Source organism: Marinobacter sp. S0848L (assembly GCF_023016065.1).
In the GTDB taxonomy this organism is placed as follows: Bacteria; Pseudomonadota; Gammaproteobacteria; order Pseudomonadales; family Oleiphilaceae; genus Marinobacter.
The window spans coordinates 1-56,844 of record NZ_JALKAQ010000011.1 but is presented as its reverse complement, the minus strand read 5'-3'; the positions used below and the strand labels follow the sequence as shown (position 1 = coordinate 56,844).

Here is a 56,844-nt window from a genome sequence, read left to right as displayed (position 1 = left end):
ACCAACCGCAACGGCCAAACCAGCAACAAGAAAAATCAATATGGTCAGTCTTTTCTTCCGAATCGGATGCATGGGTTACCTAATGGTCAATCCTGAGAGATTTCAACACGTGTGAAGGTCGCCGCGGCTTTCGGCGCGGTTTGCCCTTTCGGGTTCTGCTGTTCATAGCTGCGCTTACACATGCGATACGTAGCTTGATGGCGTTTCGCCGACCAAAAAACCGTGCCCGCAAGCAGAATCACGAACACGGCATAACAGGTCCAAACGTAAGGACCATGGCCTTCCATGGTGAGAAATGCTGAGAACGAATCAAATGCCATTGTTTACTTCCTTCCCGCCAGAACGAGGTCTTTCACCCATCGGGTACGACGCTCCCGAACCAGAATTTCGGTTTTCATTCTCAGGCATGCCAACCAACCAAACAGCAGATAGAGGCCCAGTACCGACAGTAATAGCGGTACCCACATCTCCATCGCCATGGCGGGCTTTTCGGTTAATTTAAAGGTGGCTGGCTGGTGCAGTGTGTTCCACCAGTTCACCGAGTACTTAATGATGGGAATGTTCACCACGCCCACCAGTACCAGCACCGCGACCGCGCGGGCCGCCGATTTTTCATCGTTGATCGAACGATCAAGGGCAATCACGCCGCCGTAAAGAAACAACAGGATCAACATGGACGTCAGCCGTGCGTCCCATACCCACCAGGTGCCCCATGTCGGCTTACCCCAAACGGCCCCGGTAAAAAGTGCCAGGAAAGTAAACATCAAACCAACCGGTGCCACCGACTTCACAAAAACATCCGCCAACTTCATGCGCCAAACCAACGTCACCACGGCCGCCGAGGCCATCATGATGTAAATGGATTGCGCCAGAAACGCCGATGGCACATGAATGAAGATAATGCGGTAGCTATTGCCCTGCAGATAATCTTTCGGGGCAAACGCCAAGCCCCAGACTAACCCCGCAACCAGAAGGATCAGGCCTCCCGCCAGAAGCCACGGCATAAAGCGGTTTGCTATTCCAAAGAACCACTTCGGAGAGCCCAGCTTGTGAAAGAATTGCCACATCAGTTAGTCACCGTCTTACTGTTCACTGTTCGTTTCTGCCCGGCTGACACACTCAGCTATTGGACAGGCTGATTCGTAACGCTGCAGCCGAGGCAAACGGTGCCAGCGTCAGTGCCAACACCAAAAACGCGCCCATCAACGCCAGATAACCGGACACTTGCGCCCCCTCAACAGCTGCGGCCACTGTTCCGGTACCAAAAATAAGCACGGGAATGTACAGCGGAATAATCAGCAGTGACAAGAGCACTCCGGCCGAGCGCAGGCCAAGCGTTAATGCCGCACCTATCGAGCCGATCAAACTCAACACCGGAGTGCCAATCAGCAGCGTTAGACACAAAGTTGCCACGGAGTTCCCGTCGAGATGCAACATTAATCCTAAAACCGGGGTTAACAGCACCAAAGGCAGCCCCGTCAGCATCCAGTGGGCCAGAGTTTTCGCTAATACCAGCAAAAACAAGGGTTGAGGCTGCAACATTAATTGTTCCAGGGTGCCATCATCAAAATCGTGTCGAAACAGATGGTCCAGTGACAACAGCACCGACAACAAAGCCGCTACCCAAAGGATACCGGCTCCGGACTGTTTCAGGAATGCCACTTCCGGGCTTACCCCAAGGGGGAATAGAGTTACCACCATAGTAAAAAACAAAAGCGGGTTTAGCAGATCCTGCTTTTGACGAAAGGCAACTCGAACATCACGTAAAAATACCGCGACCATGGCCTGCGTAACACCCACAGAACGCTGGGCCGATTGCACTTTGATTGATGCGTTAGCGTTCATCGCTCTGTAGCGCCCCCCAAGGTAATACGGCCCATGCCCGGCAAATCCAGGTTGTGGTGAGTGGTAACCACCACTGCCCCACCCTCACGGGCGCGTTGAAGCAGCAGCGACTCTATGGCCTCTACCCCGGCCGCATCAATAGCGGTAAACACCTCATCAAGAAGCCACAAAGGCTCATCGGCGATCAGCAAGCGCGCCAAGGCCACCCGGCGCTGCTGTCCCGCCGACAGATTACGGCAGGGTACCTGTTCAAAGCCCGACAGTCCGGTACCGGCCAAAGCCTGCAGCAGTGCATCATCGTCCAGTGGCCGACGACCAGCCATCAATGCCCGCAGATTTTCCAGCGGTGTTAATAACGGTTTGATACCGGGCCGATGCCCCAGGTACAGCATATTGCGCAGATACGATTCGCGATGACGATCCCGCGGCTGGCCACACCAGTTGAGCTCTCCCGTCCAGGCATCGTTCAGACCAGCCAATATTCTGAGCAGAGTTGTTTTTCCGGAGCCATTGGGACCCTCGACACGAGTGACCGTACCGGGCAGTATGGAAAATGACAGGTTCTGGAACAGAAGGCGCTCGTCGCGCTCACACTCAAGACCAACGGCCTGTAGTAACGGCTCGGGCATCTGGGTTCCGTTTTAAAGCGAAAGATGCGCGTGTGGCATCAGATGTATGAATAAAGACCAAACCGCACCCCATTTAAAAACCGGGCGTTCTTGGCCAATGAGGCGCATTATAACGAAAGCGATCACAGATTACTCTTGCCCGATATCAAAACAATGCCAATGAAACTGAACGGCGGGCAAACGCCTGCCCCTCCGACAAACAAACTCTCCGGCGGCGGCCAGACCAATACTGGCCTGCCCTCGGTCGGTATCGACCGAACCCAGTCAGCCCAACAACAACTGGCACAGCTGAAGCTGGGCAACAGGGAGTCAACGCTCGCCAAAGTGGCGGAAGTATTACAGCGTAAAGGTGGCGGCAACGAGCTTATTTTAGAAGTAAAGGGACGCTCTCTTGCGGTCGCCACCGGTGACGAGTCGCCGGATTTGAAGACGGGCGACTTGATCAAAGTCATGCGAGCCGGCAATGAACTCCGGCTAATTGGCAAATTAGCAACCAGCCAGGAAGCCGGCATTGCCCAGGCTTTGGCACAGCGCCTGCCGTGGCAACAAAATCTGCAAAGCGGATTGGCTCAACTGCTGAGCAGCATGAACTCGGGGTTGAAAGCCACGCTTCAACCGGGTCAATTGCCTTCAAATAGCGCCACACAGCCACTTCCCGCCGCAGCGCGGCAAGCTCTGGAAGGGCTTCTCGCCAGTATGGCAAACGCTAACACTCTGCAACCCGGCGCTGGCAAGGCCGAGGGCGGTGCCGATCAAGTCAAGCAATGGTTGGCTGAAAGTGGCGGCTTCGCGGAATCTCGCCTGTTGCAAACCGGCACCCAACAGACCGCACCCACCGATTTCAAACTGGTTCTGGCGAGAATTATCACCGCGCTGCTCGCCAAGCAAGGACAAACGCCGGACGCCTTTAACCGCCTGACGCCTTTGGCCAGCCCGGATTTGATGCACGCACCTTTGCAGTTCCCAAAGCTGGCCACAGCCAACACCTCACTAGGAAACAGCGAACCTGCAAGCGTCGCTCAAACATTGCGTATGCTGGCCGGAATGCTCAACCGCATTACCGTGAACCAGCTGCACAGCCAAACCCTGACCGCAAGAGCCGGCGCCGAACCCGGCGCGCCTGCCAGCACCCTACTTCTGGAAATCCCTTGGCTAACCCCGCAACAAGAACCTCGAACGGCGCAACTCCGGATGGAGCAATACAAGCAAGAGAAGAACACCAAAAACCATCCGGAACGAGCGGCCGTCAGCGAGTGGCGCCTGAACCTGGCAATGGATCTGGACCACGCGGGCCCGCTGCATTTCGAGGTAGCGTATCGTCACCCCAGTGTCAGTGCGCACATATGGGCCACGAAGCAGTCCACCCTTCGTCAGGTAAACGAGGAACTTCCGCTGCTGCGTCAAAGTTTGGCCGATCTTGGCTTGGAAGTAGCGGATTTGGAATGTCGAAGAGGTAGCCCGCAACACGCTGAAACCCGACTGGAACATCGACTGGTAGATACCAAGGCATGACTCAGGACAAACGCACGCAAGCACAAGACGACCACTCCGCTCCCGCTGCAGTTGCTCTGAAATACGATGGTAAGCGCGCCCCGATCATTTCAGCCACAGGCACATGGGAGTTGGCCGAAGAGATTATCCGCATCGCTCAGGAAAACGATGTTCCTCTTTATGAGAATGCCGAGCTGGCCGGAATATTAGCGCGCCTGTCTCTCAACGAAGAAATCCCCGAAGAGCTCTACCGGGTGATAGCCGAGATTTTGGCGTTTGCCTTTCACATTCGGGGTAAAACGCCAGACGATGCTCACCCCGCCAGCGATGCGCCGGATGACGATTCGAAAACTTAAGCCGCCTGCCGCTTCTTGAGCGCTGACACAAGCTCCGCTTCCGGGCGAGAGATACCACACGTGTTCATCAAATCGTCGATATCTGCCCCAAGGTCAACCAAACGAGCGGCTTCGTCGTAGGAGATTCTGAGCGGGTCGTTCTGGCGCATTTCGTCCATGACGTTGCGCAATTCGAACAACTGGCGCTCACAGGCCACTAAACGCTGGCCCACGCCCATGCTACCACTGGTGGTTGCGTGCAACTCTCGACCAAGCGTATCGCACCGGCTCTTGAGGGATGCTTGAAGTACCTGAATCTTGCGGCCATGAAGAATGCCCTGCACAAGAACCAGAACAATCGCTACAGCGGTCAAACACCAAGGAAGCCAGGAAGGAATGTTAAAGCTCATAGTGGACGTCTCCGTTATTGATTACCTCGGTAGACGTCCATCAAAAGCACTGTTGGCTTAGCCGTTTACAGCGCTGCGATTTCAGCCCACTCGTGGTCTGTCAGCATCTTTTCAAACTCGACAAGAATGATCAGCTCGCCGTTCTTGTTACACACACCCTGGATGAACTTGGCACTTTCCTCGTTCCCCACATTGGGCGCGGTTTCAATCTCGCTGGCCTTGAGGTAAATCACCTCGGCCACGGAATCCACCAGCACACCCATCACCTGATTTTCAGATTCCATCACCACAATGCGTGTTGCTTCGGTGACATCGGCGTCCATCAACCCGAACCGGCGACGGGTATCTATCACCGTCACAACGTTGCCCCGCAGGTTGATAATGCCCAACACATAATCCGGAGCGCCTGGCACCGGTGCAATCTCTGTGTACCGGAGCACTTCCTGGATTTGCATCACGTTGATGCCGTATGTCTCATCATCCAAGTGAAAGGTCACGTACTGGAGTACCTGATCTTCCTGGGCCTGATTGTGCTGTCCGCTCGGGGCTGCCATAACTCGTTCTCCTGCTCGGCTGCCCGGCGGGCAACCTGATCGTCAAAAAATCATCATCAGCGCCCAATACTATAGTTATGGGCATAATCCGTGCCAGCATTGCACGGTTTCATTCAGTAACCGGGAATCAACTCAAATCCAACCGTTGTTCCCGTTCTGCGCGCATGAGTAGCTCAGACATAGTCCTCACATCAATCAAAGCACACATATGATCAATCACCGTGCCAGCCAACCAGGGCCTTTGGCTTCTGGCTGTGCGCCACCGCACCTGCTCGGGATCCAGCGTGAACGACTGCCCCACGCTGTCACAGGCCAATCCCCAGGGACTGTTGTCCAGACGAATAATAAACCGGTAGTTTTCTCTGGCGTCTTCCGGCACTCGGCCTGCCATGATCCATTGGGCCGTGTCTACCACTCGAAGGTTATAGTCGGTACCCGGGCGGATGCCCATATACCAGTCAGGGCTACCGGGCAGCGAACGAATCTCCTCTTCAATTTTATGTATAGCACCCAAGAGTACCAAGGGCACGGCCAGCTGGAGCCCGGCCACGGTAAAGATCAGACACTCAAACGGCTGCTCTGACCAGTCGGGCCGTGTGGGCAGCTCGTTCGCAACCGGCTCCGACTCCGGCTCTGGCAGGCCGGGAGTCGTTGCAGGCTCATCTGCCGGTACCTGTTCAGCCACACGCTGCAGAGGCTCGGCGGCGGGAAGTTCTACAGGAGTGGGCTCGGGCTCCACCGCCTTGGGCGCCGGGTCCGAAAGCGCTTCTTGTTCTGCGGATTCGGTCGCAGTATGCAACAACTCATCCAGATAACTGGCGATGGCCGCGTCTGAAACCGTCAACTGTGTCATTTTTTTGTCAGCCATGGCCCGACCCTTTCGCCGCAGACGTTTGAGCCAGAAGGTCGTCAAGTAAATGGCTATAAGCTCTCACGCCATGGGTGTTGGCATCGAGGACCGATGGAAACACGCCTTTCTCGCTGGAATCACGAAACTTGGTATCCACGGGCACCGCAAAGCGCCAGAGATTGTTCGGGTAGGTTTTGCGCATGAGGTTGAGGCTTTTCACCGAGGCCTGGGTTCTGCGGTCATACATGGTCGGCACGATGGTGTACGGCAACTCGTTTTTTTGCGAACGCATCACCATCTGCAAGGTGTGCAGCATGCGCTCAAGCCCCTTGATGGCCAAAAATTCCGTTTGAACCGGAATCACCAAATGTTGCGCTGCCGCTAATGCGTTCACCATCAACACCCCTAGCGACGGCGTGTTGTCTAGCAAAACGTAATCGAAATCGTCCCACAACTGCGCCAACGCCCGCGATATGATCAACCCCATGCCGCCAACGCCCACCATTCGGCGCTCAAGGGTCGCCAAAGCCGTACTTGCCGGCAATAAGAACACATTGGGGTGGCTGGTGTCGGCGATCAACTGCGCCGGCAAACCATCCGGTACCGCACCTTGGTGCTGGAACAGATCAAAGACACTGTGGGCAATGGTGTCCGGGTCGTAGCCAAACCAGGAGGTCAGCGAACCATGAGGGTCAAGATCAACCACAAGCACCCGTTTGCCACGCTGAGCCAATAACCCACTCAGTGAAACAACAGAGGTGGTTTTGCCCACTCCACCCTTTTGATTGGCTACTGCCCAGATACGCACACGTATTACTCCAGCTACAAGCCCGAACGTTCAATAACGGCTTAACAGTTATATCGGCGGCAACGCAGGCAACTTGAAGAATTACGCTTCTACAAGCGGCAAGCATTTGCCGTTTCTGATTGATAAGAATGAGTTAATACAGAAAGTGTGCCAGATCGGCTATACGCATGAACAACCTGTTGTTCTAACGGACAACGCCGCGAATGCTCGAATCTTTTGAAATTAACAAGATAACCCGACGGTTGCGTCGCCGCCCTTCTTCTGTGTCGTTGCGGGCAACAGGCTGATGCTCGCCATAACCAATGGCGGCCAGCCGTTCTGGCTCTATGCCCTGCATCACCAACATTCGCGAAACCGCCGAGGCCCGGGCCGTTGAGAGCTCCCAGTTAGAAGGGTAGCGCCCGGTACGGATAGGCTGATTATCGGTAAAGCCCTCTACCTTTACCGCGTTATCCCGGTCACGCAACACTTTGGCAACCTTTTCAATGACCGCGAAAGAATCGTAATGCGGCTCCGCGTCGCCGCTATTGAACAGCATACTGTTCGGCAGGCTTAGCTCTATCCAGTGATCACTGGTTTCGAGACTGACCACGCCCTGATTAATCAGATCATCAAACTCCATCGCCAGTTGGTCAGCCATCGCGCGCAGTGCTTCAACTTTACCTTGCTCACTGACCTCAGAGTTACCAGGCGCATCGGTGACCACCGGGGGAATGACGTTTTGGTGTTGCTGTTCGGGCATCGCCGCCACGTGTTCTCCTACCTCGATCGGCTTTATTGATCGTTGAGGCGCATTGAACACGCCGGTAAAGGTTTCAGACAGCACTTTGTATTTGCCTTCGTTAACCGAAGACACCGAGTACATCACCACGAAAAAAGCGAACAACAAGGTGATGAAATCCGCGTAGGAGATCAGCCAACGTTCTTTATTGTGAACTTCTTCTTGCTGGTATCTGCGGCGACGCATAGGTAACCCGACTCCTGATCACTGCGGGTCAGAGAAAGCCCCGGAGCCGAAGCTCAATGGTTTTGGGGTTTTCACCTTCGGCGATGGCGATGATGCCATCGATCATCATGTCTTCGTAGCGCGTGCGCTCTCTGACAATACTGCGCAGCTTGTTCGCTATGGGAAAGAACAGGAGGTTAGCAAGCGCGACGCCGTAAATGGTGGCAACAAACGCAGTTGCTATCCCACTACCCAACGATTGCGGGTCTTCAAGGTTGGTCATCACCTGTATCAGGCCCATCACCGCACCAATAATCCCTATGGTTGGCGAGTAGCCACCCATGGCCTCATACACTTTGGCCGATTCGGTATCCCGCTCTTCGCGGCACTCCAGATCGACTTCCAGCGTGTTGCGAATGGTTGAGGGCTCGGCACCATCAACCAACAACTGGAGCCCCTTGCGGGCAAACTTCTCCGGCTCACGCTCTGCCAGCCCTTCCAGCCCCAACAAACCTTGTTTTCGAGCTTTTACACTCCAATCCACAACTTTACCAATGCCATCTTCCAGAGAAATATAAGGCGGTATAAACACCCAACGCACCTGAACGAAGGCTCGTTTTAGCGTAGGCCAAGAGGTCTGAAGAATAGTGGCGGCCAGTGTACCGCCGATGACGATCAGTGCCGCAGGCGTATTAAAGAGCGAACTGACGGCACCACCTTCCAACAAATTACCACCTAAAATGGCAACGAAGGCCAGAATAATCCCCAGTAGGCTCAAGATATCCATTAGCTTACGCCTTCAATCAGTCGTAAACCCACGTCGTTCAGCGACAACACTTCATCCGACAATCCAGCGGTCGCGACAGCCATAGGCATGCCATAAATCACCGAGGATTCCTCATCCTGTGACCAAACCACCGCTCCGCTTTGCTTCATCATGCGGCAACCTTCACGGCCGTCTGCGCCCATGCCGGTGAGAATAACCCCCAAGGTTTTGCCGGGGAAACTACGGGCCAGCGAGCCAAAGGTGACATCCACACAGGGCTTGTAATTCAACCTCTCGTCACCGGGCAAAATCCGCACACGGCCGCGCCCCCCCCGGTTTTCGATCATCATTTGCTTGCCACCGGGGGCGAGCAGCGCAAGACCCGGTTTCAACCAGTCACCATCCTGGGCCTGACGCACCTCGATTTTGCACAGTTTATTCAAACGTTCGGCGAACGCCGGCGTGAAACTGGCTGGCATATGCTGAACCAGAACGATAGGCGCAGGAAAACTGGCGGGTAAGACGCTGAGAACTTTCTGGAGAGCAACAGGGCCGCCTGTTGAGGTACCAATACCCACCACGCTGTATTGGCGCGCTGGCGTTTTACTTGAACTGCGCCGGGAAGGACTGGCCACCGTTTCGGAACGGGCGGGCCTGGCAGCGGGCCGCACTGAGGGTCGTTCCGCCCGTGGCGCAATACCTAGCAGCTTTACCGGGGTGGTAGTGGCTGCGGGGGTAGACGGCGCAACGGGCCCGCGAGCCCGGGGCCGGCTTTTAGCAATATCCAGCACACGGTTAATCAGCACCTCTTGGAGCTGGCTGGTATCCCGGGCAATTTCTTCAAAATTCTTAGGCAGGAAATCTATCGCGCCAGCCTCCAACGCATCGAGCGTCACCCGGGCACCTTCGTAGGTAAGCGACGAAAACATCAGCACCGGTGTGGCTTGCTTCGCCATGATTTCACGCACTGCCGTAATGCCGTCCATTACGGGCATTTCGTAGTCCATGGTAATCACATCCGGGCGCAGTTTTTCGGCCAACTCAACCCCTTCGCGACCATTGGTGGCAGCACCGACAACGGTGATCTGGCCCGAAGCCGTCAGGATTTCCGTCAATCGTTTTCGAAAGAAACCTGAATCATCCACGACCAGAACAGAAACTGTCATCATTTCTCCTAAACGCCCGGAATCACCCGTAGTGCTGAAGCAAACTGGGCACATCAATGATCAAGGCAATGCGACCATCACCCGTAATGGTGGCTCCCGCCATCCCCGGCGTACCCTGAAGCGCACGCCCCAGAGGTTTGATGACCACTTCCTCTTGCCCCACCAGCTGATCCACCACGAAACCGACCTGTTTGGTGCCCATCGCCACGATGACGACATGGGCATTGTCTACTTCCTTACGGGCTTCTTCGTCGTGTACAAGCCAGCGTTTAATGTGAAACAGCGGGAACACTTTATCGCGAACCACAATGCATTCGCGCCCATCCACCATGTTGGTTTTGGTCAGATCAAGGTGGAAAATTTCCACCACGTTTACCAGCGGCAGCGCGAACGATTGCTCGCCCAGCATGATCATCAGTGTGGGCATGATGGCCAGCGTGAGCGGCACCTTGATGATGATTTTCGTGCCTTTGCCTAACGCCGATTCGATGGAAATCTGGCCATTCAGCTGGGCAATGCGGTTTTTGACCACATCCATACCAACGCCGCGGCCAGATACATCAGAGATCTGCTCTTTGGTGGAAAAACCCGCGGCAAAAATCAGGTTGAAACACTCGTTGTCCGTGAGTCTGTCCGCCGCATCCTGGTCGTACAGTCCCTTTTCAACGGCCTTTCGGCGCAGCACGTCAGGGTCCATACCGCCACCATCATCGGCGATGGACAGCAAAATGTGGTCGCCTTCCTGCTGCGCCGACAACGTGACGGTTCCAGCCCGGGATTTACCGGCGGCTTCGCGGATATCCGGCCCTTCGATGCCGTGATCAACGGAGTTGCGAACCAAATGGACCAATGGGTCAGCAAGCGCCTCCACCAGATTCTTGTCCAGATCCGTCTCTTCACCGTGCATCATAAGGCTCACCTCTTTCTTCAGGTTACGCGCAAGATCACGCACCACCCGAGGAAAACGGCCAAATACCTTCTTGATCGGCTGCATGCGGGTTTGCATAACCGCCGCCTGCAAATCGGTGGTCACCACATCCAGATTGGCAACCGCTTTGTGCATGTGTTCGTCTTCGCTCTGCGAGCCCAAACGCTGCAGCCGGTTGCGCACCAATACCAGTTCACCCACCATGTTCATGATGTCGTCAAGACGTTTGGTATCTACCCGAACGGTGGTTTCACCCACTGGTGCCGCCTCTCTGGCCGGCGCTGCCGTTTTCGCTGCAAGCGCGGGCGCGGGTATGGGCTCGGCTTTGGCGGACGGTTCCGGAGCGGGTTCAGACGAAGCACCGGTGCCAGGTTGAGACGTTCCGGACGGATCAGGTTTCGCGCCGGGGCCGCCGCCTTTGCCATGCAGCTCATCCAACAGACGTTCGAATTCATCGTCGGTGATCAGATCTGAACTTTCATTGCCCGCGGGCTGGTCGCCCGAGTTGGCTCCGGCGCCTTCCGTTTCAATGGCATCGGGCGCGGCAAATTTTCCTTTGCCATGGAGCTGATCCAGCAACGCCTCAAATTCATCGTCGGTGATTTCATCGCCGCCGGTTTCCGAAGCGGGTTCCGTTGCCTGCTCTGTGGCGTCCGGCTGAGTAGGTGCCTGAGCTTTGTCGTCTGCAATCGCGTCCAGCAGCTTCTCGAACTCTTCGTCGGTGATATCGCCTTGATCCTGAGTTTCCGGCGCGGGGGCTTCACCGGGCAATTCAACCGGTGGCGGCGCAGGCGTGTCAGACTCAGGGACGGCCAAGGCATCCAAAGCCGCAATCAAACTGGCTGGCGCCGGGGTCAGCTCTTCGCGATTACGCACTTGTTCAAACATGGCATTGACGTTGTCGAGACCCTGCAGCACAACGTCCATCAATTCCGGGGTCACCTTGCGTTTGTGATTCCGCAAAATATCGAACACGTTTTCTGCCGAATGGCAGCAATTCACCAGCGCGTCCAGCTGCAGGAACCCGGCACCACCTTTCACCGTATGAAATCCGCGGAATATGGCGTTGAGCAGATCGCTGTCGTCTGGATGCTGTTCCAGATCAACCAACTGCTCCGACAACTTTTCGAGAATCTCGCCGGCTTCTATCAAGAAGTCCTGAAGAATCTCTTCATCGGCATCAAACGCCATGGGTCACCCTCTTTGTCACTCAGAAACCGAGACTGGATAGTAAGTCGTCAACGCCGTCTTGCCCCGAGACGACATCGTCTCGCTCAGCGGCTTTGATTTGTGGACCTACTCCCTTTTCGGCCGATTCTTCTTTTTCTTCAATCTGATGGACTGTGCCTGTCAACTGATCGACATGACTGGCCATAACCACCAAGCCCAACAGATTCTCTTCAACTTCTTTCACCAGCGCAGTGACTTTTTGAATCACTTGGCCAGTGAGGTCCTGGAAATCCTGGGCCAGAAGAATTTCCGAGAGGTTTTTGTAGAGGTTGTCCGAGTCGCTGCCCAAGGTTCCGAAAAAGGCATCAATCCTTGCGTACAGTTCGCGAAACTCGGCGGGTTCAATCTCGCGACGACGCAAGCGTTGCCATTCGTCCTTAAGGCTCACGGCCTCATCGCGGATGGCATGAGCCACGGGCATGCTTTCTTCAACCAGGTCCATGGTGCGGTTCGCGGCCTGGCCGGTCATTTGAACCACATAGGCTAAACGGTCCGAAGCATCCGACATTTTTGAAAGCGCTTCTTTCTGCTCCGCATTCCGCGGATCGATCTGAAAGTTGCGGATGGCCTCGTGCAGACTCCGGGTCAATCGCCCTACTTCTTGATACAGGCTTTGATCACGAACCTCACTCAGCTCGTTGATGATGGTCATCGCCTGGGCGAAATCGCCACCGTTAACGCTCTCAACCAATCGGGAGGTCTGCTCCTGCAGCTTTTGGGTGACCTCCGGATCGAGACCCCGTTGGGTGTGTTTGCTGTCACTCATGCGAGCTACCCGACCTTTGGTTACTGAATACGTTCAAAAATCTTCTCGATTTTTTCCTTGAGAACAGCAGCGGTAAATGGCTTAACAACGTAACCATTCACTCCGGCCTGGGCCGCGGCGACGATCTGGTCACGTTTGGCTTCAGCGGTGACCATCAGTACCGGCAAATTCTTCAGGCTTTCATCAGCGCGGACGGCCTTTAAAAGATCAAAGCCTGACATGCCGGGCATATTCCAGTCGGTGACCAGAAAATCGTAGTGGCCATTCTTGAGCATCGGCAACGCCGTGTTGCCATCGTCGGCCTCATCGGTATTGGTAAAACCCAGGTCACGCAACAGGTTTTTGATGATTCTTCGCATTGTGGAGAAGTCGTCCACAATGAGTATCTTCATATTCTTGTCCAAAGGGACCTCCAGTAAATAACACCCGGATGTAGGGCAACCTGCTGATATCCGGCAGGCTGTGTAAGATTCTTTTCAGCACGACAGCCGGTCAGCTATCACCGTTTTCTCGCCAATCTGACAAGCGGCCACGAAGACGCAAAGCCGCCTGGCTGTGAATCTGGCTGACCCGGCTTTCGCTGACCCCGAGCACCGCCCCGATTTCCTTAAGATTCAATTCTTCCTGATAATACAAACTCAAAACTAACTTTTCTTTCTCTGGGAGCGCTTCAATCGCTTCGGCCAAACTGCGCTGAAATGCGCCGGCAGAGATGCCGTCCAGAGGATTGTCACTGGCTTCTTGTTCTTCTATCGGCAGTTCACCGGATTCATTGAGCTCATCCAGACTAAATAACCGACCACTGTTGGCGTCAGCAAGAGACGAGTGGTACTCCGACAACTCGACACCAAGCTCCTCCGCCACTTCGGCATCCTGAGCTTCCCGGCCGGTCCGGTCTTCAACTGTTTTGATTGCGGCGGAGATGCGGCGCGCATTGCGGTGCACGGAACGAGGCACCCAGTCGCCTTTTCGGATTTCGTCAACCATCGCGCCCCGAATGCGAATACCCGCATAGGTTTCGAAGGTTGCGCCCTTACCGGCGGCATAACGCTGAGCCGCTTCCAACAAGCCGATCATTCCAGCCTGCATCAGGTCTTCAAGCTGGACTGACGCCGGTAAACGGGCCATCAAATGCAGGGCTATTTTTTTGACCAGCGGTGCGTGCTCCTCGATCAAGCTCGAGGCATTCGGGGCGCCCGCCTGTTGATATATTCCCAGATTCTTCGTCAATGTCATGTATCCGGCTTTTATTGGACTGGATTCAGATCAGACTTCGACGAGCCGCTCCACGAAGAACTCCAGATGACCTCGAGGAGAAGATGGCAGTGGCCAGCTATCCACTTTGTCTGCCAACGCTCGCACGGCAATAGATGCTTTTGCACGGGGGTAAGCCTCCAGAACAGCGCGTTGACGTTGAACGGCTTTCTTCACCGCTTCGTCGTAAGGCAGGATACCCACATATTGTAATGCCACATCCAGAAAACGCTCGGTTACTCGCGTCAATTTTTCGAACAAATGCTTACCTTCTTCCTCACTGCGAACCTGATTGGCAAGCACCCGAAAGCGATCTGTTCCGTAATCACGATTCATTAATTTGATGAGTGCGTACACATCCGTGATCGAGGTCGGCTCATCGCACACCACCAACAACAGCTCTTGGGCAGCACGCAGGAAACTCACAACCGATTCGGAAATACCGGCGGCGGTGTCTACAATCAGCACGTCGATCTGGTCGCCCAGCTCACTGAACGCATTGATCAAACCTGCATGTTCCATAGGGCTAAGCTGAGTCATACGCTGGGTGCCGGAGGAAGCTGGTACGATTTTGATTCCACCCGGGCCATCGACCAGCACGTCTTTCAGATCACACTCGCCACTAAGAACATCGTGCAGATTTTTATGGGCTGTCACGCCCAGCAACACATCCAGATTGCCCAACCCCAAGTCGGCATCCAGCACAACAACACGGCGGCCTTTTTCTGCCAACGCTATTGCCAGATTGACCGACACATTGCTCTTCCCGACTCCGCCTTTACCGCCGGATACCGCAATAACCTGAACCGGATGTGGTTTGTTCATACTGTTTACTGTCTCTTACTGCGTCGATAACGGGTTCTATGCCGGTGACTGTTGCACTCAGGCTATGCCAGGGCACCTTCTACAGCGTCCTGCGAATGCTGCATCGCCCTCAAGCGCTCTACCCCCATACGTACCAGCGGAGCGGCTTCGGCCCGGTGCAAGTCTTCCGGTATTTTCTGACCGTCGGTATACCATGCGACCGGAAGGCCGGTTTCCATCACAAACCCCAGAGATTCGCCCAAGGTAAGCGACTCGTCAATTTTAGTCACGATGCAGCCGGCAAGGTTTGCCATCTTATAGCAATGCCAAACGGATTTCATGATACGCGGCTGACTGGTTGCAGACACCACCAAATGTGTATGAATATTGTGATCACTGCGCACCAACTCTGCCAGTTGCTCCTGATACCCCCGGTCGGCACTGGTCAGCCCGGCGGTATCAATCAGCACCAAATGGCGATCAGACAGCTCATCCAGAATGTCATCCAGTGAGTGGCTTTCATCAACCACCCGCACCGGCACATTGAGAATGCGCCCAAATACAAACAGCTGTTCGTGCGCTGCAACCCGATAGCGGTCTGTGGTGACCAGCGCCAAACTGTCCGCCCCGTGTGCTAACACATAACGCGCGGCCAATTTTCCAATCGTTGTCGTTTTACCGGACCCGGTCGGGCCTACCAGAGCGAACACGCCGCCGGATTCCAGCCAGCTATCCCGCCCGGTCCGAATACCGGTAGCGACCATTTTCAGGGACGTTTTCCAACCTTCCTCCAGCCGGCCGCTTCGGTGCTGCCGGGCAACGGAAGTTGCCAGATCAGGGCTTAAGCCAAACTCTTGCAGGCGCTCGCTCAAAAGTTGCTGCACCGCATTCTTGGCGCCCCGTTCATTTGGCTCATTGGAGCCAGACGCAGGAGCCGGTTGCGCCCCCATCATTTCTCGCAATGAACTGATCTCTGCCTTCATGGCGGCCAATTCGTCGGAGTAACCTTGAGCCTGCTTTGACGCAACCGTTTCAGGCTTCGGCCCCTCCGCCAAACCTGAATTCACATCCCAGTCCGTGTCGGAATCGCTAGTCAGGGATACTTGAGGATAGCGGGCACCTACGGCCGCGCGCTTCTCCCGAACATCCTGAATGCGGCTGCGCGTCCGGCTAAGTTCGTCTTCCAGACGGCGATGCTGATCGGCCTGCATTTCCGCCAAACGGGAACCGTTAGTCGCGTCTGCCGCTTTGTCTCCCAGACTTTGGCGAGCCATGTTTTCGTCATAATCCAGAGCCGTCACAATTTCGACGCCCCCATCCACCCGGCGATTGGACAAAATAACGGCATCCGGTCCCATTTCGTGACTGACCTGCTTCAGGGCCTCGGCCATGGACTGCGCAAAAAACCGTTTAACTTTCATAACTTCCATCCTCTGCCGTCGAGCTGAACTCAGCTGACTGCGCTGCGGTAGCAACCTTTACTGGCCGACTGACGCAACGATCGTGATCTGTTTGTTGTCCGGAATCTCTTGGTACGAGAGCACATGCAAGCGCTCTACCCCGTAGCTGGCAAACTTCGCCAACCCTGGCCGCAACGGTCCGGAGACCAACAGAATGGCTGGTTTGCCTAACATTTCTTGCCGCTGCACGCTGTCTTGCAATGAACGCTGCAGCTTTTCGACCATGTTCGGCTCTAGCACCATGCCAATATCATCCTGTCCGCCGGATTGTTGACTCTGCTGAACAGACTTAAGCAACATTTGTTCCAAGTCCGGGTCCAGGGTAATCACCGGAATTTCGGAATCGTTGCCACAAATGCTTTGTACGATCATCCGACGAAGCGACTGACGGGCCAGCGTGGTCAGCAGTTTCGGATCCTGGCTCTTTGGATGAACATTTACGATGGCTTCGGCGATCGAGCGCATGTCTCGAACCGGCACTTCTTCTTTTAACAGGTTCTGAAGCACCTTAAGCAGAATGCTGATAGAAATGGTGGTCGGCACCAGCTCTTCCGCCAGCTTAGGCGAAATCTTTTCAAGCTGATCCAGCCACTTTTGCGCCTCGTCATGACCAATTAACTCATGAGCGTGCTTTTGCAGAATCTGATTCAGGTGGGTCGCAACCACGGTGCTGGCATCAACAACGGTATAGCCCAGTGTTTGCGCCTGATCTTTCTGTTCCGGCTCAATCCAGATGGCATCCAGACCAAAGGCAGGATCTTTCCCGGCAATGCCCTCGACCTTTCCAAACACCTGCCCCGGATCAATAGCCAGCTCACGCTCAGGATGGATCTCGGCTTCCGCAATGGTGACCCCCATCAGGGTAACCCGATACACGTTTGGCATCAGGTCCAGGTTGTCCCGGATATGCACTGACGGCATCAAAAAGCCCATGTCTTGAGACAATTTTTTACGAACACCCTTAATACGGCTGAGCAACTGACCACCCTGTGACTTGTCCACTAAAGGGATCAGCCGGTAGCCCACTTCCAAGCCCACAATATCAACCGTCGCGACATCATCCCAACCCAACTCACGGGTTTCGCCGGGCGGCGGCAGAGCCTGCCCGTCACCGCCTCGATCCGGAATAACCTCACCACCCTGGCGCGCCGCGCTGGCCGGCATACTGCCACGCCCTGCAAACACACCCTCTTCCTCAACCGTTTGACTCTGCTTTTTCCAGACGAACCAAGCCGCCGCAGCGGCCAGCGAGCCCAGCCCCAGAAACGCCACATGGGGCATGCCCGGAATCAGACCCAGCAAAATCAGAATTCCCGCGGCGATACCCAGAGCTTTAGGTGCACTGAACATCTGCTGAATAATCTGCCCACCCATATCCTGGCTGGACGTCACTCGAGTGACCATAATCGCGGCCGCCGTCGACAGCAGCAGGGACGGAATCTGAGCAACCAGACCGTCACCGATGGTCAGCAACGCGTACCGCTCCATCGCCAGGGTAAAGTCCAAACCATGCTGAACCATACCGATGGCGACACCGCCAATGATGTTAATGGCCAGAATCAGCAAACCGGCAACCGCATCGCCTTTCACGAACTTCGACGCACCGTCCATGGAGCCATAAAAATCAGCCTCCTGAGCAATTTCTGATCGTCGGGCTTTTGCTTCTTCCTGATTCACCAAACCGGCATTCAGGTCTGCGTCAATGGCCATCTGCTTACCGGGCATGGCATCCAAAGTGAAACGCGCGCTGACTTCGGATACCCGGCCAGCACCTTTGGTGACCACCAGAAAGTTGATGATCATCAGTATCGCGAACACCACCAGACCCACGGCGTAGTTCCCGCCAATCAATACCGCACCGAACGACTCGATGACCTTACCGGCAGCATCGCCACCTTCGTGACCATTGAGAAGAACGATTCGGGTGGATGCGACGTTCAACCCTAAGCGAAGCAACGTAGCCACCAACAACACCGTTGGAAAGGCAGCAAACTCCATTGGCCGCAGCGCGTAGACACACACCAACAGAATCACAATCGACAGCGTAATGTTGAAAGTGAAGAACACGTCGAGCAAAAAAGCAGGCATGGGCAAAATCATCATGCCCAACAAACCCATCAGCATCAGCGGGACACCGAGATTCCCTCGCGTCAGAGTTTTGACGTTATTCAGAACGAACGCTCTGTCCATACTGCCTGCTTCTCCGGATCACTGTACTTTGAGGTGATTTTGGGTCATCACCGGGTCGGAAATCTGACGCGATACCCCTTCACCCAGACCGTGTCGCAAGATCTGTACCATCCCGTATAAATTTTATGATTTCTAGGCAACAGATCGCCTGACGTGAGCGCCTGGATACGGTATCCTTTCGCCGTTTGACTGATCAAAAACCAAGCCAGAAAATCCGAACCCACAGGTGACCCCGATGCCTATCCACGAAGTGAAGCACCCACTGATCCAACACAAGCTCGGCCTAATGCGCCGCTCAGACATCAGCACCAAAAATTTTCGTGAACTGGCTCAAGAAGTTGGCGCACTACTGACCTACGAAGCGACAAAAGATTTCACCCTGCAAGAGAAAACCATCGACGGCTGGGCCGGGCCGGTGGCGGTAGAACAAATACACGGTAAAAAGATCACCATTGTCCCCATCTTGAGAGCAGGCTTGGGCATGCTGGATGGTGTACTCAGCCTGATTCCTGTAGCGCGAGTCAGCGTGGTCGGTCAGATCCGTAACGAAGAAACTTTCGAAGCAGAAACCTATCTGGAAAAACTGGTAGGAGAACTGGACCAGCGTACCGCGCTGATCATCGACCCGATGCTGGCCACCGGCGGTTCCATGATTTCCACCATCGACCTGCTCAAACAAGCGGGCAGCACCGAAATCCGCGCACTGGTTCTGGTTGCTGCACCGGAAGGTATAGAAAAGGTGTTGGAGAAACACCCGGACGTTTCCATCTACACCGCGTCTGTTGATGACTGCTTGAACGAAAAAGGCTACATCCTGCCGGGCCTCGGCGACGCCGGAGACAAGATCTTCGGTACCAAGCAAAAGGATGTTTAAGAATGCAGGACATCACGACTGACTCAACCTGGAAACAGGCCATAGCCGGCTCGCAAATGCTACTGGTCGCTTTCGGCGCACTGGTACTGATGCCACTGATCACCGGACTTGATCCCAACGTAGCGCTGTTTACCGCGGGCATCGGCACCCTGATCTTTCACGTCGTCACCGGCGGCCAGATCCCCATATTCCTGGCCTCGTCCTTCGCTTTCATTGCTCCGATCATGGCCGCCAAAAGCCAGTTCGGCCTGCAAGAAACACTGGGCGGCCTGATGGCCGCAGGTATTCTCTACATCATCCTCTCCGGCGTTATCCGCCTGCGTGGAACCGGCTTCGTCACCCGCCTGCTCCCGCCCGTGGTTATCGCACCGGTCATCATGACCATCGGCCTGGGCCTGGCCCCAGTCGCCGTACACATGGCCTCGGGCCGTACCGGCGATGGCGGCACCCAACTCGTCCCCGAAGACACCGCACTGGTGATCGCAATGATCTCACTGCTGGTCACCATCATCATGACCGTCTGGGCTAAAGGCATCTTCCGCCTGATCCCGATCATGATCGGCATTGTCGTGGGCTACATTCTCTCCGCCTTCGCAGGCATCGTAGATACCACCGCCATCCAGCAAGCCGCCTGGTTCGCCGTCCCGAACTTCGTCGCCCCCGCCTTCAGCTGGAGCGCCATCCTGTTCATGATCCCGGTTGCCATCGCACCGGCTATCGAACACATCGGCGACGTACTGGCCATCGGCAACGTCACCCGCAAAAACTACCTGGAAAAACCCGGCCTGCACCGCACCCTGCTCGGCGACGGCCTGGCCACCAGCGCCGCCTCCATGCTCGGCGGACCACCCAACACCACCTACTCCGAAGTGACCGGCGCCGTCATGCTGACCCGCAACTTCAACCCGAAAGTCATGTGGTGGGCCGCAGCAACTGCCATCGTACTGGCCTTCGTCGGCAAATTCGGCGCAGCCCTGCAGACCATCCCGGTCCCGGTCATGGGTGGCATCCTGTGCCTGCTGTTCGGCTCCATCGCTGTAGTCGGCCTGAACACCCTGATCCGCCACCAAGTAGACCTGTCCCAGTCCCGTAACCTGGTTATCGTGGGCGTGACACTGGTCTTCGGCATCGGCAACATGGTGTTGGGAACACTGGAAGGCATTGCCCTGTGCGCCGTTGTTGCGATTGCATTGAACCTGGTGCTACCCGGTGAAAAAGAAGCCTGGGGCACACGGATGCAGGAAGGCAGCGCAGAGTAAGCGGTCCGAAGTAATTCCTATACTGGCCCAGCCAAGCAGCGTGGCGCTGGGCCGCCCTCCCAAAAATATCGAAGGCCAAGGATGGCCTGAGAAAAGCGCACATGGATGTGCTCGTAGCGGTTTTTGGGAGGGCGGCCCAGTGCCACGCAGCACCAACCTTTCAGGCTACTTTTGCCCCGCTCCCGTAAGAAAAATCAAAGATCGCGCCGCATCTCCGGCGGAATAGGAAAGTCCGGCATCCCAGGCTTAGGCCCATGCCCCTTCCGGAACTGCCGCAACTGAAACACATACGCCAACACCTGAGCGATCGCCATATACAGCCCGTCAGGAATCTCCTCACCAATCTCCGAATTATGATAAACCGCCCGAGTCAAAGGCGGCGTACGCAACACCTCCACCTTATACTCCCGGGCCACCTCCATAATCTTGAACGCCACCTCATCAGCACCCTTAGCGACCACCACCGGCGCCCCCATCGAATCCTGATCGTACTTTAACGCCACCGCATAATGCGTCGGGTTCGTAATCACCACATCCGCCGTAGGCACATCCTGCATCATCCGGCGCTGCGCCATCTCCCGCTGAAGCTGACGAATCTTACCCTTTACCTCCGGCTTACCCTCAGAGTCCTTATACTCGTCCTTCACTTCTTGCTTCGTCATCCGAAGCTTCTTCTGATGGTCATAAATCTGAAACGGCACATCAATCATCGCAATAATGATCGTGGCGCAAGACAACACCAAAAAGCTCCAACCCAACGTCCACAACACATGCTCCATCGCCGGCACCACCGGCTCCTCCGCGATGCTCAACAAATCATCCGTGCGAAGATTCAAAATCATGATCGCAATGGCCAAAACCAAACCCACCTTGGCAATCGCCTTCACCAGCTCAATCAGCGAACGCATCGAAAACATCCGGCCCAACCCCTTGATCGGGTTCATCCGATTGGCTTTCGGTGCAATGGCCTTGGCACTGAACAACAAACCACCAATACCGATCGAACCGGCAATGGCAGCAATTAGCAGAAGAATCAGAATGGGAGACAATGCATAAGCGGCCTCTTTGGCCGAAACAATCAACTGCACACTCATATGGCGGGTATCAAAAATCGACGCACGCTCAATCACAAACGCATCCCGCATGATGCCTTCGAACGTAATCGCCAATTGCGTGCCAAACATCAGCAAACCACCCGCCCCGGCAAGCAACACCGCCATGGTCGCCAGTTCTTTCGAACGGGCAGCCTGACCATCCTCCTTGGCCTTCTCAAGCCTTCGGGGGGTAGGTTCTTCGGTTTTCTCCTGACTGTTGTCGTTCTCTTCAGCCATGTTTAACGCCCCTGCAACTGACGCATAAAGTCGAACGTCTCACGGGTGTACTGATCAAAGTGTGGCAGAAAATTCCCGTGCAACACCCAAATGGCGAACAAACCGAAAATCAGACCAATCGGGAAACCCAACGCAAAAATGTTCATCTGGGGGGCGGCACGCGTCATCACACCGAAAGATATATTCACGATCAGCACCGCCGTTACCGCTGGCAGCGCCAACAACATAGCCGACGCAAACATCCAGCTGATCCGGTGCGCCAATTCCCATACCCCACTTTGGCCCAGGCCATCCAGGCCAATCGGCATGGTATGGAAGCTTTCGATAAAGATCTCGAACGCCACCAAATGGCCGTTCATCAACAAAAACAAAAGAGTAATGGTAATGGTATAGATCTGCGCCAGTACTGGCACATTCACGCCGTTGGCGGGGTCTACCATCGAGGCGAAGCCCAAACCCATTTGCATAGCGATCATCTGGCCGGCAATCACGAATAACTGCCACAGAGCGGTCAGCGCAAACCCCAATCCGACACCAATCAGAATCTGTTGAAGCGTGATCACGACCGCATCGGCACTCAGGGCTTCGACCTTGGGCACTTCAGGAATCATAGGAACAATCAGAATGGTCATCAGCAGCGCCAGCCCAAGACGCACTCGCGCTGGCACCAATTGGGTACCAAAGATAGGAATAACCATCAGGAAGCTGGCAAGGCGGAACAGCGGCCAAAGGTGCTGCCCTACCCACTGACCCAGCAGGTCTGCACTGAACTCCGCAGGAAACATCCGCTAGCCGATCAGGTAAGGAATACTGGAAATAAGCCCGCGGGCGTGGTCCAGCAAGGTGGTAAGCATCCATGGCCCGGCTGCAATGATCACGATCAGGGTAACCAGCAACCGTGGCAGGAAACTCAGCGTTTGCTCGTTGATTTGGGTTGCGGCCTGAAAGGTACTGACCACCAAACCGATCACCAGGCCGGGGCCAATGATGACGCCTGCGAACAGAACAATCATCCAGAGTGCTTCACGGACAATATCAATCGCGGTTTCAGGCGTCATGTCGTGCCTCCTATATGCCGTAACTGGCGGCCAGGGTACCCATAATCAGCGCCCAGCCATCAACCAGCACGAAGAGCATGATCTTGAACGGCAACGAAATTATGATCGGCGACAACATCATCATACCCATCGCCATCAAAACACTGGCAACCACCATATCGAGTATCAAAAAGGGTATAAACAGAATAAAGCCGATCTGAAAGGCCGTTTTCAGCTCGCTGGTTACGAAAGCCGGCATCAACACCCAAAACGACACGTCTTCCGGAGTTTCGTACTCCACCTCCGCCAGCCGCATAAACAACGCCAAATCCGATTCCCGCGTCTGCTCCAGCATGAACTTCCGGAACGGCTCGCTGGCCAGTTCCACGGCTTCCAGTGACGTGACTTCCTCCTGAAGATAGGGTTGCAGGCCAACCCGATTGGCTTCTTCCAAAACCGGCTTCATGATAAAAATGCTGAGAAAGAGTGCCAGCCCTAACAGAATTTGGTTCGAGGGCGTGGCCTGCAGCCCCAGTGCCTGCCTCAGGATTGCGAACACCACGATGATACGTGTGAACGATGTCATCATCATCAACATCGCGGGCAGGAAGGTCAGCGCTGTCATCAGCGCCAGTATTTGCAGAGTTACTGAATATTCTTCTGTGCCGTCTTCGCCCGGTTGCACAGAAAAGGCCGGAATGCCCGGCAAATCCGCCGAGGCGACAGCGGGCAACAACAAGCCAGCCAGAAGGGCCAGTAAAGGCAGATACGATCGGATCGCGGCATTCACCATAGCGTTACTCTTTAGGCTCCGGGGCTGTCCAGGATTTCCCTATCAACCCCTGCAACTTGCGGGCGAAGTCACTGGTCCCTGTATTACTGGCGTCGACAACGGGCTCGTCAAACACCTGCAGCGTTCGAATGCTGCCCGGGGTGATGCCCAGCAAGATTTGTTGGCCACCCACCTCAACCAAAGCGATGCGCTCGCGAGTGCCAATGGCGAGAACAGAAACCACACGAATTGCATTGTTGTTCATGCCCGCCATACCGGTCATGCGACGAATCAACCAGGCACATCCGTATATAACCGCAATAACGGCCACCAACCCGAGCCCGAGACTGACAATCATGCCGACCGTGTCTGGCGTGTTGCGCACAACGTCCTGAGCAGGCTCCGCGGTCTGTTCAGCAATCGCGGGCGTGCTCAACAGGGCCGGTAGCAGCCAACGTAACCAATAAAACACGTTATTTCTGCAACCGTTTGATGCGCTCGCCCGGGCTGATAACATCTGTTAGCCGGATACCGAACTTTTCATTGACCATGACCACTTCGCCGTGGGCGATCAGCGTGCCATTTACCAGCACGTCCAACGGCTCACCGGCCAACCGGTCCAGCTCGATGACCGAACCTTGATTCAACTGCAACAGGTTGCGAATCGGAATCTGGGTATTACCCACCTCCATTGAGATGGTTACCGGGATATCCAGAATAACGTCCATATCCGGCGCGCCCGCGCCTCCTGCCGAACTGCTGTCTTCCGAAAATTCTTCCATGGGCGCGGTACGGACCTGCTGCTCCGCGGCTCCCTCAGCCTTACTTCCCTCGGCTTCGGCCATCGCCTCCGCCCAGGCATCTTCCGTAGACTCCTCGGTGCCCGCATCACCGGATTCACCCATAGCTGCTTCCCACTCGGCGGCCAGCTTTTCGTCTTCCGTGAGCTCGTTATCGTCTTTTTTGTCGTCGTCAGCCATTGCGTCCCACCTTCAGTTGTTTCTTCACCTTGGGCAACTTCGCCCTTTCATGAATTCGTAGCGCCAACTTGCCGTCACGCGTTCCCATCGTCGCCTTGTAAACGGGAACGCCGTTAGCCGTTACCGTGAGATGATCCGCAAGCTCGACGGGAATAACATCCCCCGCTTTCAATTTAGCAAGATCCCGCAGTGAAATTCTGCGCTGACAAACCGTAGTATTGATCGGCACGCTGATGTCTTTGATGTCTTCCTGCAAGGCGCTAACCCAGCGCTCATCCACATCATCAATGTCGCTTTGAACACCCGCATCGAGAACATCACGAATAGGTTCAATCATGGCGTAAGGCATTGCCAGATGAAGCTCGCCGCCGCCGCCATCCAATTCAATGTGGAAGGTGCTGACCACCACCACTTCGCTCGGGCTAACGATATTAGCCATCGACGGGTTTACTTCCGAGCTCAGATAGTCGAAATCGATATTCAGAACCGCCTGCCAGGCTTCCTTCATATCCGCAAAAACCTGATTCAACACCATCTGCACAATCCGGTTTTCAGTCGGCGTGAATTCGCGGCCTTCAATTTTTGCGTGACGCCCCTCGCCTCCAAAAAAGTTATCAACCAGTTTGAACACCAGCTTGGCATCCAGCACAAACAGTGACGTGCCACGAAGTGGACGGACCTTGCAGAGGTTGAGGCTGGTTGGCACGTAAAGGGTATGGACGTACTCACCGAACTTCATGATCTGCACGCCGCCCGTCGATACATCCGCATTACGGCGCAACAAATTGAACAAACTGATACGGGTATATCGGGCGAAGCGCTCGTTGATCATTTCGAGCGTTGGCATGCGGCCACGGACGATGCGGTCCTGGCTGGCAAGATCGTAATTCTTTACGCCAGTGTCGTCGCTTTCATCATAGGTATCGATATCGCCATCATCCACACCGTGGAGAAGCGCATCGATTTCTTCCTGTGATAATAAATCCTGCATATCTGGTCCTGCCCTGACTGTGGCCTACTGCACAACAAAGTTCCGGAACAACACCCGAGCAATAGCAGGCTCTCCCTCTTGCTCCAGCATTTTGTTGACCGCTTCCAGCATTTTTTCAGACAGAGCAACCCGACCTTCCGGCGCCTGCAAATCCGAGAATTGCGTACTTCCCAGCAACATGTTCAACTGATTCAGAATCAACGGCATGTGCTTTTTAGCCCCCTCCAGTGCCGCGGGGTCTTTTGCTTCGAACGACAAATAAATCTGCGCATAGCGCTGTCGACCTTGCGCTTGCACTGTGGTTCTCAGGGGTTTCTGGATGTCGCTGTAAACACTGGCCTGAAACTCTGGCTCGGCTGGCTCCGTCGAGCTTTCCTCGGCCGTGCTGGCGGCATCGCCTTTCAGAAACCAAAGAGTGCCGGCGACGGACAAACCGATTGCCAGTAGCGTGATCACCACCACCGTGATGATGATTTTCAGCTTGCCTTTTTTCTCGGGCTCTTGTGCAGTAGTGTTTTCTGCCATGATGTCCGCTTTGTCAGATTTTCGTCACCCTGAGGTGTTCAGGGTGCGCTTTCAGGGTTAAAGCAAGGGACGGGCCAAACACGCCATCCTTGCTATTTAAACCAGCAGTTTAGCGCCGTGGACGACGATGGGCAAAAACGTTTTGAAGGCACCGCGCCAAGCCTTCGGCGCGGGAACATCACGCAAAGATATCAACCTCGCCTTTCCAGGCCAGATCGAGGTGACCTGATGTAACTTCTTGCCCCTCAAGCTCTACCGCATTCAACCCTCCAGCCCCCTGTCGGGACCCACCGCCCTGCTCGGAGCCATCGCCTTGGGCATCGGTTTGACCACCCGGCTGATCAGAGACATCGAATTCACTCAGCGCAACACCCTGCTCGGCCAGCATATCCCGTAATCGGTTGGAATGAAGCTCCAACTGCTCACGCACCACCGGGTTTGCTGCGTGCACCGTCACCGCTGCCTGATCGTTCTGAACCCTTACCTTCACCTCCATAGGCCCCATGTCGGGCGGCGTGAGATGAATTTCAGCAACCTGCAGATTTTTAGCGGTAAGCCAGCTTAGCTTACCCATTACCTTATCCCCCCATTCAGCCTGCCCAACCGGCACATCGACTGTGGTGGAATAGCCCCGCAACGGTAGGTTTGCGTCGCCTGCCAGCTTGCCTTGCATGGCTTGTTGTGCAGCGCTATCCAGGGCACCCTGAAAGCGGGGCGACGAGAGTAGATTGGCGGGATCAACGGGCCGGGCCGTGTCGGCGGTTACATTAGCTGCCAGTAAATCCGAAAATTGACTGCTAGAGATGAATCCACCCGTGCCTGCACTTTGGCTATTCAGCCCGTTGGCCCCGAGTGGTTTTCCGGGCAGGCCGCCGTTCATCATTGCGACACCGAGAGCACCCTCAGCGGTTGCGGGACTCCCATTGGCGGGCATCAAAGACTGCAGACTGGCGAAGGTAAGAGGGGCTTGAGAGTGGGCCTGATCCTGAGACTCTCCGATTGATCCGGAGCCGGCCGTTTCATCTACCGATTGCGAACCGGCCTCCGCATCATCGCTCTTGGCAGATTTGCCGGCTTCAACGGAAGCTTTATTGCTGGCCGTTCGGTCGTTGGGAGGGGCATCTTGAGCGCGGGCACTGTCTTGCGCAGTATCAGATGCTTCTTTACGATCGGCGCGCTTTTGCTCCAGACGACGCTTTTCAAGGCGATCCTGTTCGGCTCGCGACACCTGCTCAAAAGCGCTCTCGCCTTTTTCTGAACGCCGTCCGTTAGCAACAGCCTTCGACGCAACAGCGTCTTGCTGGGTGCCGGAAGATGGCATTTGGGAAAGAATTGTCTGCTGCATGGCAACCTCTTGCCGCTTTATGTCTCAGGAGCACCCCCGATGGGGCCCAACCTGTAACGAAGCAAAAGCGATGCCAAACCCGGCCTCATCCGGGTTTACTGATTAAAGTTTTCCAGCTCCCGCGCGACTTCTTCAAATTCCTGTTCGACTGCGGTCAGTAAACGCTCAGCCCCTTCGAGGCGCCCTTCACTGCCCAGCACTTCTAACTCAAAACACAGGTTGCCCAGTTTCGGCACGCCAATGTTGATGCAGCTGCCCTTCAGGCTATGGGCCGCTTTTCTGAGACGTTCCGCATCGCCGGTATCAGCGGCTTCTTTCAACCCGGAAATCCGGGTGCGTGAATCCGCCAGATAAGTTTCGATGAGCACGCCAAACTCATCTTCCATCACATCTTGCAGCTCCGCCAAGGCCTCTTCATCCAAACGGGGTATGTCGTTCATTGCGTATCCTCGCGGTTGCGTTCAGCATCTGTCGTCACTGGCTTGTAGCGCCTTGCGCCGGGAATTCCCAATCATAGACGATTTCAATACAGTTACCCGAACCGCAGATGCTGACTTCTTTGGCCAAACGCTTCAAGATCCCCATTCCTCGCCCGGCATATTCGTGAACGGAAGCCGCACGGGCGCCCATGGTATTCTCTTGTCGCTCAAACCCCTGACCACTGTCTTCACAGCGGATTCTAAGTCTGCCCGCCTCTACCCGAGGCTCATGATCCAATGTAAACCGGACATAGTGCCCCTGTGTGTCTGACAGGCGCCGCATTCGCTCCTCATAGTAAAGGCTAAAACCTTCTGCGGTTTTTTTCCATTCTGAGGAGAGTTTCAAAACCCCGTGCTCTAACGCGTTGCTGTATAACTCCGACAAAATCGTGTACACATCACCACTTTTCCGGCGCAAGCCAGGCACCTCCATACAGATGTGCAAAAGCAGGGGCAACGGGTTGAAATCTGCCAGCGCCCGGTCGCGAACTTCGTAAACGCAATGCCAGCTTCCCGAACCAGACAGTGCCGATTCGGGGGTGGATTCCGCCACATCGGTAACGCCCCCCCCGATGCCAACCTCCAAACAACACAACGTCATATCGTCGGCAGGATCCGGATGCCCGGTGAACGCTTGCAATCGGGCCATCAAAGCGTCAAACGGGTGATCACCCGCATCAAGCCCCTCAAGTACCTGACGTACCGAGTCTTCGCCGAAACGCTCTCCCTGAGCGTCACAAGATTCGGGAAAGCCGTCGGTCATCAAAACCACGTAATCCCCGGTGGCTGCCGGGAATAGCTCCATGGTCACGTCGAATCGTTCCGGCGGCTGAACACCTAAGGGTAAGTGCATTGATGGTATGGCGACCCGTTCGCCGTTGGCGCGAACCAGCCAACCGTCAGGCAACCCACCGTTCCAGACACGGATTGATCCCTGCTTGCCGTCTGCCTCGAACAAAGCACCACAACAAAACATCCCGACGGGCAGAATGTTGCGCAGTTTCTGGTTTATCTCTGTGAGCAGGTCAGCCGCCCCAAACCCTTTTGCGGCCATGCCATAAAACACCTCGGCAACAGGCATGGCACCGATGGCGGCGGGTAGACCGTGTCCAGTGAAATCCCCCATGAAAATCAGCGTCCCGCCGCCGGGGCGCTCAGCAGCAAACAAAACATCGCCGTTAAAAATGGAAAGCGGTGAGGCGTGATATCGAATATTCGACGCATCCAGACAACCCGTATGCGCAACGTTGTCGAAAACCCGCCTTGCGAGGCGCTGCTCTGAAAGCATCTGCTCATTTTGCGTCCGGATTTGATCACGCTGCTGCATCACCGAGCGATGCAGGTTGAGCATGCGGCTGTAGGCGCTGATCTTGGCTTCGAGGATCACGCGACTGTAGGGTTTGAGCAAAAAATCATCGCCTCCGGCTTCCAGGCAACGTGCCTGTTCGCGCTCGCTGGCCAATGAGGTGATGAAAATCACGGGAACAAAGCGTGTACCCGCCAGTGCCTTGATTCGTCGTGCTGCGTCCATGCCGCTCATGGTTGGCATCAACGCATCCATCAATACGATGTCCGGCTCGAGCTTCACGAACATTGCGACGGCTTCCAATCCGTCAGAAGCTTCATACACTTGATGCCCCAAACGACGGAGCAAAGTTGCCAGAATCATCCGATCGCCGTGGCTGTCTTCCGCGATTAAAAGATTCACGGTGCACGCTTCAGCGAATGCTGAACAGCTGCTCGAAGTTAGAGATGGAGAGGATGCGTCGCACATCGGCATTGCAGTTTTCGATCACTACACTGGCCACATCTCCGCCAGCGTGATCTCTCAACAACAGCAACATGCCTAGCGCAGAGCTATCAAGATAAGTCGTGTGTGTCAGATCAACCACGTATTCTTTCACTGGCGCATCAGAGTGTTCGTAGGCATCCCGAAACGCCTGATGAGTGCTGAAGTCAAACCGGCCATGCACCTGAATCATCAGCACCTGACCGTCATCACTTCGCCGCGTACTTACCGACATACGCCTTCCTCTTTGCGCTTTCGCTTAACGATCATCGCTGCTCCTTATTCTGCCGCGGGTGTGTCAGACTAAGGATAGCCAAGATTAGTGGAAATGCACTGACGAGTGCCGGAACGCACCCTGGATTTGCCTGGCGTTAGCGCTGACGCCGGGCAAAGGCCCTGCCCGCTGCTTCGTCTGCCAGTTTTTGTTCTTTGGCGTCCTGAACCTGCTGCTCCTGCTGGCGGCAGGTTTCGATATAACGCTCCATGCCCCGCTTTCGCTCCCACGCCTGCAACCACTCTTGCCGCCGCGCCTCAAACACCTGTTCCGCTTGCTGAAGCTGTCGCTGCTGCTGGGAAATGACCTGATCGAGCTGACCAATAAACGCCTGCCACGCTTGCAGGCGGGCCACTGCAACCACCCCTTGTTGACTTGCCCGAATCTGATCCCGGTATTCTTGCTGATAGCGTTCCAGATTCTCAACTTGCTCTTTATGCGCTTCAACCTGTTTTCGGGCTTCGCCCAGGCGATCCAGCGCCTCACTCTCTTTGCGCTCTTCCAAAGCCAGCACAACTTCCAACCGTTTTGAGCGCAACATTAACCCTGACTCCGATCGGCCGCGGCACCCGGCGCCGGATTTCTGAGCCGGTCTGGCGAGCGTCGTTCTGGCACTACCGCCAATAGCTGATCAATACTCTCGGCCAAAGGCGCGCTTTCGTTAAGATCCTGCTGGAGAAACTGCCGCATGTTGGCAATGTGCTGGATGGCAAAGTCGGTTTCAGGGTCGGAACCTTTCACGTAAGCGCCCACACTGATGAGATCACGGGCTTGCTGGTATCGGGAGTACACCTGTTTGAAACGCTGGGCCCGGGAGAAATGGTCCGGCTGGGTCACTTGCGGCATGACCCGGCTGATCGAGGCTTCCACGTCAATGGCGGGATAGTGCCCCTCTTCCGCCAGCCGCCGGGACAACACAATGTGGCCATCGAGTATCGCTCTGGCTGCATCGGCAACCGGATCTTGCTGGTCATCACCCTCCGTGAGCACGGTATAGAACGCGGTGATAGAGCCGCCACCCGGGCGGCCATTGCCCGTACGCTCAACCAATTGAGGCAATTTCGCAAACACCGAGGGTGGATAGCCTTTGGTCGCCGGCGGTTCGCCGACTGCGAGCGCAATTTCCCGCTGGGCTTGTGCGTAGCGGGTGAGCGAGTCCATCAGTAGCAAGACCCGCTTACCTTGATCTCGATAGTATTCGGCAATTCGGGTGGTCAACATGGCCGCCCGCAGCCGCATCAGCGGGGAATCATCGGCCGGGGATGCCACTACCACGGAACGCGCCAGCCCCTCCTCGCCCAGAATATCCTCGATAAATTCTTTAACTTCCCGGCCCCGTTCACCGATCAAGCCAACGATGGTGATGTCGGCGTTGGTAAACCGGGTCATCATGCCCAGCAACATACTTTTACCGACACCACTGCCGGCAAACAGCCCCAATCGCTGGCCTTGGCCGACCGTGAGAAGTGAGTTGATGGCACGAATGCCCACATCCATCGACTCGCGCACTGGTGCCCGATGCAAGGGGTTAATGATGTCGCCGCTAAGAGGAACACGGGCTTCGGCCTGAAGCGGCCCTTTTCCGTCCAACGCTTCACCGGCCCCGTTCAGAACCCGGCCCAGCATATGGGGGCCCACCGGCACTCGGCTCGCGGAGGAAAGCGGAATGACTCGGGCGCCGGGCTTCAGACCCTCAATGGCCGCAAGCGGCATGAGGTAAACTTTGTCTTCTTCGAAGCCCACCACTTCGGCTTCAACACTACCGGTGCCTTCACCTTCAATCAGGCAGCGGTCGCCAACCACCATCGGGCAGCCCACGCACTCGAGCGTGAGCCCAACCATTCGGGTTAAACGGCCGGAAAGCTCAGGCTCCGGTTCTTGCCCGATAGCCGCCTGCAGCTGGTTCAGACGCTTAACCAGTCGGGTGGTCATCGCCGTCATCCTGCGCACCGTGATCCGGTTTGGCGTCTGCGGAGCTGCCGGTATCGTCCAGCAGGTCCCGATGGAAATCAGTCACTTCTCCCAGAGAGGCAGTCGCCTGACTGCTTTCAGACGGGTCCTCGCTGGCCAACTGTTCTTCCAGCATATTCTGAACGGCTCGCTGAAAGCGCTTTTCGACGGTGTAATCAACCAAACTGTTACGGGTTTCAACCCGACAACCACCGGGCATCAAACTGTCGTCTTGAATGATCGAAGGCTTGGCTTCCATACGCTCAGCCACTTCACTGACTGCGTCAAAATCGTCCGGGTGAATAGATAGGCGCACATTTTCAGCGGTTGACGGTAACGACTTAAGTGCCTTTCGGACAACCTCGCGAATCTGGGAGGTGTCGATACTGAGTTCTCGATAAACGACAGCCCTGGCCAATACCGTTGTCAGGTTCACCAACGCCGATTCCAGCTCGGCTTCATGGCGCTCGATAGGCAACAACAACTCACCCAGAATTTGATCGAGACGCGCCATTCGAGAGGCGTTTTCCTGCTGAATAGCCTCAGTTGCTTGCTGACGGCCCAGTTCCCGGCCTTCCGCTTCGCCCGCTGCCACACCTTCTTGGTGGCCTTCAGCTCGCCCCTGCTCAAAACCTTCCTGATAACCGGTGTCGCGCCCTTCCTGATAGCCGTCGGCGCGAGCCGCTTCCCGAATCTCCTGCAGATTAGCCGCCGTAAGCGGTTTAACCTCTTCCTCACGGGCAACCTGATTGCCTTGCTCGTCCAGCAATGGCAACTCCCACCGCTCCCAGGCAGTCAGGTTTTCTTTGGGGATAAACTTGTCGTCCTGATCAGAATCTTTCATCACATCATTTCTTCACCGGCGCCGCCCAGCGATATTTCGCCAGCCTCTGCCATTCTGCGAGCCACAGTAATGATGTCTTTTTGCGCCGCTTCAACTTCACTGACCTTAACCGGGCCTTTCGCTTCCAGGTCATCCTGCAGCAATTCGGCCGCCCGCTTGGACATATTGGCAAAGATCTTGTCTTTCACCGCGTCATCGGCACCTTTAAGCGCAACCACCAGCACTTCGGATGAGACTTCTCTGAGCAGAGCCTGAATGCCCCGGTCGTCTACGTCTTTGAGGTTGTCGAACACAAACATGAGGTCTTCGATGGTGGTCGCCAGATCCGGGTCCATATCTTTGATGGAATCCAGCAAGCTGCCTTCGATCGAACGATCCATGAAGTTCATAATATCGGCGGCCCGCTTCACCCCGCCAATGCGACTGGCCTGGCCGGCAGACCCGCCCGAGAACTGTTTTTCCAGAATGCTGTTGAGCTCTTGCAATGCCTGGGGCTGAATGGTTTCCAGCGAGGCGACACGCATGACAACGTCTAAACGTACCTTGGGGTCGAGCGTTGCCAAAATTTCGGCAGACTGGTCCGGGTCCAGGTAGGAAATGACGATAGCCTGTATCTGAGGGTGCTCATACCGGATGATATCGCCCACCGCACGAGGCTCCATCCACTTCAGAGTATCAAGCCCTGTGGTGTTACCGCCCACCAGAATGCGGTCGATCAAGCTGGCTGCTTTATCGTCGCCCAGGGCCTGAGTGAGCATGGCGCGGATGTAGTCGTCATTGCCGACCCCCAAACCCGTTTGCCCGCCCACGGCATCGACAAACTGATTCAATACGAAGGCAACCTCGTCTTTGGAAACGTCTTGCATCTGGGCCATGGCCACACCCACACGCTGGACCTCTTTCGGGCCCATGTGCTTGAGTACTTCCGCTGCATCGCTTTCACCCAGCGACATCAGCAAGATAGCGGCCTGCTCGACGCGCGAGATTTTACGTTGCGGGGCTTGCCCCTGGCCGGCATTTTGTTCAGTCATCGACGTTCACCCACTGGCGCATGACCTGTGCTACCCGACTGGGATCTTCGGCAATCAGGCCTTTGAGTGCATTCAACTGCCTATCATAACTGTCTGTTGCGCCCGGCAACAGCAGATCGTCCTGAGACGACATGGCATTTTGCAGCGCCTTGTCGCCCTCTAATCCATCAAGCGATCCGTAACCATCGCCGTCTGAGCCGAGGTCGCGATCACGCTGTCCGCCGCCCGACAAGGCTTTCAAAGTTGGCCGCAGCAAACCGAGCACCAAGATCAGAATAACCAACCCCGCCAACACTTGCTTCATCAAATCCCAGAACCAGGGTTGTTCCCAGAAGCTTGGCTGCTCGAAGGTTACAGATTCCTCTGGCGCAAACGGCGTATTCATCACGGTCACACTATCTCCCCGCTCTGCCGAGTAACCTACCGCATCGCGCACCAACATGGCCAACCGCTGCAATTCGGCTTCTGGCCATGGCTCATAGGTGACTTCGCCGGTTTGAGGGTCAACGACCTTCATATCATCCACCGCCAGCGCGACGGTAACCCGTTTTACAGCACCCAGTTCTTGGCGGGTATAGCTTACCGTACGGTCAATTTCGTAGTTGCGAGTGGCTTCTCTGCGCACGTTTACCGGAGGCGCAATCGGATTGCCGTCTTCATCGACCGCTGCACCGGCCACTTCCGGCACGGTCGCCTCACCCGGCGGCTGATTCGAGAGCGCGCCCGGCACTCCGGACATCAGATTACCCGCACCACGCTGTTCGGTCAGTTCCCGCTCACTGCGAATGGCTTGCTGCTCGGGATTATAAAGTTCTTCTGCGCGCTCAACGGCAGAGAAGTCCAGGTCCGCGGAAACCTCTGCGCGGTAGCGGCCATCACCAACAATGGGTGAGATCAAAGAGGCCACGCGACGAGACAAGCGCTCTTCAATGCGGCTGGTGTATTCATACTGATCTTTCATTCGATCAGTATCGGTTTTCATGTTGGACTCTTCTCCGGTCAGCAAATTGCCGTTCTGATCAACCACGGTCACCTGATCGCGGTTCATCATCGGAATGCTGCCGGCAACCAGATTCACGATGGCGCGGATCTGCTCCTGCTCCGGGCGCCGGCCGGCAAACACTTCCAGAAAGATTGAAGCACTGGGCTCGCGGGCATCGCGAATAAAGACGGAACGTTCCGGAATCGCCAGATGAACCCGGGCATTACGAACACCACGCATGCTGGCGATGGTTCGGGCCAGCTCGCCTTCCAGTCCCCGACGGTAACTGATGGTTTCCATAAACTGCGAGGTGCCCAAGCCACGTTCCTGATCGAGCAATTCATAACCGATGGTCTTCTGGTCAGTGACCCCTTCTGCCGCGAGTTTCAGGCGCGCGTCATAAACCTGTTCCGAGGGCACCAGCAAAGCGCCGGTGCGGGTATCCATTTTGTAGTCAATGCCGTTGCTCTCCAGAATGCTGGTAACGTCTTGCGGGTTGTAGGCAGACAAATCTCCGACCACAGGCTGATAGTTGGGCTCCTGGGCCCACAGCACCACGGCAACACCAAGGGCCACGCTGGCGGCCAAGCCCACCATCAGGCCAATCTGGCGCAACAGGTTCAGACGATTGAACCCAAGCAGCATATCACTGCGGGTTTCGCCAGCACCGGAATCCTGAGAGGCCGGCAGATCGGAGGCGTTGGTTTCTGCGGGTAGGCTTGCCATGCTCGTGCTCCGTTATCAAATCGGCATATTCATAATGTCTTCGTAAGCCCGGACCACCCGGTTTCGCACCTGAGTCAGAGCTTCGAAGGACACGGTCGATTTCTGGGCAGCGATCATCACCCGGGTAATATCGACGTTAGGGTCACCCATTTCATAAGCGGTTCGGAGCTCACTGGCCTGTTTTTGCACATCGTTCACACCGTTGACCGCTTTACCCAGCATATCGTTAAAGCTGGGTACTTCTTTGGTCTCTTGCACCGGTCGCGGACCATCCACCCGGCCACGCACGGACTGATCCTGATCGATACGCTGATTTTGCATCATCTGAGATCGCAGATTCCGAATCTCGGACAAGACATTGTTTATATCGGCACGCTGGACCATTTTACTCTCCCGGCTACCCCAGAGGGGCATCAGTTATTCACTCGATACAACCGTTAAAGCAAACGACAGGCCAAAACCACTTTCTTTATTAAATTCAATAAATTAATGAAATATAAAAACGAGCAAGACAATAATTTGACGGGATTTTGACTACGAACGGCGCTGATTAAATCAGCCAGGCAAAAAAGCGGCACCCTGAACGGGTGCCTGAAGGAGTCAACACGAAGGAATAATAACGAGTTCAGGCCAAGGCAAGCTCAGCATCCAGATCGATACCGGCATCACGCATCTGAGCTAATTTATACCGCAGCGTACGAGGGCTGATGCCCAGTTGTTCTGCCGCACGATTGCGGCGACCGCCCTCATGCTTGAGCGCCTGAATGATCATACGAAATTCCTGCTGGCGCAGATCATCACCCAAAGAACCCACCGTATCGCTGGCCTGAGTGTCCTCTTCCATCACACCGGGTGACGCGTCAGATAGTTCCGCAGCCGTCACCGAGCCACCGGGATACGCGGCGGTTTGCGTCATGTCGGCTGCTCCGGTAATGCCCATCTCAAGACAAAGGTCGCCCGCATGAATCACGTTGCCCTGATGCAATACCAAAGCCCGCTGAACGGCGTTGTCCAGCTCCCGAACATTGCCCGGCCAACTGTACTCAGTCATCGCCGTGCGCGCATCCTCGGCAAAACTGATGCCCGTCAGTTTCATTTTTCGGCAATGCTTTTTAAGAATCGATTTCGCCAGCGGCATGATATCCAGCGGCCGCTCCCGCAGAGGCTGCCAACGCATCGGGAATACGGTTAAACGGTAGTACAGGTCCTCGCGGAATTTCCCTTCCCGGACATAGTCACCGAGATCCCGGTTGGTGGTTGCCAGCACCCGCACATCCAGAGGGATGGTCTTTCTACCCCCCACTCGCTCTACTTCCCGCTCCTGTAGAACCCGCAACAACTTGGATTGAAGCCCCAGCTCCATTTCAGAAATTTCGTCGAGCAGAAGGGTGCCGCCGTTGGCCTGCTCGAATTTGCCCGGAGACGTTGCCACCGCGCCCGTGAAAGCACCTTTTTCATGGCCGAACAGAATCGCTTCCAGCATATTTTCCGGAATCGCCGCACAGTTGATGGCAACAAACGGCTTGTCTGCACGAGGAGACTGCTCATGAATAAAGCGCGCCAGGACTTCTTTGCCGGTACCGCTTTCGCCCGAGATCATCACCGTGGAATCGCTGGTCGCCACTTTTCTGGCGAGCTGAAACATGCGTTTGCTGACTGGGTCTTCCGCAATCGGTTGGTCACCGGACGCTTGTCGACCACCACCCACCACTTTGCTGACCGCTTCAACCAACACCTGGGGTTCAAAAGGCTTTACAAGGTAGTCAATCGCACCGGATTGCATAGCAGAAACCGCATGACTGATCTGGCCGTATGCGGTGATCAACATCATGGGCAATCCCGGGTACAGACGCTGCACTTCAGCCAGTAACTGGTGGCCGGACAAACCGGGCATGTTGACGTCGCTGATCACCATATCCACCGGCTTACGCGTCAGACTCTCGAGCGCTTCTTCTGCATTGGCAGCCTCACAAACCCGATACCGGGCCAGCTCCAGCGTGGTGACCAACGCTTCCCTCAGATCACGGTCATCTTCGACAATGAGAATATGAGCCTTTGCCATGATTGATGCCTCCACCTGTCCTTTAAACCCGACTGGCCAGCGTTGGCAGCTGCATGAGTGCAACCGCCCCACCTTGACCAGCAGATTGAATTGAAAACTCACCTTGATGAGCCTTGACCACCGCCTGAACTACCGCCAGGCCTAAGCCGGTGCCGTGAGATTTGGTGGTATAAAACGCTTCCATCATTTTTTGTGCCTGCTCGGGCTCAAAGCCGGGCCCGTTGTCCTGAACACGAATACTCAAATCGTTTGCCGAGGTGGCAAGGTGCAGAGTGACCTCGGTCGCGCCGGCTTCAAGACTGTTGTTAACCAAATTCGTGCAGGCTCCGACCAGGGCGTCGCGGTTACACATGAGGCTGCGGGTATCATCAGCTTCATTCATGACCGACACAGAAATCCCTGCCTCAAGGCTCAAGCCATCGACAGCGGCGTCCAAAGCGCCAATCAAGGTTTTCACGGGCAACTCTTCGGCAAGCCGGGTTTCGCCTCTGGCGAAAATCAACATATCCCTGACTTGGTGCTCGAGATGGCTGAGCCGCGACATAAGCCGGTTCGCGCAACGCTGTCGCATGTCTTCATCAAGATCTGGTTGTCCCAGATGGCCACCGTACAGAATGGCCGCGGATAGTGGTGTACGAATCTGATGTGCCAGCGACGCCACCATTTTCCCCATAGCCGACAAGCGCTGGGCATGAGCCAGTTGCGACTGAAGTTGACGGGTTTCGGTGAGATCCGTCAGCAAAATGAGCTGGCCGGGCTGATTTTCCATGGTTCGGATCTCGATACTGACCCGGCGACCATCTTTCAGCGACACCTCATGGCCGTCGTCACTGCGTGGGGCAAAGCATCGGTTGATCACATCAATCCAGCGCTCACCGTCCAGCGGCTCACCCAGAAGTGCCAGTGCAGCGGGATTGCACTGACTGACCACACCTCGTTCGTCCAAAACCACCACACCGGCTGGCAAGGCTTTCAATAAGGTGGAGAGGCGATCCGCGAGCTGTTCTTTTTCTTCCAGTTCTTGCTGACGATGCCGAGACTCCTGAGAGAGCTCGCCCGACAATTGATTCACTCGCGATTCAAGCGTCCGATAGGAGTCCGTGATCTGTCGGGACATCTGGTTAAACAGTTCCAGCGCCGAACCCACCGCTTCGTTGTCCTGCTGAGGAAACAGCGATGTGACTTTATCGTTCGCATCAGCCGCCGCATTCGGAGCTGCTTCAGACTGCGCTGATTCGACGACAAACTGTACCTGACTCATAACTTCCCCCTGAGACCAGCCTTATGGCCAGAACACTCGGATGTACCATTTAGAGCCGATCTAGCGAGGAACGTGCCAAAACCAATTTTTCGTTACATTTCAACGAATAAGGAAAAACTCAAAAAGAAAAGTGACGACTTTACGTCATTCCAAAGTGAAGGTGGCGCCAAAGGCATTCAAACCTTTGACACCCAAAGGAAGGAGAAATCAGGACTCGGTGGCGTCGTCCCGCAGGCCGTACTTGCGGACTTTTTCAACCAACGTTGTACGCCGGATACGCAGTTTCTCGGCGGCTCTTGCGACCACTCCGGAGGCTTCATCCAACGCTTGCTGAATAAGCTGGCGCTCAAGACTCGACAGATAGTCTTTCAGGTCGATGCCATTAACCGGAAGCAGCGCCGGAGAATCGAGCCCGACAAGCCCCGGAATGGCAGACGGCATGCCCGTTTCTTCTACCGGACGATTCTCGTCGTAATCGTCCACATAACGGAACTTCTTCGGCAGTTCTTGCACCCCGATCACGCCATAGGGGTGCATAATCGCAAGCCGCTCCACCAGATTAGCCAATTCCCTGACATTGCCCGGCCAGTCATGGCGACAAAGACTCATGATCGCCGCCGAATTCATGCGCAGGGAACCGCGTTTCTCTTTTTCCATTCTGGAAATCAGCTCATTGATCAACAACGGAAGATCTTCTACCCGTTCTCTTAACGCGGGCATTTCGATGGGAAACACGTTCAGGCGATAGTACAGGTCTTCGCGGAAGTCGCCAGACTCGATCATGTCTTCAAGGTTTTTATGGGTCGCAGCAATAATACGAACATCCGCAGATTGGGTCCGGTTACTGCCCACTCTTTCAAAAGTTCGCTCCTGCAGCACCCGTAGAATCTTGACCTGCATATTGAGCGGCATATCGCCGATCTCGTCGAGAAACAAGGTGCCCCCCTCCGCAAGTTCGAAGCGGCCCACGCGAGACGTGATTGCGCCGGTAAAGGCACCCTTTTCATGACCAAAAAGTTCACTTTCCAACAATTCTGCGGGAATTGCACCGCAGTTGACCGGGACAAACGGCTTATCGCGACGGGAAGAGTGGTAATGGAGGTTGCGGGCGACCACTTCTTTGCCGGTACCGGACTCACCGGTAATCAGAACACTGACATCTTTATCCGCCACCTGCTCCATCAACTGGCGAACCTGTTGCACGCGCCGACTGGTGCCCACCAAACTGCGGAACAGCTGAACGCCTCGCTGCATGCCCCGGTGCGGAACACGACTGTACTGATCGCGATATATCTGCGCCCGATAAAGCGAATCGACGAACTTGGTGTAATTGAGTGGCCACTCCATATGAGCAATCAGGCGCGATACTTGCTCCTCGGGCAATTGTTCCGTGTCGAGATCCCCTACCAACAGGATTGGCAGGCCCGGCGTGGCCTCACATACGGAGGCAATCACCGCCTTGGCGTTACGGTCTTCACCGTGAACAAGGGCAACGGACGCCAAGTCTATCTGATCCGCTTCTCCACTTTGCAAAAGCGCCATCGCCTCGTCACCGGCAACAATCTGCTCTTCACCCACAAATTCCAGAATGGTGATCAGATCACGCTGTCTGGCTTCGTCGTTGCTGAGCACCAGCACTTTATTATTCTGAGGCATTCACGAAGATCTCTGTCGAAGGATTTGAGCCGTATTTAAGACTGTCTTCAGCCTGGAGTCAATTTTATGACACTTCGGTCGTTGCTTATCCGAATGCAACCAGAAGTCACTTGGAGCGATTAGTAGAAACGTCAGCGTAGGTAGCAGCAGCGTTGCGATTTTGGTTGACCCCCTGCAACGATTCCCGAGCTTCATCGCGAGCCTTGACGGCCCCCTGCCCAGCCACCTCGACAAACCGGCTGAGGGCTTCCAATCGCTGTTTTACGGGTGCGGTTGCTATTAAGCCTTGCTCCATTGCCTCCATTAACGGAGCAACGGTGGGCTTCACCTGTTGATTAAGAACAACCAACGCTTCCCAATCTTCTGCGTTTAGGGCTGCTTCAAGCTGCTCGTGCAAAGAATCTAGATCTGCCAGGAGAACATCTGGGTTAGGCACCGGGTCACCTCTTAAAGTTGATGCAAACGAGATCTGGCGAAACCGGAACGCAGCCGCTACCCGGCCGGGCAGCGGCTTGAGGCAACAGCTTAACGGCGAGCCGCCCGACGGGCAGCAGAAGCCGTAAATTCGTTTCGACGGTATCCCGGTGAAAAATTGTAGGCCGGGTAGCCATCATCCAGACCATCAATGTAATAACGCTGAGCTTTGAGATCGTACGTCATTTCCATAGTAGTCCAGAACACGGGCTGACTGTAATAGCTAATGTTGTGGGCTTCAGAAACCCGCCACAATTCGCCTTTGTCATCGTATTCCTCGGATGCCAGAATCTGCCAGCTGTCCTCATCGATGTAGAACACGCGGCGAGCATAGATGTGCTGTATTCCGGTGCGGCGCTTCGCCTCGACCACCCAGGCCCGGTGCAGCTCATAGCGGGCCAGCTGCTGGTTAATGTGATTGGCACGGATCACATCATCCGGACGAACATCTTCATCGTGCAGTTTATAAGCGTTGTACGGCACCAGTACTTCGCGCTTGCCTTTCAGCTCCCAGTCGTATTGGTTCGGCGCACCGTTGTACATGTCTTTTTGATCCACGGATCGCAAGGACGACGAATTCGGCAGATCCGTTTCATAAGCCAGATTAGGTGACCGGCGCAGGCGGCGAGAACCGGAATCATAGCGCCACGCCAATCGGGGTGAACGCACCTGATCCAGCGTCTCGTGCACGAGGGTGATGGTGCCCGCTAAGGTACTCGGCGCCAACGTGTCGGTTTTGAGGAAGAAAATCTTGTTGTCGATATCGGCAAGATCTGCGCCGGGGCGACTGTACGCGAAGTAATAATCGTACTGGTTAACCACCGGGTTGAACGAGCCGTCTTTCTGAGGGGTGGCGGAGCCACTGCGGAACGATACCTCTTCGCCACGATAACGGAGAATGTGGTTCCAGATCACTTCCAGACCGTTCTCAGGAATCGGAAAGGGGCTGGTCATGATGGTTGTTCGAACACCGTTGCCGTTATCGAGCAGTTCGGCACTCAACGCATTTTCGTACGATTTTTGATAAACCTCTTCGGGAAATGCCGCCGTTCGACGTGTTTTATAGACCGGCATAAAGAAATTCGGGCCATACTGCTCAAGCATCTTAATATGACCATCGGTGAGCTTATCCCGGTATAGCTCCAGATTCTCCTGGGTTACAATGAATAACGGTTCGTCCTCAGGGAAGGGGTTTACTTCAACCGCGCCCTCTTGCCAATTTGCTGGAGGGGTTGCCAGACCACCCTGCCAAGCCGGAATAGTACCGGCGTCATTGGCAGCCCGGACTGCGCCTACCGGTGTTAACTCGTTTTTTAAACGCTTCGCTTCCTCTGGAGCCACCTTGGCCCACGCGGAACCGGACATACTTAACGCAGCAATGGTGACCGCTGCTAACAATCGGTTTCGCATTCCTTTTCTCCAACAATGATCTTTTGAGCATCTGCACGCTGCTCCAAGAGGCTCTTTTTGCCAAACTCAAACGATCGTTTCAAGAAATTCTTTGTAGTTTCTTGTGTCTAAGCACAAACCACGAACGGAAGAAATGTCTGTTTAAAAATGATACGCTAGGCGGCTAACTTAAAAGGATCGGCTTAATCCAACACAGGTCAACTATGGCGTCTCAATGGTTCTCACTGACTTCCCAGAAACTGCATCTGGCCAAGATTTTACTGGCACAGCTGGAACAGCCTATTGAGCAAGCTCAAATTAACCCCAAAAACACCCTGCAAAATGAAGCCGTAACTCAGGGCGTTATTGAACTGTTGCTGCGGGCCCGAAGCACTTTGATGATGATGATCGCACAGCATCATCAGCAAAAAACCTCGGAGCCACTGACTCTCGAAGGGCTCAAAACGCGAATTCCTTACGACACTCAAGACCTCGAGGATTTGGAAACGCTACAGCGCTCTCGAACCAGCTGGTGGAGCCATCTTGAACAACTTGAAAAGGCTCTGACGCAGCCGCCAGTCCCTAAAAAAACCGTTTCAGCGGACAACATCATTGCGGTTTCTGCAGAAGACGGTGCAGACCGCTCAGCCGAGAGCCTGCAAACCACCCTGGCGGCCATGACCGATTTTGCCCGAACCGTAGAAGACAGACATAACGAGTGGTAACGAATACTCCTGACCTACTCATGAATACATCGCATCAAGCAAAGGCCTAAAGAATGTCACCATCGTTTTTTGAAATCGTTGAATTGCCTAACGGAGACTACGCTTTACGTCGCGTTGACGACGATGCTGCACCGCTGGTCCGTATTTCTTTCTCACCCGAAGCAAAGGAAATGATGGCAGACCGAGACATGAGCATCGCAAAAGCTATGATCGCGGCCGGCATCGAAGCCACCGGAACTATTTCTGAAGACATTGATTGGGGCGACGATGAAGGCGACTTTGGCGACGCCCAACCGCACTACACTCTCCATTAAGCTTCCGCTTTACCGCTGACGCAGTACCACTCCGTGACTGTTGCCTTTCGCGGAAGCTTTTTGAAGCGACTCAAAAGCGGCACGCGCCAGCTTGTTAGTCCACAGCACAACCGCATGGCAGGTGCCCGCACCGAGGGCCAACTCAGCCAATTGTTGGGCCGGAATTTCAGATGATGAACGTAACACCAGAATCTCCCCGGTCACAATACCATGCGTGTTCTGCCACTTTCCGACCAAAGATTGAGGTGGGTCTATCCAGGCCAACCAGCGCTTTTCCTGGTTCAATTGTGTCAACATCGGCAACAGCAACTGAAAGTTTTCAACCTGACCTTCCGGCAAAATAATCTCAGTAACGTTACCTCCGAGTTCAACCTGCCCCGAGGTCGAGCGCCGAGGTTCAGGTCGGCGATAACGCGATGAAGCTGCCTGCGCAGAAATCATAGCCGCGGGTTGAAACGCCATATTATGATTGAAGCTCAACTGTTCCATCACTCACCTACCTGCGTTATTCAGATGTCATTTGCGGATATCAGTGCAATTCTGAGCGCCGGATGACACCAACACCCAATCCTTCTATGAAGAGTTCCTGTTCCGTCAGATCTACCTCTATAGGGCTGAATTCATCGTTCTCAGCGATCAACCAGACCTTATCGCCTTCCTTACGGAACCGTTTAACGGTGACGTCGTCGCCCACACGCGCGATAACAATCTGACCATTCTGAACATCTTGAGTCCGGTGAACCGCCAGCAAGTCACCATCCAGAATCCCGATGTCTTTCATACTCATTCCTCGCACTCGCAGCAGATAATCCGCCTTTGGTGAGAAGAAGTTAGGCTGGAGTGCGCAATGATCTTCAACGTGCTCCTGTGCCAGGATCGGACTACCCGCTGCAACCTGACCAATAACCGGCAACCCCAGATCCGGCTCGGCTTCCGGCAGCCTTATGCCGCGACTGGCCCCGGGAACCATTTCGATCGCTCCCTTCCGCGCGAGGGCTCTCAGGTGTTCTTCAGCTGCGTTCGCAGACCGAAAACCCAATTCTGCCGCAATTTCTGCCCGGGTTGGCGGATAGCCAGTCTCATCAAGGTATCGCCGGATAATATCCAGTACCTGGGACTGCCTGGCGGTTAGTTTCATGTTGGAACACTCCAGAAAATGACGACTGGTTTTTTATACAGTGATTTGACTATATACAGTGTTTTATCCAGTGTAAAGCCTGTAATCGATCATTTATGGCCATAAGCGCGAAAGGGCTTCGTCCTGTGTTATTGTGAATCACAAAGTTTTCAAAGGAACCGCGACATACTATGAGCTCTTCAACACTCAGCAAGGTGCCCGCCAACACGCGCACTACCCATGGGAATGAACGTAAGGTTGGTGTGGAGATCGAGCTTTCAGGCCTCAGTTATGATGCACTTATAGAGCATGCCAGCCGGCTGCTCGGCGGCAATCCGGAACTCCAGTCGCGTTATGTCACAAGCATCAAGACTGACGAAGGAGATTACACAATCGAGCTGGATTCCGACCCGATCAAAGACCTCAATCTAGCTGATGAAGCGCTGCCCACTTCCATTCGGGAACTGGCTTCCCATGCAATGGACGCCATCGACTTTGCCGCTGAAAAAGTTGTGCCTTTGGAAATCGTGGGCCCGCCCTTGCCACTCTCCAAGCTACACATCATGGAAACACTGGTGGACGAACTCCGTGATTTGGGCGCACTGGGAAGCCGGGAGGCGCTCTATTTTGCATTTGGTCTGCAACTAAACCCGGAGCTGCCAGACCTGGAACCCGGCACCATTGTGCGCTACCTGCAAGCGTTTGCGGCACTTTATGATTGGCTGAAATCGAGGCATCAAATCGATATCAGTCGTAAGTTCACTACGTACATTGAACCCTGGAGCGCTAAATATACCGAGAAGCTGATGCAGGATAACTACGCTCCTGACCTCAGAGGTTTGATGAAAGATTATCTCGACAGCAACCCGACCCGTAACCGCGCTCTCGATTTGTTGCCGCTGTTTGCTCATCTCGACGCGGATTATCTGGCCGAGTATGTGCAAGACCCCCGTATCAAGAGCCGTCCCACCCTCCACTACCGGCTTCCGGACTGCGACATCGACAACCCCAAATGGCACTTTTCCACCGTTTGGAACGATTGGGTGGTACTTGAGAAACTCGCCAATAACGCCCAGGATCTGGCCATGCTGCGAAGAAAATTCCGGGAAGCGCAAGAATTAAGCTTTCACAACCTGACCCACTCCTGGACCGACACCACCCAGCAATGGCTCCAAGAACACGGCTATGTCTAACACGGAAACGGAAACCGATATCCCCGGACTGACCATTGGCATCAGCGGCCCCACCCGGCGAAGCCTTGCCCAACGGCTGATCAGCCTTGGCTTACGCTTGTCGGGCGCACGAACCCATTACATACGGCCCGGCTCACGGATCAACGTCGCGCTGCTGGACGGATTGGTACTTTCCGGTGGTACCCACGTACACCCTGAACGGTACGGGCAACAGCCCCAAGTGACAGCCAGATACAACCGGAAAAGAGATGACACCGATTACCGATTGCTGGAGCAGGCCGAGGCCATTGGAATTCCGGTACTCGGTATCTGCCGCGGTGCGCAGTTCATCAATATTTTTCACGGAGGGTCGCTGTGCCAGAACGTCACGCCTCTGCGGGTGAATACCCGGCACCGGCCTTTGCTGCTGCCACTGCAAACTGTAAGACTGGTTTCGGGCAGTCGGCTAGCGGAACTGATGCCAAGCTGGAGAATCGGTGCTAACCGCATTCATAGCCAGGCCATCAAGCAGCTCGGCCGAGGTCTTCGGGTTACGGCGGTGGACAACGACTTGTTTGTTCAAGCAATCGAAAGTACCGGCAAACAATGGCTGATGGGTGTGCAATGGCACCCTGAATATTTACTCTATCACGCCGGACACCGGCGTATTTTCCGCCGGCTTGTTCAAGCGGCCTGCGAACGAAAACTCGAACGCCTAGAAAGCGAGAGTTCTCAGTGGAGTGACGAGGCGCAACGCCTGTTCGAACGGCACAATCATCATCAAAAATCTCGGGTATAGAAAATATCCAGTGAGGCGGCCAGTCCACTGGCCGCCTCCAGATAAAAATATCTGCCGAGATCATAGCGCAAGGCAACGGTAGTAATGGGCTCAAAGATGCCGACGCCGTACCGGATACTCAACTCGTCGGTAATGTAACCACTCGCGACGACCGACGCCGTTTCTCCGGATCCCTCTGCTTCCAACATCAGGTTTTTAATACCCAATTCGTCGCCGATGCTTTGCGTCAGGTCGTTGGTCTGGGTCAGGCCAAGGGAAATGGCGGCCGCGCTCATTTGGCCCTCGTCACCTCGCCCTTGCGGGGGGCGGCCCAAAATCACATACGACAAGGCATCACTTTGAGGCATGGATGGCTCGGAAAACACCTCGGTTTCCGGCTCACTGATCGGCCCGCTGAGCCTGATACCGGCAACCACTGTATCGACCTCTCGCACCGCTTCGATATCCAGATACGGTTCTGTCAGGGCACCCACAAAGACTACCCGCGCCCTTCGCAAACTAAGGTCTTGGCCATAAGCTTCGTAACGGCCATTCACTAATCGCAGAGCGCCACGAGTGTCCATGTCATTGTCGATACGCAGCGTTCCCTTTAAGTCTCCGGTCAAGCCGAACGCATCCAATGTCACTTCGTCTTCACCGACCACCACGACCACGTCCATCAACATCGTACGGATTGCGGGCTCTTCAGCCTCTACACCGACAATCACTTCATCACTTGATACCGATACCGCCGATTGGGGCAATGATTGAACTTCGATCCGCCCGCGAGGCACCTCAACACGCCCAGATACCGACAGCTCACCTGGCCGGAAGCGAATATTAATGTCCGGCCCCACTTCCACCGATGCATAAGGCTCAAAATGCACTGGCAGCCTTTCACCTTTTACATTCAAGTTCAGCTCTGGCTCACCGCGCCAGTCCAGACTGCCCGATATCTGCCCATCGCTGCGATCGTTGCTCTGCCATCGCCCACTAATGTCCGCGGTGTACCCGAGAAACTCCACCGCCAGTACCACGTCTTCCATTGGTAGCGGTAAACCCGGATCTTGGAAGCGTCCTTCGGTGAGCGCAAGTTCACCGGTAACGGACGGTTTCAGCAAGGGGCCGTCTAATCTGCCTTCGCCATTGACCTGACCTGCGACCTCATCGATACCCGAAAACGCCGAGACAAAGGCAAGGTCGAGATCTTTCAAAGAAAAGGTCCCCTCAACCGATCGGTCTGCTGAGACCGGGTCTACCGACAATTGCGTTGAGAACTGACCCAACTCCGGGCCCTTTAACGCCATCGACACTTCGGCCAATTCAGGTTTCAGGGTCGCGTTCAACGTCAGCTGTTGGTGGCTCAGTTTTTCCCACTCATCCAACACCAGAAACTCGAAGGTACCCTCTCCGGCATCCACTTCAACCCGACCATCTGGCCCAGCGTCGGTCATTGCCACTTCAACGTTAGCGTTCAAAAGAGCTTTCCAGCGGAAGGTCTCTGGCAACAATGGCTCCAAGGCAAGCGTTGGAAACTGGTTAATTCGGTAGGCTATGGCAGGGTTTGGCCACAGCTTCTGGTCGTCGGCACACACTGAGCTGTCCTGCCAACGCCAGCAATGTTGCCCGAGCTCCAACACGCCTTGCTTGCTGTAAGACAGGGCTGTGCGCTGATCCAACTCCCAAAGATGACCTGGCTCCGGAACGTTTATTTCGCCGCGGGTGATAGCTCCGCTCCAACTGGTAAAGGCCTCTCCTAACCCACCGGCCAGCTCCATCAACAACGACACATCTGGGTGTTTTGCTTCAAACGAAAGCTGATGCTGCTCCCTCGTGCCTTGGGCAGAGACATTCACTTCGTCCAACACCTGATCAGCCGCTTTAATATCCCGGGCTGTGATGGCGGCATCCAGTACCTCGCCAGAGCCCAGACTGGCCTGAATTTCTAGTCGGCCAATTTGTGTTTCGTCACGCCACGCCATCTGGTCAGCATTCAGGCGCATCTGTCCTTGAGGATCTTCCAAAGTACCTCGCGCACTCAGCTCGCCAGACAATTCGCCCTGCAGACCGGGTACGATCAGCTCAGGCTTGGGCAACACAACAGATAAGTCCGCCCCTATTTCCGTGCCGTAACGGCCGTTACCTGTCACTTCGTTTTCCGCAACCGATACCAACAAATCCTGCAGTGCCCAGTAGGAGCCATCGCTACTTAACTTACCTTTGGCTTTTGCGGGCTGTTGCTGCCATTCACCGGCAAGATCCCAGTTCGCCGTCATCATGGGCAATTCGCCATCCTGCAATTGCCCCTCACTGGTCACTTTGCCATTCAGGTCCGCTTCCAGAATGGGCAGCCAGTAGCCTGGATTGAAGCCGTTTAGGTCAAGCGCCGCCTGCCAAGCCAAAGGCCCTGTAAACCCGAGCTCGGCCTGCCCCGTGAGCGAGCCAGCGCCCGTCTTCATATCTAATTGGTTAACAACCAATGCGTCGGAATCACCTTCCAAGCTGGCCACGAGATCGGCAACTCCCTGAGGGCCTTTTACGCTTGCTTCGAGGTTTGCCTCATAGCTCTCACCCTGATAACTGGCTTGGCCCGTTAAGGTTTCCAGCACCACAGGCGGCTCTGCAAGATCGGGCAACAAGCCAAACCAAGGGAAAGCGTCCAAACGGATATCCGCATTGGCCTGCAAACCATCGCTCCAGGATAGATTCCCCGATGCCTTGAATGTGCCTGGTTCCTCTCGCTCGGTCACAGCGGGACCCGAAAGCGAAAGCTGCAAATCAGAAGCGGCCTGTGTCATCACTAATCCGTCTAAGCCAAGCTTAACGTCTCCGGTCGTGCCGGGGAGCACCGCCCGAGCTTCTGTCTGAAACCCATTCGCCAGAGAGCCTCCCAAACTCAGCACAAGATCTTTTAATAACAGCGTGGGCGGCAAAGTGTGATGGGCCATAAAGGCCGGCGAGGTTAATTTGAGCTGAGCGGGCAAGCGCTCATCCAAAGGCTTAGCAGTTCCTTGTAAGTTGGCTTCCAGATAACCGCTGCTTTGGCCATCTACTCTCAAGTCGCGTACGCTGCCAGCGAGTTTCAAATCCACCATCCACTGGTCGCCTGACGGCGGCGGCAAATCTACCTTCACTTTGAGGTCCAGCGGCCAATCTCTGCGCATTTCTGCCCAGCCCTCAGCCTGCACCCGCAGATCACCAAGAACGTAGGAAGCCTGATCAATATTCAGGCTGGCCCCGGAACCACTCGTCTTTAATGCAACACGGTCCCAGATGCGGCTACCGTTGACGGTCAACTCACCCAAAGCCACGTCTTTGACTTCCACCGCCAACGGCAAAGTGATGTCTGGCAGGCTTATTCCGCCGCTGGATTGTTCTTCCGTATCTGACGGTTGCACCGTGACATCAATACGACTGGCCTTCAGAGTATCCAGGCACACGGTCAGCTCGAACAAACACGTTGGAGACCAATCCACCTCGGGTGACTGGACGGCCACCCCCACGCCATAACCTTGCCATTCAAGACGTTCGGCCTGCCATTGCCCCAACAACGAGCCGTACGCCGCTTGCGTTTGCAGGCCGGGAATTTTCTCGAGTGTCCACGCGGTGCCTTTGTCGGTGTTCAGTGCTACCAGTACAAGCCCCAACAAAATCAAGGGCAGCAGTAACACCACCGCAAGCACCACCAACAGCCAAAACCACCAGCGCCGCCGAGGTGTTTGTTCGGGCATTTCGCTTTTCGGGTTTTCGGTTGTTTCAGGCTGATCACTCACAATTCAGGCCCCATTGAAAAATGGATTCGCCAGCCACCACCAAAGGATTCGTTCAGCCCTTCCGCAATATCAAGGCGCAGAGGGCCAACCGGACTCACCCAGCGAATCCCGACACCCACCCCAGTGGCTAACGGATCAAAGACATCGTCCACCGCGTTACCTTCATCGATGAACGCGGCAAGCCGCCAGCCTTTCGTGAATTCATACTGGTATTCGGCACTCCCCACAATAAGGTAGCGGCCACCCACCACATCTCCGTCACTATTTTTCGGTGACAGTGATTCATAAGCGTAGCCACGAACCGTTTGGTCGCCGCCCGCGAAGAAGCGCAGAGACGGTGGCACATCATCAAAATTATTCGTCGCCACGCCACCAAAATTAAAGCGGGCCAAAAATCGATGGTTGTCCGCGAGGGTATATAGGCCGCGAGCCAGAAAATTTACGTGCAGAATGTCCGCATCCGACAAGGCTGCCCGGTGCGCGCCAGTTACATCAACCTGCAAGCGGTAACCTTGAGACGGATCCAGAGGAGAGTTGGAGTGCAGCTTCGAGTAACTAACACTGGGCAGCAGCAGACTGGAGGTATCCTGAGTTTCATCACCGATGGTGTAGCGCTCACCTTCCCATCGTAAGCCCAGGATTTGCACCCACTCGGTATCAAGCTGATGCCGCCATTGTTGGCCCAGAGTTAAACGCTCGGAGGCCACGTTCTCGATTTCCTCACGCTGGTAACCGGTGCTCAAACGGATGGAGTCAGTCATCGGAGGATCCAGCGGCAGTTCATACCAACCGGAAATACTCTGACGCAATTCCGACACCTCGGTGTCGAGCCCACGACGATGCCCCATGGGATTGATGTAATGCTCACGCCAGGTGCCACGAACCCTCGGCCCTACGTCAGTTGAGAAGCCCACACCGGCGGAAATTGAACGGGGATCCCGCGGGGTCAGATCAATATTGATTGGAATAACCCGATCTTTCGCATCGCTGGGCGAGGCATCCAAATCTACGCCTGAAAAATAACCGCTGTTCGAGAGGTCACCGCTCAGTTTGGCAACCTTGCCTGCGTGAAACGGCTCACCGGGCTCGAACGTCACAAACTGCTCAAGCAACCTCTGCTCGAAACCGTGTCCCTCAAGAAAGGTGACTTCGCCTAGCCGATAACGTTCGCCGGACTCAAAGCTTAGATTGATGTCTGCGGTTTTTTCCGCCGGATCCACCTTCAGCTCCCGAGCCTCAAACTCGCCATCGAAGTATCCCAGACGCCGGGCTCTGTTATTGATGCTGTTTCGAAGGTTGTCGTATTTTCCGTGGTGCAGCACATCACCAACCCGAGGCTGCTCAGGCAGTTCGTCAACAAATTCGGCATCCTTCGACCCGGGCCCGTGAATATCGACGTTGCGCTGGCGAACCCGAACCGGCGTTCCAGGCTCTACGGTGAGTTTGAGCTCCGCCAAACCCACGTCGCCGTCGTTCACTTCCCAGGTGATTTTCGGATTGTAGTATCCCAGTGCTCGCAGGGCTTCTTTGACTTGAGCCTCCGCCGTGGGCGCATAGCGGCGCAGGCCATCCGCGGTGCGCCCTTCAACTTCCCCCAAAAAAATACGTGCATTGTCTTCCAGAGCGTCGTGATCGCCCTTCACCTGCACCTCAACCTGATTAGCCAACACCAGTGATGGAAGACAGAGTACGAACAACGCTGTCGCTTTAAGAGCCGTCTCTTTTGATAAGAAAGGTGGCAGCATACGGTAAACCGGCATCCGAACCAGATTGTTTTATAAAACGTGAAGCTAGACCTCGGAGTTTACCGGTCCCCCCACTCACGTGCCATGCCTGGCCGGCTAAATAAATTGCGGTTTCTCAGGAATTGAGGCTGTCCCAGGCTTCGGCAGAAAGTCGTGCCCAGGATGGAAATAGGCTATCCTGTCATAGACTTATGACTGGTTTCCGCTTCCCCCACAGGTAACAAGAATGCTCAGGATTAACCGTGAAAACCTGAAGTCCAGCCATCAGATGATCTGGTTCCTTATCGACTTTGCCATGCTGGGCCTGCTGATCGTCAACCTGGCATTCATTATCTGGGATTCGATTTATAATTTTGTTGCCGTGCAGAACCTGTTGAAAGATTACCTGCCGGCCGTACAGTCTGCTTACCACCCCATTCATGAACGGTTCATCTTTTACGACATGATCTTCGTTTGGATTTTCCTGACGGAGTTCGTTATCCGGTGGGGGTATTCAGTGAAAGCGAAAGTCTATGACCGCTGGTATTTCTACCCGTTCATCCATTGGTACGATCTGGTTGGCTGTATTCCCATCGGAAGCTTCCGTTTTTTACGGGTATTGCGGGTTGTTTCCATTATCTACCGGCTGCACCAATACAAAATCATCGACTTCACCAATACCCGCATCTACACGTTCCTGGCGTTTTATTTCGACGCCTTTATGGAAGAGCTTTCGGACCGGATCGTGATCAAGGTGCTGAGCGGCGTACAGCACGAGATTCAACAGGGTTCCCCGCTCTTCGACCGGATCCAGAATGACATCCTCTACCCCAGAAAAGCCATGCTCGCAGACTGGTTGTCTGACCGAGTCGCCAATGCGGCAGAACAAGGTTATATGCCAAACCGCGGCGCCTTGCGCGCCTATCTGGAAGATCGGGTTGACCACGCATTAAAGCAGAATTTGGAGCTGTCCCGGCTAAAATACCTGCCCGTCGTTGGGCCAACCATTCAGGACACACTGGAAAATGCCGTTGGGGATATCGTCGCCAATGTCATACACCAGATACTTGAAGATCTGGCGTCGTCTTCAAATCATGCGTTTATCGAGGACATCGTCAACGCCCTACTCCCCGACCCGAGCGCAACGGCCGAAGAAGACAGCGATCAAGAGGCTTTGATTTCGTTGATTAATGAAATAATCGACGCGATAAAGGGGCAAGTTCGAGTGAAGCACTGGCGGAAGAACCTGCCATAACAGCAGGTTCAAACCGACACCTGATAAGCTTGATCACGCAAGCTTATACCGCCATCTCCGGAACATAATCAGGAACAATCAAAGGTCCGGCGGTCTTTTCGGCAATCTCTTCAACAGAAACTCCCGGTGCCCGCTCTTTTAATATAAAGGTACCGTTCTCGATTTCCAGGTACGCCAAATCCGTCAGCACCCGTTTAATGCACCCGGCTCCTGTTAACGGCAGCGTGCACTTGCTCAACAGCTTGGACTCTCCGGTTTTCGAAGCATGGGTCATGGTAACAATGATGTTTTCTGCACCGGCCACCAAATCCATCGCGCCGCCCATTCCTTTAACCAATTTACCCGGCACCATCCAGGACGCAATGTTGCCCTGCACATCCACTTCAAAGGCACCCAGCACCGTCAGATCAATGTGACCTCCACGGATCATTGCAAACGATTCAGCCGAATCAACAATCGAGGCGCCGGTACGGGCAGTAACGGTTTGCTTGCCTGCGTTGATCATGTCGGCGTCGATCTCGTCTTCGGTAGGAAATGCTCCCATCCCAAGCAGCCCGTTCTCCGACTGCAGCATCACCGATATATCCTCAGGCACATAGTTGGCCACCAAGGTGGGAATACCGATGCCAAGATTGACATAAAAACCATCTTTCAGTTCGCTGGCGACACGCTTTGCCATCTGCTCTCGTGATAAAGCCATGTGATTCTCCCCGGTTTGGATTAATTATGTTTCGCGATCAGGCCCTGACAGTGCGCTGCTCAATACGCTTTTCAAACGTGCCGCAAATCAGGCGATCAACATAGATACCTGGCGTATGAATCTCGGTCGGATCCAACGTGCCCGCCTCTACGATTTCTTCCACTTCAACAACCGTGATCTTTCCGGCGGTGGCCATCAGGGGGTTGAAGTTCTTGGCGGTGTGTCGATAAATAACGTTGCCGTATGTATCTGCTTTCCAGCCTTTCACAATCGCGATATCGCCTGTGATTGCCTGCTCCAGAACGTAGTTTCGGCCATCGAATTCACGCACTTCCTTGCCTTCTGCCACTTGCGTGCCATATCCGGTTGCCGTGAAAAATGCGGGGATACCCGCGCCGCCGGCACGCACACGCTCGGCAAGATTCCCCTGCGGGGTCAACTCCACCTCTAACTCGCCGTTCAACAGCTGCTGTTCGAACAGTTTGTTTTCGCCCACATAGGAAGCAATCATGCGGCTAATCTGACGGTCTTCCAGCAACAAGCCCAAACCGAAACCGTCCACACCGCAGTTGTTGGATACCACGGTCAGGTTCCGATTTCCGCGGCGCTTGATCTCGGCGATCAGGTTTTCCGGGATACCGCACAAACCAAAGCCACCGGCCAGAATGGTCATGCCATCGGCCAAGCCTTCTAAAGCCTCCTCGTAAGAAGACACGCGCTTATCGAATCCAGCCATTTGAACCTCGTCGTTTCTTGTTAATGAGCACTCATTATTACCAACGACTTTTATTTGTTTAATCGAATTTTTCTGAGCAATTATTTCGAAAAACAAAACAATCATGCGCTAGAATGTTACTCAGACCCACCACAACGCCGAGCCCCATGAACGTAAAACAACTCCGATCGTTTCTTGCCGTTGCCGAAACCCTCAGTTTCGTCATCGCCAGCGAAAGGCTGCATACATCACAGTCGGCTTTGAGCATGGCCATTAAAGGTCTTGAGGAAAGTCTGGGCGGAAAGGTGTTCGAGAGAACAACCCGATCGGTGCAGTTGACCCCCGAGGGCGAGTCGCTGCTGCCACTGGCAAGGAAGCTACTTGCTGACTGGGATTCGGTTCACCAAGAACTGCAGCAGCGCTTTTCGTTGGGCATTGGCAAAGTGAGTGTTGCCGCTATGCCTTCCTTTGCCATCAACGTGCTACCAAAAGCCCTCAAGCAATTTCGGGCATTGCATCCGAAGATTTCAGTGCAGGTGCACGATGTCATTAACGAAGACGTCATTGACATGGTTCAGGTCGGTGAAGTCGAGCTGGGAATCGGCTTCAAGCCCTACCCTGCCTCGCTGGCCTTCGAACCTTTGTTTAACGACCAGTTCGTGGCGATTGTTCCGCCTGGCTCAGGCTTCGAGGGCGAAGAGCGTGTAGAGTGGGAAGCACTTCTTCAACATCCATTTATTTCCCTGCAGAAACCGTCAGCGGTGCATGCCTATCTTGAAGACAGCCTTCGAGACAGCCCTTTGGTGTTGAAATCAGAGCTTGAGGCCCACCAGCTATCGACCGTGGGTAAAATGGTCGCTACCGGTTTGGGGGTGAGCGTTGTGCCAGCACTCTGCACCCCGCAGATGGAAGCTCTGGGGGCGAAGGTTTTGAAGTTGAAGGACGCTCTTATCGAACAACCGGTGGGGCTTATCTGGCATCGTGAGCGTGAGCAGTCTGCAGCCACTCGTGCGCTCTACTATGTCCTTAAAACGACCTGGGCAGACGATTCAGCCTTAGAGGCATCTGGCACATCCTCGGCACGGTGAGACATCACAGCTTGAGCAATACCGGATACTATAATCAGAACACTCCCGGCCACCTGCAAGGCGCTCAGACCCTGCCCGAACAGCACCCACCCCAACCCCACTACGGTAATAGGCTCCAAATAAGCAAGGGTGCCGAATGTCGCAGCAGGCAGTGCTCTCAGCGCCACAACGGCAAGCATGATGGCCAGGAAACCGGGCACCACACCGGCCGCCATCAACCAGCCCCACTGACTCGCATCCATGCTCTCGCCTTGCTGAAGCATTAAAGGCAGCATGCACAGAGCTCCGGCCAACATCTGATAACCGCTCCGGGTCAACACATGCACTCGCTCGTGGATCAATCGATTGGTGAGCATAAAGGCGGCGTAGCAAATCATGGCGCACAGCGCATAGAAGAGCCCCAGAACCTCTTCACCCCGCCCGGACAGGTTAAAATTGAACTCCAGCATCATGGCAAAGCCGAAAAGAGCCACCACGATCAATGCGGCACTCGCTCCTGAGAGCCGTTCACCCATGAAAAAATGAGCCACAACTGATGCCGTCACAGGCGCGAGGTACAACAACATAATCGCATTGGCCATGCTGGTGTAGCCCATGGCCATTACGTAAAAGACAACGAAACCCGCAAGAAAACCGCCGGTGATCAGCACCTTGAAGCCCGGCCAGGTAAAGATCCGCTGCTTCTGGCCACTGACAAGCAGAAAGACCGCCATGAGCAACGCACCAATGAACAGGCGATAGAAGGTTACGGTTTCTGCGCTAACGTCCGCATAAACGGCGATGGCGCCTATGGTGCCCATGAAAACGGCAGAGAATCCTGCTGCCAGTATGTAAACGCCCATCCCACTCCCCTCTAACGCAAAAAGGCAGACCAGTGAATTACTGGCCTGCCTTTCAAAATAAGAAAAGCCGGCATAAGCCGGCTTTTCTTTTATATGGTAGCGGGGGCTGGATTCGAACCAACGACCTTCGGGTTATGAGCCCGACGAGCTACCAGACTGCTCCACCCCGCATCAAACT

General features: G+C 54.9%; 59 protein-coding genes and 1 tRNA gene (1 of these 60 only partly in view). 10 read left to right on the top strand and 50 right to left on the bottom strand.

Annotated features, from left to right (window positions below; genetic code table 11):
- The 5 genes in view from ccmE to ccmA are tightly spaced (at most 52 nt apart) and all read right to left on the bottom strand, a layout consistent with a single transcriptional unit that may run on beyond the window.
- On the bottom strand, window positions 1-72 hold the 5' end (the start) of the coding sequence (gene ccmE / locus MWU64_RS12780; RefSeq protein ID WP_247064778.1) for a cytochrome c maturation protein CcmE. Its footprint begins 408 nt before the window's first position; the window shows 72 of its 480 coding nt (coding positions 1-72); it begins with the start codon at window positions 70-72; the stop codon falls past the left edge of the window.
- 14 nt (window positions 73-86) lie between these two features.
- Entirely contained in the window at window positions 87-320 is a 234-nt protein-coding gene (gene ccmD, locus MWU64_RS12775; RefSeq protein ID WP_247064777.1) for a heme exporter protein CcmD, read from the bottom strand.
- A 3-nt stretch (window positions 321-323) separates the two neighbouring features.
- A complete protein-coding gene (gene ccmC / locus MWU64_RS12770) occupies window positions 324-1,067 on the bottom strand; it encodes a heme ABC transporter permease CcmC (protein ID WP_247064776.1) in 744 nt (247 codons plus the stop codon).
- Between the two features lie 52 nt (window positions 1,068-1,119).
- Entirely contained in the window at window positions 1,120-1,845 is a 726-nt protein-coding gene (gene ccmB, locus MWU64_RS12765; protein WP_247064775.1) for a heme exporter protein CcmB, read from the bottom strand.
- A complete protein-coding gene (gene ccmA / locus MWU64_RS12760) occupies window positions 1,842-2,474 on the bottom strand; it encodes a cytochrome c biogenesis heme-transporting ATPase CcmA (protein ID WP_247064774.1) in 633 nt (210 codons plus the stop codon). The genes ccmB and ccmA overlap by 4 nt, the downstream gene beginning before the upstream one ends.
- A gap of 153 nt (window positions 2,475-2,627) precedes the next feature.
- Between ccmA and MWU64_RS12755 the strand changes: the two genes are divergently transcribed.
- Both MWU64_RS12755 and MWU64_RS12750 read left to right on the top strand, forming a co-directional pair.
- Window positions 2,628-3,986: a flagellar hook-length control protein FliK gene (locus tag MWU64_RS12755; protein WP_247064773.1), complete on the top strand. Its 1,359-nt coding sequence runs from the start codon at window positions 2,628-2,630 to the stop codon at window positions 3,984-3,986.
- Window positions 3,983-4,321 carry an EscU/YscU/HrcU family type III secretion system export apparatus switch protein gene (locus MWU64_RS12750; RefSeq protein WP_247064772.1) on the top strand — a complete coding sequence of 113 codons (339 nt, stop codon included), beginning with the start codon at window positions 3,983-3,985 and terminating at the stop codon, window positions 4,319-4,321. The genes MWU64_RS12755 and MWU64_RS12750 overlap by 4 nt, the downstream gene beginning before the upstream one ends.
- Here MWU64_RS12750 and MWU64_RS12745 read toward each other — a convergent pair.
- From MWU64_RS12745 to flhA, 14 genes are all read right to left on the bottom strand, one after another.
- Window positions 4,318-4,710 carry a DUF2802 domain-containing protein gene (locus tag MWU64_RS12745; RefSeq protein WP_247064771.1) on the bottom strand — a complete coding sequence of 131 codons (393 nt, stop codon included), beginning with the start codon at window positions 4,708-4,710 and terminating at the stop codon, window positions 4,318-4,320. The genes MWU64_RS12750 and MWU64_RS12745 overlap by 4 nt on opposite strands.
- Window positions 4,711-4,775: 65 nt before the next feature.
- The gene (locus tag MWU64_RS12740; RefSeq protein WP_247064770.1) at window positions 4,776-5,264 is read right to left on the bottom strand and encodes a chemotaxis protein CheW; all 489 of its coding nucleotides are present in this window, start codon (window positions 5,262-5,264) and stop codon (window positions 4,776-4,778) included.
- A 127-nt stretch (window positions 5,265-5,391) separates the two neighbouring features.
- On the bottom strand, window positions 5,392-6,132 hold the full coding sequence (locus tag MWU64_RS12735) for a chemotaxis protein CheW (protein WP_247064769.1): 741 nt from the start codon (window positions 6,130-6,132) through the stop codon (window positions 5,392-5,394).
- A complete protein-coding gene (locus MWU64_RS12730; RefSeq protein ID WP_247064768.1) occupies window positions 6,125-6,922 on the bottom strand; it encodes a ParA family protein in 798 nt (265 codons plus the stop codon). The genes MWU64_RS12735 and MWU64_RS12730 overlap by 8 nt, the downstream gene beginning before the upstream one ends.
- A 184-nt stretch (window positions 6,923-7,106) precedes the next feature.
- Window positions 7,107-7,889, bottom strand: coding sequence for a flagellar motor protein MotD (motD, locus tag MWU64_RS12725; protein WP_247064767.1), 783 nt, complete (start codon window positions 7,887-7,889; stop codon window positions 7,107-7,109).
- A gap of 28 nt (window positions 7,890-7,917) precedes the next feature.
- A complete protein-coding gene (locus MWU64_RS12720; RefSeq protein ID WP_247064766.1) occupies window positions 7,918-8,655 on the bottom strand; it encodes a flagellar motor protein in 738 nt (245 codons plus the stop codon).
- Window positions 8,655-9,800 (bottom strand): chemotaxis response regulator protein-glutamate methylesterase, encoded by a 1,146-nt coding sequence (locus tag MWU64_RS12715; protein WP_247064765.1) that lies wholly within the window; start codon window positions 9,798-9,800, stop codon window positions 8,655-8,657. Before MWU64_RS12715 ends, MWU64_RS12720 begins: the two co-directional genes overlap by 1 nt.
- Window positions 9,801-9,822: 22 nt before the next feature.
- Window positions 9,823-11,919 carry a chemotaxis protein CheA gene (locus MWU64_RS12710; protein WP_247064764.1) on the bottom strand — a complete coding sequence of 699 codons (2,097 nt, stop codon included), beginning with the start codon at window positions 11,917-11,919 and terminating at the stop codon, window positions 9,823-9,825.
- A gap of 19 nt (window positions 11,920-11,938) precedes the next feature.
- Window positions 11,939-12,724, bottom strand: coding sequence for a protein phosphatase CheZ (locus MWU64_RS12705; protein ID WP_247064763.1), 786 nt, complete (start codon window positions 12,722-12,724; stop codon window positions 11,939-11,941).
- Window positions 12,725-12,744: 20 nt separating this feature from the next.
- Window positions 12,745-13,128, bottom strand: coding sequence for a chemotaxis response regulator CheY (gene cheY / locus MWU64_RS12700; protein ID WP_114333352.1), 384 nt, complete (start codon window positions 13,126-13,128; stop codon window positions 12,745-12,747).
- Window positions 13,129-13,216: 88 nt separating this feature from the next.
- A complete protein-coding gene (locus MWU64_RS12695) occupies window positions 13,217-13,960 on the bottom strand; it encodes an RNA polymerase sigma factor FliA (protein ID WP_247064762.1) in 744 nt (247 codons plus the stop codon).
- 30 nt (window positions 13,961-13,990) lie between these two features.
- Window positions 13,991-14,803 (bottom strand): MinD/ParA family protein, encoded by an 813-nt coding sequence (locus MWU64_RS12690; RefSeq protein WP_247064761.1) that lies wholly within the window; start codon window positions 14,801-14,803, stop codon window positions 13,991-13,993.
- Between the two features lie 62 nt (window positions 14,804-14,865).
- Window positions 14,866-16,203 (bottom strand): flagellar biosynthesis protein FlhF, encoded by a 1,338-nt coding sequence (flhF, locus tag MWU64_RS12685; protein ID WP_247064760.1) that lies wholly within the window; start codon window positions 16,201-16,203, stop codon window positions 14,866-14,868.
- Window positions 16,204-16,260: 57 nt separating this feature from the next.
- On the bottom strand, window positions 16,261-18,432 hold the full coding sequence (gene flhA / locus MWU64_RS12680) for a flagellar biosynthesis protein FlhA (RefSeq protein WP_247064759.1): 2,172 nt from the start codon (window positions 18,430-18,432) through the stop codon (window positions 16,261-16,263).
- Window positions 18,433-18,667: 235 nt separating this feature from the next.
- Between flhA and upp the strand changes: the two genes are divergently transcribed.
- Window positions 18,668-19,306 (top strand): uracil phosphoribosyltransferase, encoded by a 639-nt coding sequence (gene upp, locus MWU64_RS12675; RefSeq protein ID WP_247064758.1) that lies wholly within the window; start codon window positions 18,668-18,670, stop codon window positions 19,304-19,306.
- 2 nt (window positions 19,307-19,308) lie between these two features.
- Window positions 19,309-20,565, top strand: a complete 1,257-nt coding sequence (locus MWU64_RS12670) for a uracil-xanthine permease family protein (RefSeq protein ID WP_247064757.1) — start codon at window positions 19,309-19,311, stop codon at window positions 20,563-20,565.
- Between the two features lie 194 nt (window positions 20,566-20,759).
- Here MWU64_RS12670 and flhB read toward each other — a convergent pair whose 3' ends face one another.
- The 23 genes from flhB to MWU64_RS12555 all read right to left on the bottom strand — a co-directional run bounded on the left by flhB (window position 20,760) and on the right by MWU64_RS12555 (window position 42,484).
- Window positions 20,760-21,896, bottom strand: a complete 1,137-nt coding sequence (flhB, locus tag MWU64_RS12665) for a flagellar biosynthesis protein FlhB (RefSeq protein WP_247064756.1) — start codon at window positions 21,894-21,896, stop codon at window positions 20,760-20,762.
- 2 nt (window positions 21,897-21,898) lie between these two features.
- Window positions 21,899-22,681, bottom strand: a complete 783-nt coding sequence (gene fliR, locus MWU64_RS12660; RefSeq protein WP_247064755.1) for a flagellar biosynthetic protein FliR — start codon at window positions 22,679-22,681, stop codon at window positions 21,899-21,901.
- Window positions 22,682-22,684: 3 nt separating this feature from the next.
- The gene (gene fliQ / locus MWU64_RS12655; protein ID WP_114333343.1) at window positions 22,685-22,954 is read right to left on the bottom strand and encodes a flagellar biosynthesis protein FliQ; all 270 of its coding nucleotides are present in this window, start codon (window positions 22,952-22,954) and stop codon (window positions 22,685-22,687) included.
- Window positions 22,955-22,964: 10 nt separating this feature from the next.
- Window positions 22,965-23,726: a flagellar type III secretion system pore protein FliP gene (fliP, locus tag MWU64_RS12650; protein WP_247064754.1), complete on the bottom strand. Its 762-nt coding sequence runs from the start codon at window positions 23,724-23,726 to the stop codon at window positions 22,965-22,967.
- A gap of 4 nt (window positions 23,727-23,730) precedes the next feature.
- Window positions 23,731-24,126, bottom strand: a complete 396-nt coding sequence (fliO, locus tag MWU64_RS12645; RefSeq protein ID WP_247064816.1) for a flagellar biosynthetic protein FliO — start codon at window positions 24,124-24,126, stop codon at window positions 23,731-23,733.
- Between the two features lie 52 nt (window positions 24,127-24,178).
- Window positions 24,179-24,685 (bottom strand): flagellar motor switch protein FliN, encoded by a 507-nt coding sequence (gene fliN, locus MWU64_RS12640; RefSeq protein ID WP_247064753.1) that lies wholly within the window; start codon window positions 24,683-24,685, stop codon window positions 24,179-24,181.
- A complete protein-coding gene (gene fliM, locus MWU64_RS12635) occupies window positions 24,678-25,676 on the bottom strand; it encodes a flagellar motor switch protein FliM (protein ID WP_247064752.1) in 999 nt (332 codons plus the stop codon). Before fliM ends, fliN begins: the two co-directional genes overlap by 8 nt.
- Window positions 25,677-25,700: 24 nt before the next feature.
- Window positions 25,701-26,201: a flagellar basal body-associated FliL family protein gene (locus tag MWU64_RS12630; protein ID WP_247064751.1), complete on the bottom strand. Its 501-nt coding sequence runs from the start codon at window positions 26,199-26,201 to the stop codon at window positions 25,701-25,703.
- Window positions 26,202-26,379: 178 nt separating this feature from the next.
- A complete protein-coding gene (locus tag MWU64_RS12625; protein ID WP_247064750.1) occupies window positions 26,380-27,546 on the bottom strand; it encodes a flagellar hook-length control protein FliK in 1,167 nt (388 codons plus the stop codon).
- Window positions 27,547-27,641: 95 nt separating this feature from the next.
- Entirely contained in the window at window positions 27,642-27,986 is a 345-nt protein-coding gene (locus tag MWU64_RS12620) for an Hpt domain-containing protein (protein WP_247064749.1), read from the bottom strand.
- Between the two features lie 34 nt (window positions 27,987-28,020).
- Entirely contained in the window at window positions 28,021-29,733 is a 1,713-nt protein-coding gene (locus MWU64_RS12615; RefSeq protein ID WP_247064748.1) for a SpoIIE family protein phosphatase, read from the bottom strand.
- Between the two features lie 10 nt (window positions 29,734-29,743).
- Window positions 29,744-30,049 carry an STAS domain-containing protein gene (locus tag MWU64_RS12610; protein ID WP_247064747.1) on the bottom strand — a complete coding sequence of 102 codons (306 nt, stop codon included), beginning with the start codon at window positions 30,047-30,049 and terminating at the stop codon, window positions 29,744-29,746.
- Between the two features lie 136 nt (window positions 30,050-30,185).
- Complete coding sequence (gene fliJ, locus MWU64_RS12605) at window positions 30,186-30,629, bottom strand: flagellar export protein FliJ (RefSeq protein ID WP_247064746.1); 444 nt, start codon at window positions 30,627-30,629, stop codon at window positions 30,186-30,188.
- Window positions 30,629-32,020: a flagellar protein export ATPase FliI gene (fliI, locus tag MWU64_RS12600; protein WP_247064745.1), complete on the bottom strand. Its 1,392-nt coding sequence runs from the start codon at window positions 32,018-32,020 to the stop codon at window positions 30,629-30,631. The genes fliJ and fliI overlap by 1 nt, the downstream gene beginning before the upstream one ends.
- The gene (locus MWU64_RS12595) at window positions 32,001-32,882 is read right to left on the bottom strand and encodes a flagellar assembly protein FliH (protein ID WP_247064744.1); all 882 of its coding nucleotides are present in this window, start codon (window positions 32,880-32,882) and stop codon (window positions 32,001-32,003) included. The genes fliI and MWU64_RS12595 overlap by 20 nt, the downstream gene beginning before the upstream one ends.
- Window positions 32,882-33,913, bottom strand: coding sequence for a flagellar motor switch protein FliG (fliG, locus tag MWU64_RS12590; protein ID WP_247064743.1), 1,032 nt, complete (start codon window positions 33,911-33,913; stop codon window positions 32,882-32,884). Before fliG ends, MWU64_RS12595 begins: the two co-directional genes overlap by 1 nt.
- On the bottom strand, window positions 33,906-35,621 hold the full coding sequence (fliF, locus tag MWU64_RS12585; RefSeq protein WP_247064742.1) for a flagellar basal-body MS-ring/collar protein FliF: 1,716 nt from the start codon (window positions 35,619-35,621) through the stop codon (window positions 33,906-33,908). Before fliF ends, fliG begins: the two co-directional genes overlap by 8 nt.
- Window positions 35,622-35,636: 15 nt before the next feature.
- Window positions 35,637-36,005: a flagellar hook-basal body complex protein FliE gene (fliE, locus tag MWU64_RS12580; protein ID WP_247064741.1), complete on the bottom strand. Its 369-nt coding sequence runs from the start codon at window positions 36,003-36,005 to the stop codon at window positions 35,637-35,639.
- Window positions 36,006-36,246: 241 nt separating this feature from the next.
- Complete coding sequence (locus MWU64_RS12575) at window positions 36,247-37,683, bottom strand: sigma-54 dependent transcriptional regulator (protein WP_247064740.1); 1,437 nt, start codon at window positions 37,681-37,683, stop codon at window positions 36,247-36,249.
- A gap of 22 nt (window positions 37,684-37,705) precedes the next feature.
- Entirely contained in the window at window positions 37,706-38,944 is a 1,239-nt protein-coding gene (locus MWU64_RS12570; protein WP_247064739.1) for an ATP-binding protein, read from the bottom strand.
- Between the two features lie 207 nt (window positions 38,945-39,151).
- Window positions 39,152-40,600 (bottom strand): sigma-54 dependent transcriptional regulator, encoded by a 1,449-nt coding sequence (locus tag MWU64_RS12565; protein ID WP_247064738.1) that lies wholly within the window; start codon window positions 40,598-40,600, stop codon window positions 39,152-39,154.
- A 106-nt stretch (window positions 40,601-40,706) separates the two neighbouring features.
- On the bottom strand, window positions 40,707-41,036 hold the full coding sequence (locus MWU64_RS12560; RefSeq protein WP_247064737.1) for an SOS cell division inhibitor: 330 nt from the start codon (window positions 41,034-41,036) through the stop codon (window positions 40,707-40,709).
- Window positions 41,037-41,125: 89 nt separating this feature from the next.
- Entirely contained in the window at window positions 41,126-42,484 is a 1,359-nt protein-coding gene (locus tag MWU64_RS12555; protein ID WP_247064736.1) for a DUF1329 domain-containing protein, read from the bottom strand.
- Between the two features lie 203 nt (window positions 42,485-42,687).
- On the opposite strand from MWU64_RS12555, the gene MWU64_RS12550 reads away from it, so the two are divergent.
- Window positions 42,688-43,188 carry a DUF6586 family protein gene (locus MWU64_RS12550; protein ID WP_247064735.1) on the top strand — a complete coding sequence of 167 codons (501 nt, stop codon included), beginning with the start codon at window positions 42,688-42,690 and terminating at the stop codon, window positions 43,186-43,188.
- 53 nt (window positions 43,189-43,241) lie between these two features.
- The gene (locus tag MWU64_RS12545; RefSeq protein WP_247064734.1) at window positions 43,242-43,502 is read left to right on the top strand and encodes a hypothetical protein; all 261 of its coding nucleotides are present in this window, start codon (window positions 43,242-43,244) and stop codon (window positions 43,500-43,502) included.
- Between the two features lie 9 nt (window positions 43,503-43,511).
- On the opposite strand, the gene MWU64_RS12540 is transcribed toward MWU64_RS12545, so the two are convergent.
- Together MWU64_RS12540 and lexA are read right to left on the bottom strand one after the other, a co-directional pair.
- Window positions 43,512-43,991, bottom strand: coding sequence for a SulA-like leucine-rich domain-containing protein (locus MWU64_RS12540; RefSeq protein ID WP_247064733.1), 480 nt, complete (start codon window positions 43,989-43,991; stop codon window positions 43,512-43,514).
- Between the two features lie 40 nt (window positions 43,992-44,031).
- Window positions 44,032-44,640: a transcriptional repressor LexA gene (gene lexA, locus MWU64_RS12535; RefSeq protein ID WP_247064732.1), complete on the bottom strand. Its 609-nt coding sequence runs from the start codon at window positions 44,638-44,640 to the stop codon at window positions 44,032-44,034.
- Window positions 44,641-44,810: 170 nt separating this feature from the next.
- On the opposite strand from lexA, the gene MWU64_RS12530 reads away from it, so the two are divergent.
- Together MWU64_RS12530 and MWU64_RS12525 are read left to right on the top strand one after the other, a co-directional pair.
- Complete coding sequence (locus MWU64_RS12530; RefSeq protein WP_247064731.1) at window positions 44,811-45,812, top strand: amidoligase family protein; 1,002 nt, start codon at window positions 44,811-44,813, stop codon at window positions 45,810-45,812.
- Complete coding sequence (locus MWU64_RS12525) at window positions 45,805-46,590, top strand: type 1 glutamine amidotransferase (protein ID WP_247064730.1); 786 nt, start codon at window positions 45,805-45,807, stop codon at window positions 46,588-46,590. Before MWU64_RS12530 ends, MWU64_RS12525 begins: the two co-directional genes overlap by 8 nt.
- On the opposite strand, the gene MWU64_RS12520 is transcribed toward MWU64_RS12525, so the two are convergent.
- Both MWU64_RS12520 and MWU64_RS12515 read right to left on the bottom strand, forming a co-directional pair.
- The gene (locus tag MWU64_RS12520) at window positions 46,572-50,342 is read right to left on the bottom strand and encodes a translocation/assembly module TamB domain-containing protein (protein ID WP_247064729.1); all 3,771 of its coding nucleotides are present in this window, start codon (window positions 50,340-50,342) and stop codon (window positions 46,572-46,574) included. The genes MWU64_RS12525 and MWU64_RS12520 overlap by 19 nt on opposite strands.
- Window positions 50,339-52,087 carry an autotransporter assembly complex family protein gene (locus tag MWU64_RS12515; RefSeq protein WP_247064728.1) on the bottom strand — a complete coding sequence of 583 codons (1,749 nt, stop codon included), beginning with the start codon at window positions 52,085-52,087 and terminating at the stop codon, window positions 50,339-50,341. The genes MWU64_RS12520 and MWU64_RS12515 overlap by 4 nt, the downstream gene beginning before the upstream one ends.
- A gap of 226 nt (window positions 52,088-52,313) precedes the next feature.
- On the opposite strand from MWU64_RS12515, the gene MWU64_RS12510 reads away from it, so the two are divergent.
- Complete coding sequence (locus tag MWU64_RS12510; protein WP_247064727.1) at window positions 52,314-53,321, top strand: hypothetical protein; 1,008 nt, start codon at window positions 52,314-52,316, stop codon at window positions 53,319-53,321.
- 43 nt (window positions 53,322-53,364) lie between these two features.
- On the opposite strand, the gene MWU64_RS12505 is transcribed toward MWU64_RS12510, so the two are convergent.
- Together MWU64_RS12505 and MWU64_RS12500 are read right to left on the bottom strand one after the other, a co-directional pair.
- Window positions 53,365-54,021 carry a CoA transferase subunit B gene (locus MWU64_RS12505; RefSeq protein WP_247064726.1) on the bottom strand — a complete coding sequence of 219 codons (657 nt, stop codon included), beginning with the start codon at window positions 54,019-54,021 and terminating at the stop codon, window positions 53,365-53,367.
- Between the two features lie 37 nt (window positions 54,022-54,058).
- Entirely contained in the window at window positions 54,059-54,757 is a 699-nt protein-coding gene (locus MWU64_RS12500; RefSeq protein WP_247064725.1) for a CoA transferase subunit A, read from the bottom strand.
- A 146-nt stretch (window positions 54,758-54,903) separates the two neighbouring features.
- Here MWU64_RS12500 and MWU64_RS12495 point away from each other — a divergent pair, with 146 nt between their 5' ends.
- A complete protein-coding gene (locus tag MWU64_RS12495; RefSeq protein WP_247064724.1) occupies window positions 54,904-55,824 on the top strand; it encodes a LysR family transcriptional regulator in 921 nt (306 codons plus the stop codon).
- Here MWU64_RS12495 and MWU64_RS12490 read toward each other — a convergent pair.
- Window positions 55,755-56,666, bottom strand: a complete 912-nt coding sequence (locus tag MWU64_RS12490; protein ID WP_247064723.1) for an EamA family transporter — start codon at window positions 56,664-56,666, stop codon at window positions 55,755-55,757. The genes MWU64_RS12495 and MWU64_RS12490 overlap by 70 nt on opposite strands.
- A 94-nt stretch (window positions 56,667-56,760) precedes the next feature.
- Window positions 56,761-56,837 (bottom strand) — tRNA-Met (locus MWU64_RS12485).
- Window positions 56,838-56,844 lie beyond the last annotated feature (7 nt).

Excerpts from the sequence above, each read along its gene's own strand:
- flhA (WP_247064759.1), bottom strand. The coding sequence starts at position 18,432 with ATGGACAGAGCGTTCGTTCTGAATAACGTCAAAACTCTGACGCGAGGG.
- ccmC (WP_247064776.1), bottom strand. The coding sequence starts at position 1,067 with ATGTGGCAATTCTTTCACAAGCTGGGCTCTCCGAAGTGGTTCTTTGGA.
- ccmA (WP_247064774.1), bottom strand. The coding sequence starts at position 2,474 with ATGCCCGAGCCGTTACTACAGGCCGTTGGTCTTGAGTGTGAGCGCGAC.
- fliF (WP_247064742.1), bottom strand. The coding sequence starts at position 35,621 with ATGGCAAGCCTACCCGCAGAAACCAACGCCTCCGATCTGCCGGCCTCT.
- MWU64_RS12695 (WP_247064762.1), bottom strand. The coding sequence starts at position 13,960 with ATGACATTGACGAAGAATCTGGGAATATATCAACAGGCGGGCGCCCCG.
- MWU64_RS12555 (WP_247064736.1), bottom strand. The coding sequence starts at position 42,484 with ATGCGAAACCGATTGTTAGCAGCGGTCACCATTGCTGCGTTAAGTATG.
- MWU64_RS12565 (WP_247064738.1), bottom strand. The coding sequence starts at position 40,600 with ATGCCTCAGAATAATAAAGTGCTGGTGCTCAGCAACGACGAAGCCAGA.
- fliN (WP_247064753.1), bottom strand. The coding sequence starts at position 24,685 with ATGGCTGACGACGACAAAAAAGACGATAACGAGCTCACGGAAGACGAA.
- fliR (WP_247064755.1), bottom strand. The coding sequence starts at position 22,681 with ATGTTTCCTGCGGAGTTCAGTGCAGACCTGCTGGGTCAGTGGGTAGGG.
- flhF (WP_247064760.1), bottom strand. The coding sequence starts at position 16,203 with ATGAAAGTTAAACGGTTTTTTGCGCAGTCCATGGCCGAGGCCCTGAAG.
- ccmD (WP_247064777.1), bottom strand. The coding sequence starts at position 320 with ATGGCATTTGATTCGTTCTCAGCATTTCTCACCATGGAAGGCCATGGT.
- MWU64_RS12570 (WP_247064739.1), bottom strand. The coding sequence starts at position 38,944 with ATGAGTCAGGTACAGTTTGTCGTCGAATCAGCGCAGTCTGAAGCAGCT.
- MWU64_RS12735 (WP_247064769.1), bottom strand. The coding sequence starts at position 6,132 with ATGGCTGACAAAAAAATGACACAGTTGACGGTTTCAGACGCGGCCATC.
- MWU64_RS12490 (WP_247064723.1), bottom strand. The coding sequence starts at position 56,666 with ATGGGCGTTTACATACTGGCAGCAGGATTCTCTGCCGTTTTCATGGGC.
- lexA (WP_247064732.1), bottom strand. The coding sequence starts at position 44,640 with ATGAAACTAACCGCCAGGCAGTCCCAGGTACTGGATATTATCCGGCGA.
- flhB (WP_247064756.1), bottom strand. The coding sequence starts at position 21,896 with ATGGCTGAAGAGAACGACAACAGTCAGGAGAAAACCGAAGAACCTACC.
- MWU64_RS12710 (WP_247064764.1), bottom strand. The coding sequence starts at position 11,919 with ATGGCGTTTGATGCCGATGAAGAGATTCTTCAGGACTTCTTGATAGAA.
- MWU64_RS12525 (WP_247064730.1), top strand. The coding sequence starts at position 45,805 with ATGTCTAACACGGAAACGGAAACCGATATCCCCGGACTGACCATTGGC.
- MWU64_RS12670 (WP_247064757.1), top strand. The coding sequence starts at position 19,309 with ATGCAGGACATCACGACTGACTCAACCTGGAAACAGGCCATAGCCGGC.
- MWU64_RS12630 (WP_247064751.1), bottom strand. The coding sequence starts at position 26,201 with ATGGCAGAAAACACTACTGCACAAGAGCCCGAGAAAAAAGGCAAGCTG.
- MWU64_RS12625 (WP_247064750.1), bottom strand. The coding sequence starts at position 27,546 with ATGCAGCAGACAATTCTTTCCCAAATGCCATCTTCCGGCACCCAGCAA.
- MWU64_RS12510 (WP_247064727.1), top strand. The coding sequence starts at position 52,314 with ATGCTCAGGATTAACCGTGAAAACCTGAAGTCCAGCCATCAGATGATC.
- MWU64_RS12620 (WP_247064749.1), bottom strand. The coding sequence starts at position 27,986 with ATGAACGACATACCCCGTTTGGATGAAGAGGCCTTGGCGGAGCTGCAA.
- MWU64_RS12750 (WP_247064772.1), top strand. The coding sequence starts at position 3,983 with ATGACTCAGGACAAACGCACGCAAGCACAAGACGACCACTCCGCTCCC.
- fliE (WP_247064741.1), bottom strand. The coding sequence starts at position 36,005 with ATGGTCCAGCGTGCCGATATAAACAATGTCTTGTCCGAGATTCGGAAT.
- MWU64_RS12740 (WP_247064770.1), bottom strand. The coding sequence starts at position 5,264 with ATGGCAGCCCCGAGCGGACAGCACAATCAGGCCCAGGAAGATCAGGTA.
- ccmB (WP_247064775.1), bottom strand. The coding sequence starts at position 1,845 with ATGAACGCTAACGCATCAATCAAAGTGCAATCGGCCCAGCGTTCTGTG.
- MWU64_RS12705 (WP_247064763.1), bottom strand. The coding sequence starts at position 12,724 with ATGAGTGACAGCAAACACACCCAACGGGGTCTCGATCCGGAGGTCACC.
- fliM (WP_247064752.1), bottom strand. The coding sequence starts at position 25,676 with ATGCAGGATTTATTATCACAGGAAGAAATCGATGCGCTTCTCCACGGT.
- MWU64_RS12545 (WP_247064734.1), top strand. The coding sequence starts at position 43,242 with ATGTCACCATCGTTTTTTGAAATCGTTGAATTGCCTAACGGAGACTAC.
- fliG (WP_247064743.1), bottom strand. The coding sequence starts at position 33,913 with ATGACTGAACAAAATGCCGGCCAGGGGCAAGCCCCGCAACGTAAAATC.
- MWU64_RS12610 (WP_247064747.1), bottom strand. The coding sequence starts at position 30,049 with ATGTCGGTAAGTACGCGGCGAAGTGATGACGGTCAGGTGCTGATGATT.
- MWU64_RS12515 (WP_247064728.1), bottom strand. The coding sequence starts at position 52,087 with ATGCTGCCACCTTTCTTATCAAAAGAGACGGCTCTTAAAGCGACAGCG.
- MWU64_RS12690 (WP_247064761.1), bottom strand. The coding sequence starts at position 14,803 with ATGAACAAACCACATCCGGTTCAGGTTATTGCGGTATCCGGCGGTAAA.
- MWU64_RS12575 (WP_247064740.1), bottom strand. The coding sequence starts at position 37,683 with ATGGCAAAGGCTCATATTCTCATTGTCGAAGATGACCGTGATCTGAGG.
- MWU64_RS12530 (WP_247064731.1), top strand. The coding sequence starts at position 44,811 with ATGAGCTCTTCAACACTCAGCAAGGTGCCCGCCAACACGCGCACTACC.
- MWU64_RS12540 (WP_247064733.1), bottom strand. The coding sequence starts at position 43,991 with ATGGAACAGTTGAGCTTCAATCATAATATGGCGTTTCAACCCGCGGCT.
- MWU64_RS12500 (WP_247064725.1), bottom strand. The coding sequence starts at position 54,757 with ATGGCTGGATTCGATAAGCGCGTGTCTTCTTACGAGGAGGCTTTAGAA.
- motD (WP_247064767.1), bottom strand. The coding sequence starts at position 7,889 with ATGCGTCGCCGCAGATACCAGCAAGAAGAAGTTCACAATAAAGAACGT.
- fliP (WP_247064754.1), bottom strand. The coding sequence starts at position 23,726 with ATGGTGAATGCCGCGATCCGATCGTATCTGCCTTTACTGGCCCTTCTG.
- MWU64_RS12595 (WP_247064744.1), bottom strand. The coding sequence starts at position 32,882 with ATGAAAGATTCTGATCAGGACGACAAGTTTATCCCCAAAGAAAACCTG.
- MWU64_RS12745 (WP_247064771.1), bottom strand. The coding sequence starts at position 4,710 with ATGAGCTTTAACATTCCTTCCTGGCTTCCTTGGTGTTTGACCGCTGTA.
- MWU64_RS12550 (WP_247064735.1), top strand. The coding sequence starts at position 42,688 with ATGGCGTCTCAATGGTTCTCACTGACTTCCCAGAAACTGCATCTGGCC.
- upp (WP_247064758.1), top strand. The coding sequence starts at position 18,668 with ATGCCTATCCACGAAGTGAAGCACCCACTGATCCAACACAAGCTCGGC.
- MWU64_RS12505 (WP_247064726.1), bottom strand. The coding sequence starts at position 54,021 with ATGGCTTTATCACGAGAGCAGATGGCAAAGCGTGTCGCCAGCGAACTG.
- MWU64_RS12495 (WP_247064724.1), top strand. The coding sequence starts at position 54,904 with ATGAACGTAAAACAACTCCGATCGTTTCTTGCCGTTGCCGAAACCCTC.
- MWU64_RS12715 (WP_247064765.1), bottom strand. The coding sequence starts at position 9,800 with ATGACAGTTTCTGTTCTGGTCGTGGATGATTCAGGTTTCTTTCGAAAA.
- MWU64_RS12720 (WP_247064766.1), bottom strand. The coding sequence starts at position 8,655 with ATGGATATCTTGAGCCTACTGGGGATTATTCTGGCCTTCGTTGCCATT.
- fliJ (WP_247064746.1), bottom strand. The coding sequence starts at position 30,629 with ATGTTGCGCTCAAAACGGTTGGAAGTTGTGCTGGCTTTGGAAGAGCGC.
- fliI (WP_247064745.1), bottom strand. The coding sequence starts at position 32,020 with ATGACCACCCGACTGGTTAAGCGTCTGAACCAGCTGCAGGCGGCTATC.
- MWU64_RS12755 (WP_247064773.1), top strand. The coding sequence starts at position 2,628 with ATGCCAATGAAACTGAACGGCGGGCAAACGCCTGCCCCTCCGACAAAC.
- fliQ (WP_114333343.1), bottom strand. The coding sequence starts at position 22,954 with ATGACGCCTGAAACCGCGATTGATATTGTCCGTGAAGCACTCTGGATG.